We start from the raw sequence: 57671 nt of genomic DNA on the forward strand, positions 1-57671 counted from the left end.
GAAGTTCAATCGCTTTATTATAATCAGCGATCGCCCCTTTTTTATCTCCTAAATTATAACGGACGTTACCCCGGTTGCCGTAGGCAAAAGCTAAGTCAGGCTGAAGTCCAATCTCTTTATTATAATCGGCGCTCGCCCCTTTTTTATCTCCTAAATCATCTTGAGAAGTGGGCTTCCCATAATTAGGATTAAGTTTCTTACGTCGTTTTGCCTCTCCCATAAATTTAACCCTGATCTAATTAAAGTTTGAACTTGTCTGACTACTTTAGCATTCCACATATTTTATTTCCTGTCAACTCATCAAAAAACACTACTGCCCCAAATCCACAGAGGGCATCGCCCCCCACCCTCACGGAACTCAAAATCTACTCTTTACTCATAGACTGGGAAAAACACCCCATTCTCATTTTCTACGAAGACGCGATACCTCCAGGTTTTAGCCAAACTTTTCTCGATTCTCTCACTCGCTTCGACGCGACAATCTGCGCGATCGCCGACTCACCCCATCCCACCATTCCCACCTTCTCAGCCCAAGATCCCCACCTGATTCAATCTATTATGACTTGGCTACAAAGGACTATTTTAGAGACGTGAAGCCATCCTCAATTTAATTTAATATCAATAACGTTCGTGAATTGATTTACATTCCCAAAAAAATCCAGGCCCAACCGTCAAAACTTGTTCAGTTGGCATGAACAATTCCCAATAAGCAAGTCCAGAATCATCTTGCAAATCTGGCTCTAAAATAAGTTTATAGTCACCCTCAAAAACTAGAGTGAGACTAATATTACGAGCATAAATCACAAAATCAATCAATTCTTTATTTTCCAATTGCTGCAAAACTTTTTTGACAGCATCTATTTCTACCTCATCTATTTCTGCATCTATATCTACTGGCAAGGAAGAAGTTAAGATTCGATCACCTTGCTTGAAAACCCAAGGTGTTGCCCTTGTGCCAAATTGCCAACTACCTTTGCGTAGATGTGCTAATTTTGGGTGAGTATAGGCAGACATCTCACCGAAATCTAGCCGTAATTCATCCCCATAACTAAATATAACCTGATGACAAATTTCTCCGATCATCGGTTTAGTAATAACTAAAATAATTTGCTCGATATCTGGCTTCTGATTAGCAATAGATGTTTGAATAGCCATTTAAAGATCCTCTAAAAATTCTTGAGCTTTCTGGCGGAGTTCTTCATAAGTAAAATCGCCTCTACGGTTTAAAGTTCCACCATAACCATTTTTCTTTTCTTCCTCAAGGAATAAACCAAAAGCAATCCTTAATTCACCTCCCATCTTAAACTCCCTAGCGATCGCATCAACCTGTTTAATATCGCGTTTTCTACCCATCAATACATAGAACCCGAATTATTCAAAATTTATTCCTTCTGCTATAAATCTACTCAGAATGTTAATCACGCTAAGTTGTCTAGTTTTTATAATCGGTAAAAAGTTAAGCTTAAAAGCTTAACTTTTTACGGACTGATATCTAAGCCACCTCTACGAACACACCGCTTCGAGCAAACTCCTCTTCTTCAGGACTAAAGACGGGAGCTTGATCCACAAGGTCAGGGTCAAAGTAATATGTCTCTTGTAGGAATTGTCCGGTGACGATCGCCTCCTCCAACTCCTTGATATAATCTTGGGCAACTAAGCAAGCCTCCTTGATGCCTTCCTCATCCCTCTTATCCAACAGCTTTTGCAATGTTGCTCTCACCCCTGTCAGTCGTGCCGCCGGCTTGAGCATACCGTAGAGGCGGTACATCCGATCGGTGGCAATGCTAATGTGTTTGAGGGCTTTGGCTCGTGCTAGCTCAGAGTCAATGCTGGGCCAATAACGAGTGGTATAAAATGCTTTCTCATCCTTGTGATACCACTCCTCCGATCGCGCAATTGACGAAGAGACAGTATTGTGCAGCTTCCAGAAGAATAAGCGCAGGGAAGCGCCATCTACTACGGTGGACAGCTTCGCCTCCATTGATACCTCAAAGTTATTCAGACGCGGATCGCGCCCAAGCACGAGGTACTCCACAGGGTACATTTCCACCTCTTTATTCTGCACGACATAGGCGTTGAGATGGTGGCGGCAGTAGGGGCAGGGATACATAGTGGCAAACAGCTTGAAGAAGTCCTTGAAAATTGCCACCAGAGTTTTTTGCTGTTGGGGGGTCTTGGTAGAGACAATTTCAGCCGTAGTGTGGAAGAAACGCCACACCGCAGGGCCAATATAATACGGGAAGCTGACGCGCATTTGTGAATTCTTTATTTCACTGCGATCGATATACACGTCGATGAACGATACGTATTGCGAGAGTTCCCCAGACTCGCGCCCAAACTCCAAGCGTTCGCGCCGTTTCTGTACCCCATTCAGGTAGTTGTGCGTCAAGCGCCATGCCTGTTGAAGCATCAACTTCTGTTTTGGAGCGCATTTGGGAAAGCCTTCTGCAACATCCGCCCCATAGCGCCCAAATTCCCCTGACGTTTTAGTCGCTTCGTACCACTGGTTTAAAGCCACTTCGTCAGGAACCGTGTTGAAGGGGATGTCTGCTGCTGTGCTGACGCTGAAGGCCGCTAGCAGCTTCGGCATAAAGTCCTCATACCAATATGCTACTGGCATCATCGCACCATCGATTTCCTCTGAGGCATCCGAGAGGATGACGCGGTTCCACTTCTTCAGGTACTCTTTTGGATCTCCCTCAGATTTGGCTGGTGGCGGTGCCATTTCCTCACTCAGTTCCATTTTTCTCAATCGGTTGAGTTCGTTGATGGCAAGCACACCCTCGGCGATGTCACGCAAGTTGAGACTTTTTTTCTTGATGGTGATGGCAAACTCGACTCCCGCCGCAAACTTTTCCTTGGCAGTTGCAGACTTACCTCGCGCTTCCAACATGGCTTTTTGTTCTGCCAACATTTCTGGAGTTTTTTCTATAGTCTTCCAGTTTTTGATGCGATCTTGCAGTCGGGCATATTCATCTTCGAGCGATTTAACTACTGCATCCAGTACAGGGTTGCACGCCGACTCTACTACACCCAATCCTTTATAAAGCCCGATCGCACATCTGACAAATTGCACAAAATCAACGATTCTGTATGGCAAGTTTCTCACGCGCAGGTGAGTCTCGTGGTTGGCGGAAAAACTCTCGCGGAAGCTGCGGTAGGCTGCTCCCTGGATCAGACGAAACAAACCAATCTGCATCTGCAAGCGGGACGTACCGCGCTTGTTCTCAGCTTGTGGGTGTTGCGCGAGTAGTTCTTTTAGGCGCGCTATTTCTGGATTGCTATCGGTGGGTGCTTCTTCTAGATTAGGTTCAATAGTGGCAGAAGCTGCCTCATCGATCGCAGTTGCTGTACTTGCGATCGCAGCCGCTGTACTGTCTGAAATCTCGGTTGTCTGTGTGCTGACAACCGGAACCGGCGAGTCTTGATATCCTGTTGTGAGCTCTGACTCATCCGGTACCAGTTTGCAGAATTCCTTAAAGTCAATTGAGGCATCGCCGTCATTGTCTACCTCTTTGATGATCTCATCGAGCTCTTGCTCTGTCAGCCCAAACTGGCTCATCACACCGTGCAGCTCGTCTCTGGTGATTTGACCGCTACCGTTTTCATCAAATACACTAAATGCCATTTTGAGACGACTCTGGCGATCGCCCTGCTGGGACACCATCAGCATTTTGAATTCATCAAAATCGATACTGCCAGACAAGTCTACGTCCACTTCTTTGATCATGTCGCGCAGCTCGGTTTCGTTAGGACTCTGGCCTAGCGATCGCATCACTTGACCCAGTTCTTCTGATGAAATAGCACCGCTCCCGTCCGCGTCAAATACTTTAAAAGCTTCCCATAACTTTGCCACATCTTCTTCAGTCATGGCTTTTTTTTCAAGCTGCACAGAGGTCATAACTAAATCTTCCCTGATTTTTTTATTGGCTGTCTATTGATTAAGCTGTTCGGCATTTAAAAGACGATAGTAGGGTGCGTCAGTACAGAAGTGTTTCCCAAGTCCTGTAAGTGTTCACTCCTGACGCACCATACAAGCCTCGTTAGTGCTTTAAATGCTCCACAGCTTACGACCAATATACTTTAATTCCTGATGACTTACGCAACGATATTGTCAAATCCAAGGGTGTTGCCGATATCTCCCACTTTGGCTTGTGACAGTATATCTATCAGATTGATATTACTCCCAGTAATTTTCCCAATCATCCTTAAAAACTTCCTGTAATCTCTGCATATACGCATCAGTCTTAATCTTCACCATCCACAGATTATTAGCATTGCTGCCTCCCTTGCACACAACACCTTCATCTACACCGTATTTTCCGTGGCGAATATCATCCATAAACTTTCCCGTCAGTTTGCCGCGATAAATCACTCGCGCAATATTTAATTTACCAAAATCCTGAATAAACCGATCGGGAATAACCATACCGCGATCGGTTTCCACATCAAAAAGTACCAGTTGTTTGCGATCGTCCTTTTGGTGCATGCCCGCAAACGAGCTAGCACCAAAAAACTCTGTAAGGAATGAGAATTAAATAACTTCCACAATGAAAGTGGGATGGGCGTCCCGCCCGTCCACTCATGACGGGCGGGACGCCCATCCCACAATAACAATTAAAATTGTAAGTTATTTAATTCGCGCTCCTAAACACCGTAATTTCAGCCGAGTGATACTGTTCGTTCTCTCGAAAAATAAACTCTAAGGGACTAGCAAACTCTCTTTTAAATATTTCAGGTGCTGCTTCTAAACCTGGATGTGCAGCAATAAATTCTGCAATTCCCATCTCATCCAAATCAAATCTACTGCGGCGCGTACCAAAAGCATACCAACCAAGTTCAACTTCCCAAAACCAATGCAAATTAGTGCCATCGTACTTCTCAAAAGCTACACATTGTTCGTTAGGGCAATTTTTACTATCGGGAATTTTGGGATAGGCAAGTTGAACTCGTGTCATATAGAGGAAGGAAGTTCGGCAACGGATTGTGTAACTGATGTAACGGATGTAACGGATGTAACGGATGTAACGGATGTAACGGATGTAACTGATGTAACGGATGTAACGGATGTCAGTCCGAGGGAAGAAGGAAGAAGGAAGAAGGAAAGGTTTTTTAACAGTTTTACCCCTTCCTCTTCACTTCTAAAAATCTTGCAATTGAGCAGTTTGAACGGCTACTTCTTTAATCTGGGCACCACGGCGCACCTTCAGTTTGAGAATTTGACCGATTTGGCTGTTTTCCACCAAATTTTGCAACTGTTCCGCCTCAGTCACTCCTTCACCGTCAATTTGAACTATCACATCCCCTTTGCGAATCCCTGCTTTCTCCGCAGGGGTGTTGGGCACAACTCGCATCACTAAAACTCCGTTAACTTCCGGGACAATCAAAGGAGCATTGGGGTCAGAATTATTCTCTCTGGCCATTTCAGGAGTCAAAGCAATCATCTGAATCCCCAAAAACGGATGGCTGACTTGTTCTCCCTTGGCTAACTGCGCGTAGATGGCCTTGGCTTTGTCGATCGGAATCGCAAACCCAATACCCATTGCATCGGCTCGAATCGCCGTGTTGATGCCAATCACTTCTCCTCTGCTGTTTAACAGCGGGCCACCGGAATTGCCGGGATTGATGGCCGCGTCGGTTTGAATGAAATCGAGCCGCTTGTCGGGAATGCCGACGGCTGCACTGGAGCGTTTGAGGGTGCTGATAATGCCCAAGGTGACGGTGTTGTCAAATCCCAGGGGGTTGCCCACGGCGATCGCCCAATCTCCTACTTTCACCGCGTCGGAATCTCCCAAGGTGGCCGTCGGCAGGTTTAATTGCTTGGTATTAATTTTGACAACTGCCAAATCTGTTATTTCGTCAGTACCTTGGACTTCTCCTGGAAATGTTCTGCCGTCGTTTAAGGTGACAGTGACTCGATCGGCTTTGTCAACTACGTGAGCGTTGGTTAAAACAATCCCGCTTTTGTCAATAATGAAGCCGGAACCTTGACCGCGTAAGCGTTCTTGTCTGGGGGTCAAGCTGCGTAAATCTTCTCCCAAAAATCTGCGGAAGAAGGGGTCTTCCATTAAGGGATCGATGTTGCGACTGACAGTGCGCTCGGTATCAATACGAACAACTGCTGGCCCGACTCGATCGACTGCTGCAGTCACAAAACTGCCGGTATCCCCTGGGAGTTCAGGACTCCGCAGCGCTAACAGTTGCGGATTCGCGGCGGTGGCTGGGAAACTCTGGAAGTGTAAGTTGGGCGGATTTGTGAACGTCGCGGCGGTAGCGGGTGCAGGATTGATTGCTAACGCACTCAGGGCGATCGTCATTGCTAAAATTAGGGCCAACCAACGATCACCGGTTCGAGGTGCGGGCCGAAAAAACTTAAATAGTCGCATAGCGTCAATCTTTGTTAGTCTGGGTTAGTCTGGTAAGGGTGTGCGATCGTGCGGACTCAATAATCTGTCACTATGAAGATCCTAAATATATTTTGACAGTTACAATACATGAGTCACGAGCCCGCACCAACTCACCCTATTCTGAATTCTAACTTTAAAAAATTCCCTAGTAATACCAGTTTCAAAAAAAGAATGCAACTCTAGGCCCGTGGGCCCAACCATTACCAAATCACTCATTCCCAATCTAAAATCTAAAATCTAAAATCTAAAATGGTATAACCCCAATGATTCTATCTGATACTTCTACTGACAAATCCTTGCCCTCAAATTCCCACCACCACCATCACGACGATAAATCAGTCCACCCTCACCATCACGATGAAGAATCGAGGCGGCGGCTGGTAAATCGCTTGTCTCGGATTGAGGGACACGTCCGCGGCATTAAAACAATGGTGCAAGAAAACCGTCCCTGTCCCGAAGTTCTGGTGCAAGTTGCTGCGGTTCGAGGCGCGCTCGATCGCGTAGCGAGAATCATTCTTGACGAACACTTAACTGAGTGCATCGCCAGAGCCGCGAAAGAAGGCAATATCGATACGGAAATCGAAGAGTTGAAAGCCGCTTTGGATCGGTTTTTGCCTTAGCCGCTGCCAATTTTTACATCCATATAACAAAACCTGCAAGTTAGACAAAACTTGCAAGTTATTCTTTCTGGCTAATTTTTTAAGCATCTTTCACAAACGCGGGAAAAGCATCAAATTTTCTCCCCTTCACCCCCATTGCCACAACATATAATTTATATGCTTCGCAGTTTAGGAGAGCGAGTTTTGTTAAAAAAGAATTAGTCCGGTTTGTCGTGATGACGCAACTCCTCAAGATATTCAAAAGCTGACGGTTAACCATTAGATAATCGGTGCTTAATCCGACGTGGTATGAACTGTCTAGACTTTCGTCAGCTTGGCTTTTAGGTGATATCTGACTGTTGCATAAACTGCTTTATAGGAAGCCTCAATGCTGTATTCCTGCTGCAACCACTCTTGAATTTCTCCATAGCTTTTAAAGCCTTTCTGGGGGTCGCTGAGGCGCATTGCCAAACTAGCGCGGGCAAGAGGTGGAATGGCCGGCTTACGGCCACCGCTGTGCTTTGTTTCGAGGAGTCCTTCGAGTCCGTCAGATCGGTACTTTCTCAGCCACCGCTGCACTGTAATTCGATTTACCCCGATCGTCATTGCCAATTCTTTAACTGTCTTAACATGACAAATTTTGAACAGGTAAAGTGCTTGAATTTTTTGAAAGCCACTTGCTGTTTTTTGTTCAGTTAACAGGTTTTTTAGCTCTTCACTTGTCTCTGTGATGCTAAGTTTACATACTCCAGCCATATCAATTACCTCACGATTCGCGTTCTACAATACCTTTGTTTGACAAGGGAGCAAAAGCTGCTCCTATCCTAAATGCTGACCTTTTGTTTGCCCTGAAGCAATACAAAAGCGATCGTACTCATTCAACTTTTTCCTTCCTGGATGCACTCAGACGCTCAGAAACCTGATTATTTTAACCTGGAGCAAGGTTGCAACGATTTTTTTGGTAAAACACCCTGTTTCTGGGTCAGTTTTGTATTTGATGGACAAGCGTCATTGCTAATACTGATAGCCGTTAACCGATCGACTGTAACATTAGCGGCAATAGGTGACTCTTAAGGAATACCATTTATTCTTTTATTGTTAAACATCAATCATGGTTTTCCTGGTATTTATTGGTATTTTTTGCGAACGTATGGGCGATTTTCAGTCATTAGGTGCTAGCAAACAAGCGAATGTCTGTACACCAGCGATCGCATTTTTATACAGACATTCCCCTCGTCCCCGAAGTGCATTTTTGGCTTTCGCAGTGCGAAAAATCCTTAGATATCAGCACTCTCATCGGTCAGAGCGGGTAGGGCCGAGTGACGTTGCAACCTACTTTCACAGCAAGCGGGCTACTATCCGTGAAACTACTGGCTTTATCGCCAATTGAGTAAAACACGACGAGGGTGGCATTGTCAATTTCTCAGCATTACAGTATAAGTATCGGCTATTTTTGCCCGTCTGCTGTGATCGAAAGCGGAACCTCTATGTGATACTACTAACATTGTTTTGTGATTTAGGTCACACGAGCACTCAGTAAGCTCAACTAGCCACAAAAAGTTATGAGTTCGATCGGACTTTCCACCTAAAACCTTATAGATTCAGGGAAGTTTCACCCTAGGTGTGAATATTTCAGAATCTAAAATTGCAGAACATCCGGTGTAACCAGCTTGCTGACAGTATTCTTCATTTAAAAGGTGTAGAGAAGCCACAATGAACGTTGACGAACTGCTCAAGCTATATGCAATAGGAGAAAGAAATTTTAGTGGGGTCTACCTGCACGAGGTCTACCTCTACGAAGCAGAATTGATTGGAGCCAATCTGTATGAAGCCGACCTGATTGGAGCCAATCTCAGCAAAGCCAAACTCAACAGAGTCAACTTTGGCAAAGCCAATTTGTGCAAGATTAATTTGAGCAAAGCAGACTTAGGTGGAGCAGACCTCACAGAAGCACTTTTACTTGAAGCTAACCTGAATCGAGCTGAGTTGATGGGAGCAAATCTCAGTAAAGCAGACTTGAGCGGAGCTTCTCTGATCCAAGCAACTTTAATTGGAGCGAATATATCTCGGGCAACACTCAGCCGTGCAGACTTGCACGGAGTAAATTTTTACGGAGTAAACTTGCGTAGGGCGGTGCTCACAGAATGCGATTTAATTGGCGCAAACTTGAGTAAAGTAGACCTTAGCGGAGCCGACTTAATGGGGGCGAGTCTAATTAGGGCCGACTTGACTGAAGCGATTTTAAGTGCGTCCGACTTAAGCGGAGCAAACCTGTTGGGAGCAAACCTTACAAAAGTCAACCTGAGCGGAGTATATCTTAAGGGTACAACGATGCCCGACGGCACGATTCACGACTAATTTATTGGTTAATTTTTATGGTTGCCGAGAACAGCGGCTAAAGGGTAATGAGTAATTCATTACCCTAATTTATTGGCAGCGAAATCTTTATTTGACCGAAAGCATCCATGATACCCGCCACGTGATTCATCCGTCCAGAAATAAAAAACCTGTATCCGAGAAACTTGCCGAACGTATTTCTCTCGCGCAAGTCAATGCTTCAATTCTAAAATCTAAAATCTAAAATCTAAAATCTAAAATCGATTGACACTCAGGTAAGGCCGAGAACTTCAATCTAGGCTGCTGATGGCGCTCAGAACTCCTACATACGGCAAGTCAAAAGATTTGTTGGGTGAACTTGTGTTATGGTGATTTTCAATTGCTTCGATAAAAGCTATTTTAGATTTAATATTTTGGATTTGGGACGGTTAAAATGAAACTCAGAATCCTCGCTGCTGCAACGCTGCTGAGCGCGATCGCCCCGATCGCTCCTGCACCCGCCGAGAACATCCAACACACGCAACAATTACTAGCCACCCGACAGTGCCCCAACTGCGACCTCAGCAGTGCTGGCTTGGTTTTAGCCAATTTAACAGGAGCCAATCTCAAAGGTGCTGACTTGAGGTTGGCTAACCTCAGTCGAGCCAACCTCGCGGGGGCTGACCTCAGCGGTGCCAACCTCAGCGGCACTAGCCTGTTTGGCGTCAACCTGACAGGGGCAAACCTCAGCGGTGCGAACCTCAGCGGTGCTGACTTGAGAAGTGCCTATCTCAGCGACGCCAATTTGCTCAACGCCAATTTAACTAACGCGCAACTGCTCGGAGTTAGAGGAATGCCAACCAATATTGGCACCGCTGAAGACTTCTATCGGTTGGGAGTGCTGGAAGCTCAAGCAGGAAACTACAGAAACGCCATTGATTATTACAATCAAGCCCTGAATCTGAAATCGGATTTAGCAGCAGTTTATTTTGCACGCAGTATGTCTCGCGCTGACTTGGGAGAGTTCGCCGGTGCGGCTCAAGACGCTGCAATAGCAAACAAACTCTTTGCAGATCAAGGAAATCCCCAAGGTGAGGAGTTGTCAAAGCAGTTAGGCGAAGCCATTGTGGCACGCCAAAAGCCAACGGAACCCCGCACTTCCAGCCGCGGCGACTTTATGAGTCTTCTGGGGTCGATCGGTTCTGTGCTGATCAAGTTGGTTTTACCTTAAGAACTTGTGAACGACCTGCTCCAACGATTTTTCATTGCGCCAACCCAAGCGATGTAGAGCGTTTCTTACACCCATCTGGCTTTACTAAACCCCTAATGTCTGTAAGGCAGGTATACTTAGCCTAGTCTCAATATATGTGTCTAGGCTAGTTTCACTATTTAAGGACAGAATATGAATAGATTTGAAAATATATCCGTAAGGGGTTTTCGGCGTCTTCAAAATATTGAGCTTGAGATGAGAAATCTCATCGTCATGATTGGTGCAAACGGAGCAGGAAAAACTTCTTTTTTAGATGTCCTTTCAATACTAGCCGCTTCAGCAATTGGAAATTTACAGAATTTATTACAACTTAAAGGCGGCTTGAATGAAATTTTGACAAGAGGTAAAGTACAAGAACTTGAAATTGAAATTTCACTGCAAGTGCCAAAGGAACAACCTTTGAAGTACAGCTTAACATTGTCACCTAAAGGTTTATCTTATGAAGTTAGAGACGAATCTTTAACACAGCAGAGAAATCCCAACAGAGCTGAACCATTCAAGTATATTGAATCACAAGGTTTGGATATTAAATATTCTCAAGAAGAAAGCAGAGGATTTGTTAGACCGAGTTGGGAGCATAATCCTCTTGAAACATCCCTTTCTCAAGTTCCTAAAATGTATCGCGAACCAGAGAACCTGAGAAAGAGCCTTGCTTCTTGCACATATTATGGATCACTCGATGTTTCCGAGAAAAGTCCAATCCGTCTACCTCAAGCAATGCGCCCTGCAAAGTTGCCTGGAGCAAGCGGTGAAAACCTCGTTTCCTGTCTTTATGACCTTCGGGAAACCGATCGTGACCGTTTTGAAATGGTTGAAAATATCATTTCTGCTGCCTTTCCAGATTTCGAGCGATTAAACTTTCCTCCGGTTGCCGCAGGAACTATGTCTATGACTTGGACAGATAGAAATTTTTCTGAGCCTTTCTATGTCCATGAGCTATCAGAAGGAACGCTGCGTTTCCTCTGGTTGGTTGCGCTGCTGCAAAGTCAAACTTTAACAACTATTACGTTGTTAGATGAACCCGAAGTTAGCCTACACCCGGAACTCTTAAGACACTTAGTTTATCTAATGAGAGAAGCTTCAAAACACACTCAACTGATAGTTGCCACACACTCAGATAGACTCATCAGATTTCTCGATCCAAGCGAGGTTTTGGTCTGCGATTTGGAAGAAGGGGAGGCAAAAATGAGGTGGGGTGACACTTTTAACCTGAATAAATGGTTAGAAGATTATACTCTTGACCAGCTTTGGGAAATGAATGTGATGGGTGGCCGTCCATGAGAATTGCTATTTTGGTTGAAGGTGCTACTGAAGTGGCATTTAAAGAGAAGCTTCGTAAGTTTCTCCAAAGTCGTTTAGAGCAAGCAAAAAATGCCCAGACTCGACTTTAAACCCCAACATGGTGGAATTCCCAAGGAAAAGAAACTCAAGGTTATTGTTGAAAATTTCCTCGATAATGATGGCTATGATGCTGTAATTGCACTTACAGACGTTTATACGGGAAAGCCGGACTTTAAAGATGCCAATGATGCTAAAGAGAATCCCCAAAATTCTATCCTCACACAGCATCACATGATTTTGAAGCATGGCTTCTTCCCTACTGGACCACTATCCAGAAGCTAGCGAAACACAACCTTTCTGCTCCTAGCGGTTCGCCTGAAACAGTGAATCATCAAAAGCCACCTTCCTATTGGATTAAGGAAATTTTTAGAACAGGAAAATGCAGAAAAGACTATGACAAAGTGATTGATGGAAAGGCTATTTTGGAAAAAAACGATTTGATGATTGCGATTCAAGCTTGTCCAGAGCTAAAAGCTTTTGTGAATCGAATTATCTCTCTCTGCGATGAAGAGAAAATAATTTCTTGACGTAAAACACGATCGCTGTTAACTACCCAAATTATCATCAAAGAAGTCGGGTAAGCTGTTCTCCATTTAAATTGTGTGTCAAAAATCACTCAAATTATTGTGGGATGGGCACGCGAGCCCGTCCCGAATATGCAATTTAAACGCGCAACAGCTTATGTGGGTGTTCAGTTTTTTTAGGTTGTTCTACTTAATTCAGGGGAATCTCGATCCAGAATTCTGTACCATGACCGGGTACAGAAACACATTTAAGTACGCCTTGGTGTTTCTCAACTACAATTTGGTAACTGATAGACAGTCCTAAACCCGTGCCCCGACCTACGGGTTTAGTAGTAAAAAACGGATTAAATATGTGAGAGATTAACTCTTTGGGGATGCCGTGACCATTGTCGGCAATGCAAATTCCTACCATTTTTTCATTGATTAATTCAGTGCGAATCCGAATGCAAGGAGATGGAAAATTAGGAATCAAACACTCGGTGGTGGCCTTTATATCTCCTGACTCGATAGGCAGTATTTGGGAGCTTAAATGCGTCGCGGCTGCATTTGCTGCTTTAAAGGGAAGATTCATAACTCCCTCTTTTTTTCTCAGTTCTAGGGCGTCGAGGGAATTACCGATCAGATTCATAAATACCTGATTGAGCGAGCTGGCATAGCATTCAACTAAGGGCAACTTGCCATATTCTTTAATGATTTCTACGGTGTTGTGCTCAGAATTGGCTTTGATCCGGTGCTGCAAAATCAACAGGGTACTGTCGATGCCCTCGTGAATGTCAACGGCTTTTTTCTCGGCTTGATCGATCCTGGAAAAATTACGCAAAGATACCACTAACTGGCGAATGCGCTCAACTCCGACTGTCATGGAACCCAAAATTTTTGGCAAATCTTCGGCAAGAAATTCGATGTCTATTGCTTCGGAGCACTCGCTAATTTCTGGGTTGGGATTGGGGTAGTGCTGGCGGTAGAGTTCCACCAAGCAGAGTAAATCTTTGGTGTATTCGCTGGCGTGGGACAGATTACCGTAGATAAAGTTAACGGGGTTATTGATTTCGTGGGCGACTCCGGCCAGGAGTTGTCCGAGACTGGACATTTTTTCGGTTTGAATCAGTTGGGCTTGGGTATTGTGCAATTCTGTGAGGGTTTTAGCTAGCTGTTCGGCTTTTAATCGATCGGCAGTTGCTGCATTGAGACTTTCTTGATAAAGTTCTGCTTGGTGAATGGCGATCGCAGCTTGAGCCGCTAAATGTTGCACCAATTCCTGTTCTGCTGTTTGCCAAACTCTCGGCCCCGAACACTCATGGGCAATCAGCAACCCCCACAATTGGGAATCTTTGCCCATCATGGGTACAATTAAACTTCCTCTCACCTGCAAATCTTCCAAAAATTCGCGGTGACAGGGTGTTAAATCCTCAGTATAAATATCATTAATTGCTCGCACCCGTCCGGCTCGATAAAAGCAGTCTGAGCCTTCGGGAAAGCATCCTTGTGGAGATGTGATACCTAAAATTGACCGCCACTCGCCGCAAACAGCTTCGACAACTACCTCGCCCTGTTTGTCGGCCGCAAATTGGTAGATTACCGTGCGATCGGTATCCAACAAAACTCTGACTTCTCGCACAATAGTTTGCAGTATGATTTTTAAATCTAAGGTGCTGCGAATCTGGTCTCTAACTCGCGTCAATACTTTGGCAAAGTCCAAGGATTTTTGCAATTGGGCGGTGCGTTCTTGAACTTGGCGCTCCAAGTTGGCATTCAGAGTTTGCACTTCTTTATAAAGAACGTACTGCCCAATTGCCGAACAAAATTGGCTGCCTATAGCTAAAGCTTGCTCAATTTCTTCGTACTTCCACTCTGGCGACTGACCTTTTTTTATTTCTCGCCAAAGTTCAAATGATTGTCGGGGAAGGGTTTGTGCAGCGCTGGTGTCAAAGCGCCCCGCCCACATTTTTTCGGTATCTATTGCATTGCGAAAAATGGTCAAACAGCCAACTACTTGTTGTTTGTAGTGGAGGGGAATTACCAACAAACCCCGAATTTTAGTAGATTGGAAAGCGGGAACTAAAACTCTAAATAGAGGTTCTTTGTATAAGTCGGTAATTATCAAAACTGGGAATTGAGAATTAGTAAAAATTGGAAATTTGGGAAATTCTTCGGTATTTTTGAATCCTTTGGTTAGCCATTCCTGCCAGAGGGCATGAGCTTCGATCGCCTTAACTTTTTCCCAGTTGGGAAGTGTCGGTTGTTCTCCTGTGGTGAACAGTTCAAAGGTAGCATCACTGTGGGCCGGGGCAATTGGCAATCCTCCTTCTATCTTGGGAGGGGATAATTTTTCACCGTTGATTTTCGGCTGGTTGAGATAGAGTCTGCCACCGCTGCCACCCAAAGCGGTGACGGTGGCTTCTAAACCCTGTTGCAGTTGAATGTTGACGTGACCGTACAACAGGGCTGCTATGCGGCTCACGGTAGCTTCGCGGGCCGCTTGAGAGCGGGTTTGCTGGAGGAGGAGGGCGTGGGCGATAGCGCTAGACAATTGATCCGATACGAGCTGAACTACTTCTAAATCTGCTGGTGAAATATTGAGGGGCGCACAGTGGTGAGACACTAAAAGTCCCCACAGTTCGATGTGAATTTTTTGATTATTTCCTGGCTCGTATCGAGTCAGACACGTCGCGGCTTGGCAGATATCTGTTTTGCTGTTTTCCGAGACGATCCGGCGGTGCACTATCGGCACGACTAAGGATGATTGCACTCCCATTGCGATCAGGTAAGCGGTGTGGCAAGGATCGAGCGATCGGTAGTGCATCTCCTCTTTTATTAAGGGTTGACCGGTGTCTGCTGCATCGAGGGGACTCAGGACGATCGTCCCTGAGTTAACATCTATTATTGTCCGCTGGCGCAAAGTGAGATACATCTCCCTGGCGCTGGCGGGAATGTCGTCTGCTGGAAAGTGCAGTCCTTTCAAGGAAGGGAGATGGTTGTTATTAAGTGACTCAGCAACAACTTCTCCACTGCCGTCGGCACTAAACCTGTAAATCATAATGCGATCTGTTTTCAAAAAAGACCGCACTTCTGCTACCGTACTGGTTAAAATATCTTCTAATTCTAGAGATTGGCGAATGCGTTCTGTTATCCGCCGTATCAAAACTTCTCTGTCTAGTTTATAATGTAATTCTTGCGTATTTTCTCTGAGTTGCATAAATCTCCTTTTGTACTTATACAATGATAATAAGAAGTTTTGATGTGCTCTTGGAGCGTTGAAACTCAAATGCCTCACCCTGAGTTTTTGACTCAACCGATCTGTACAATTAATCCGTCGCGCACTTGTCAGAGACGACGGTGTATCGCCTCTGGTGGGCTGGGGTAAGTAAAATCTGCGATCGCGCCAGTTTAATCCTTGCCTTCAACAGGCAGAGCGACTTAAGCAAATAATAATTATTATTTTAATGCTCTTATAAATTTCTCGCAATCTTACACTCTCACTAGGAGAATTCTTCATTGTTAGGATAACTTGACATTTGTTGTAGAACTTCATATAATGATAATTAACGAAAGAATTTGAGTTTCTATCAGCGCCCTTGGTGCTGACTAATTTCTTGGCGCACGCTCATCAGAATTTTACCCAAATGATTTTGACCGGTTCGGTCGCAGCCACACCCCCAGTAGTAATCCGTTGGCGAATCCTCTACAATTACTCGATCCCCTGTGGCAAGAAGAATCGCTTGAATGTCTGTATGAGTGAGAAACTTAGTTAAAACTGCTTCGCGCATAATGGGAATTTTCACGGCTTCCCAATCAGCGCGAATCCGGTGGTTGGGATCGCGACCTAATTTAGCGGCTTCTTGAGGAGTTGCTACGGCTTGAATCGCCGCCACTAATCTTTGATCGGTGCTGACAAATTTTTGGGCTTGATAGTAATGTTCCACCGTCAACCAATATTGACCGTGCAGAGAAATGTCGTGTAGTGAAAAATTAGAAAAGCAGCCATAAGGCTCCTCTACTTTATAAAAATAAATTATCATTTGATTTTAGATTTTAGATTTTAGATTTTAGATTTTAAATTTTACAGGATTTACGCAAAATCCAATTATCTAGGGTGCTTAGGGGCGCACCTTACCGCTATTGGGAATGAGGAATTGAGAATAAGGAATTGGGATTTAAGAAGATTCTCTCTTTTTTCTTCCCTCAAAATCCATGCGTTAAATCCGTTGCTGAACTTCCTTCGTTCTAAAGCGGCATCAGCTTTTTAAGAGCGCAGTTAGCGATATCGGCATAACGCGGTTCGCCACACAAAATTTTGCTCATCAACTGAGTAGTCATCGGCAATTTGACGCCCGCTCTGTAAGCAGCTCCTGTAAACTGATAGAATGCTCTAGCCAAGCGACTGACCCAAATCAGATGAGTGTTCCATTCTTGGGCGATCGATTGAGTGTAAGGCTCCTTAGCGTCGTCGGCACATCCAAGAGCTCGATCGAGCGCCTCAGCAGCCTTAAATCCACTAAAAATGGCAGGACGAATTCCTTCACCGGACAACTGGTAATGGGTGATTGGTCAATGGGGCAGGAGGAATGGGTAAGTTAATGAGTGTGAAATCTTGAGTTTTTAACTCACAACTCACAAATGATTAAGCGTCTGCTCGTTGTTCGCGGCCGGCTCTGAACAATCTCAAAACTCTTCCTATTCCCCATGCCCAATTTCCCATTCCCTAAACAGTCGTGATATCTTTCTCTTTGGCTGCCAGAACTTCTTCTATTTTGGCAACGTACTTGTCCGTCAGCTTTTGAATTTTATCTTGCAAGTCGCGGGATTCATCTTTAGAGATATCGCTGCTTTTTTCCTGCTTGCGAATCGAGTCAACGGCATCGCGGCGGATATTGCGAATTGCAACTTTACCTTCTTCAGCAAACTTACTGGCCATTTTGACAAATTCTTGGCGTCTGTCGCTTGTCAGCGGCGGAATGTTCAAGCGAATAACTGAACCGTCGTTGTTGGGAACGAGTCCTACATCGGACAGGGAAATTGCTTTTTCGATCGAGGTCAGCGCTGTACGATCGAACGGTTGAATGGTGATCGTAGTCGCATCCGGGGTGCCGATATTGGCAAGGGATTTGATCGGAGTTGGAGAGCCGTAGTAGTCTACCATGACTCGATCGAGGAGGGAGGCGTTGGCCCGTCCCGTCCGAATAGTATTAAAAGACCGTTGAGTAGCCTCAACTGCCTTTTGCATATGATCTTCTGCTTCAGCTAACTTCACAAAAACCTCCGACAAGAGTTCCAATAGATTCTCCCATTACAGCTCGGTAGATGTTGCCCGACACCGAGAGGTCAAATACCATAATAGGAATATTATTTTCTTTGCAAAGGGCGATCGCCGTACTGTCCATCACCCGCAAATCTTGATTCAAGACGTGGGCATAGGTGAGGGTTTGATACCTGCGCGCGTTGGGGTTGACGTGGGGGTCAGAATCGTACACCCCATCTACCTTAGTAGCTTTAAAAATCACCTCTGCATCAATTTCAGCCGCCCGCAAAGCGGCTGTAGTATCAGTAGTAAAAAAAGGGTTGCCAGAACCGGCACCAAAAATCACTACTCGTTTTTTTTCTAGGTGGCGAATTGCCCGCCGCCGGATGTAGGGTTCAGCTACTTCTTGCATGGCGATCGCCGATTGCACCCGCGTTGGCACTCCTGCTTGTTCCAGGGCATCCTGCAAAGTGATAGCATTCATCACCGTAGCAATCATACCCACATAATCAGCCGTTGCCCGATCCATCCCTGCCGAAGCAGCTTTCACCCCGCGAAAAATGTTGCCGCCACCGACAACAATCGCGATTTGAATGCCTTGGGACACGACTTTGGCCACTTCCTGGGCGATCGACTGAACCACTATCGGATCGATCCCGTAGCCCAAGCTGCCCATCAGCGCTTCACCGCTGAGCTTCAGCAAAACTCGCTGATATACCATCCCCATGCCGCCACTATTTTTTTACTCTTTTTGCCTCCACCATAAGATAGCAGTATGGGTGCATTTTGAACATCAATTGCCCGGAACAGGCATCCTGCTTGTGCTGCCAGAGAATTTGTTTGTGGCTTCGGCTGCGCCGGTGAACAGGCAAGATGCCTGTTCCACAATCGGATTGATTTTTTCTCAGTGAATGCGCCGGTGAACAGGCAAGATGCCTGTTCCACAACCGGATTGATTTTTTCTCAGTGAATGCGCCGGTGAACAGGCAAGATGCCTGTTCCACAACCGGATTGATTTTTTGTGGGGAGTAGGGGTTGGGCTTCTAGCTAGCCCCTAAAAGAATCAATCCTTGGGAACGAAATTAAGAGCAGCAGAATTCATGCAGTAACGCTGACCGGTAGGTTTGGGCCCGTCGTTAAATACGTGACCGAGATGAGCGTCGCAAACAGCGCACAGTACCTCTGTTCGGCGCATGAACAAGGTGTTATCGGACTCGCACTTGACATTTTCTTCGCTAACTGGAGCGTAGAAACTCGGCCAACCGGTACCGGAATCGTACTTGGTTTCTGATTTAAATAGCTCAGTGCCGCAGCAAATACACTTATAAATTCCGGTTTTTTTGTTGTCGTGATATTCGCCGCTAAAAGCTCTTTCCGTTCCTTTTTTGCGGGTGACTTTAAATTGTTCTGGCGTGAGTTGTTGTTGCCATTCTGCGTCGGTTTTTTGAACTTTCTGAGTCATGATTTGATGTTTTGTTAAGAGGGATTTAGCTGTTGAGTGTTGACTGTTAACGGTATATTGCTAGTTAACTCAGCCTTCCATTAATATTAACCTAATTGGCTCCAAATGAACATACCAGGGAAAAGGATTGTCCTTAATAGTCCTCCACTTTTCCTTGAAAACTTCGGCTTGCAAGTGATAATCTTGGGAATCATTGGGAGGCGAGTGCAATTTGAGATATAATGTCACCCGGTGCGGAGTTTCCACAGTTGAGGCGATCCAACAAGCAAAAGTATTTTCACGATCGCACCCGCTAACAAAAATCAGTTGATGAGCCCGAATTCCCACAGAAACTAGAGATTTGGGAATTGGTTCGACTACAGTCAGAGTACAGCCCCAGTCGATCGCCTCCACGAGAGTTACGGAGATCGGTTTAGCTGCTGAGAAATTCTTGCAGCCCGTCAACTGGGCGACGGTGAAGTTGCGGGGGCGATCGAAAATGTTCTGTTTTGTATCAAAGGCGATCGGCTTTCCCTCAGCCAACACCAACAGATTTTTGCACACCCGGTAAACTTCCTCTAAATTGTGACCCACAAACAAAGTAATTCCCCGATAATTAGCCAGAGTCAGCATTAACTCCCGTTCCAGTTGACTCCGCAAGTGAGTATCCAAAGCAGAAAACGGTTCGTCTAACAGTAGCAATTCTGGAGAAGGGGCGATCGCCCTAGCCAAAGCCACCCGCTGCTGTTGGCCCCCCGAAAGTTCGTGCGGGTAGCGATTTTCCATTCCCGACATTTGCACCGAAATTAGTTGTTCTTTTACCCGAAGTTCTTGCTCGCTTTCAGATAAATGCTGCAAACCAAACGCAATATTTTGAGCAACAGTCAGGTGAGGAAATAAAGCATAGTTTTGAAACAAAAAACCGATGCGGCGGTCTTTAGAAGCTACATTAATGCCCTGTGCGGAGTCAAATAAAACCCTGCCATTGACTGCAATTTTACCGCTCATTGGAGTTTCCAAACCAGCGATGCAGCGCAGAGTCATGCTTTTTCCCGAACCCGACGCGCCCAAAATTCCCAGCACTTCCGGGCCGATATCGAAGCCGACATCCAAGGCAAAGCTGGAGAGAGGTTTAAAAATGTTTAAAAAAAGTCCGTTTTTAGGTTGTTGTTGGGATTTTGTGGTAAAAACAGACGCGAATTTAGGAATATTTGATTGCAATCTATAACTCGAATTCGGTTTGGGCGATATCTTTTGTAAATCAGTCCAAAAGTTAACAGCAGTTAGCACGCTCAAAGAAATACTCAGAATAATCAAAACCCAAATAGCAGCTTGCCTCATATCCCCAGCTTCCACAGCAAAATAAATTGCCATCGGGATAGTTTGAGTTTGTCCGGGAATATTCCCCGCTAACATCAACGTCGCGCCGAATTCACCCAAAGCGCGGGCAAATGCGAGAATAGTTCCTGCTAAAATTCCCGGCCATGCTAGCGGCAACATAATCCGCCAAAAAACTTGCCACTCCGATGCTCCCAAAGTGCGGGCTGCATTGAGAAGATTGGCATCAATTTGCTCAAAAGCTCCCAAAGCAGTTTTGTACATGAGGGGAAATGATACAACTGTGGCAGTAATGGCGGCCGCTTGCCAAGTGAAAATTATAGTTAAGTCGAATTGTAGCAAAAATTGCCCGATCGCCCCATTTCTCCCAAACAGCAGCAGCAGCAAAAATCCCACTACTGTCGGCGGCAAAACTAAGGGAGAAATGAAAATCCCTTCAATTAAAGCTTTACCTCTGATGCGAGTTGAAAGCATCCACCGGGCGGCGGCTATTCCCAGGAAAAAGGTAATAAATGTCGCAATAGCGGAGGATTTTAGAGATATCCAGAAGGGAGAAATATCAAATTCCATAAATCCTAGGGACGGGTTTCACCAACAATAATTGCCTCAAACACATAATTTACTAAACCCGCTTCCACCCAAAGATAAATCAAAATGTATAATTTGGGGATTCGCTCCTAGGGGCGGGTTTTACCAACAATCTTCGGCTAATACAAATAATCCCGTAAACCCGCCCCCACTTGGGCGGCAAATCGAAATGTACCTCTTTGAATACACAAGGTTATCTGTTGTGTGAGGGCGGGTTTATATAGATTGTTGGCGGGAATTAGATATTGTTGGTGAACCCGCCCCTACAAAATTTGGTTGTATCTCACATCTTGCACCATTCTCAAGAACAGGCTTTCCGGCCTGTTCCACAAAGAGTGAATTTTCTTGTGGAACAGGCCGGAAAGCCTGTTGCTAAACAAGTAATTGAGAATAGTGCAACATCTCAGTTGTATGAGACTAATTGGCGAGCCATCCCAAATCCGTATTTCTGAAATACTATTTTAGCCCGATCGCCCCCCAAAAAGTCAACAAACCTTTTCGCAGCAGCCGGATTGCGGCTGTTTCTGATAACTGCCAGCGGATAAACAATGGGCGAATGCAAATTTTCGGCAGCCGTTAGCAGCACAGTTACTTTGTCGGAGGCTGTGGCGTCAGTCGCATAAACTATACCAGCATCAACGTTACCGCTTTCGACGAATGTCAGCACTTGGCGGACGTTATTTCCTAGCACTAATTTTGGCTGTATTTGCCCCCACAATCCAAGTTTATTTAACATTTCCTGAGCGTATTGTCCGACAGGTACGCTCTTGGCTTCGCCGATCGCAATTTTCTTGATTCTGGCATCTGTCAACTGTTTGAAATCGCTCAAAGCAACACCGTTTTTGGGAGTAATCAAAACCAGGCGATTTGTCAGCAAATTGCGGCGCGTGTCGTTAATTAGCAGGTTAGATTGCTGCAAAGCATCCATTGGGTTGGTGGCGGCGCTGAAAAATACATCTATCGGTGCTCCCTGCTGAATTTGCTGTTCTAGAGCACCGGAAGCACCAAAATTATAAGTAATAGTAAAATTCGGATTACTGCTTTGATAAACAGTTTTGATTTCCCCTAAAGCTTTCGAGAGACTGATAGCAGCGGATACGTTTAAGGAGGTGCGCTGCAACGTATCGACTGAGGAAAAGTTCTTAAATAAGTTCCAACTAATCAGCAGTGCTAGCAGGAAGGCGACTGCGAAAATTAAGTTGGGAATACGTCTACTTTTTAAGTTCACAGACAATTGTTTTGAATCTTTTTACTCCTTACCAGGCTCTGCCTAGTAAAGCAGATTCGGAGGCTGTATCTCCAATTTTCATCCAGTCTTTGACGAGGCAGAGCCTCTGGAGATAGGTTCCCAGGCACAGCCAGGGAACCAGTTAATAATTAGTGCGGGAACGTTAATTTTAAATCTGCCTACGATCGCCATTTGACGGAACAGCCTATTGCCTCTGTAGTTGAAGGCTCAACGGGTTGACTGTTGAGCAATTGGTCGATCGCACTCCGCAGATAAGAAACCTGCACCGCCGCCGGATCGTCAGCGTTGTCGTCAATTAAACCTTTATAGCGCAGTTTGCCGTCTTGGTCTAACAAAAAAACCTCCGGGGTTTTAGAAGCCCCAAAACTTTCAGCCACATCTTGAGCAACATCTCGGATATACGGGAAGTTGAGTTGATTGTTGGTGGCAAAAATTTTCATATTCTCAAAACTGTCGTCGGGATACTGGTTTGCATCATTAGCATTAATCCCGATTAAAGTAACATCTCGATCTTGAAAATCTGCTTGAAGTTCTTTCATGCGATTGAGATACAACTGCACGTAAGGGCAATGATTGCACATAAATATCACCGCGATCGCCCGAAATTTTTCTAAATATCGAGCTAAATGGTGAACTTCGTCGTCAACTCCCGGCAGTTCAAAATCGGGAGCGTAGCCGTTAATGGGAGTACCCGTTGTATCCATTAGTAAACTCATGTTTTCAGGAGGTGAAGAGGAGTATTTGCCAGCATGAAAGATGAAACTGTCAGCACGAATAAAATTGGCTGTTGTTTGGCTTTAGCTTAATTCTAGCCTTGCCAACAGCCTATTGTGATTCGTGCTTCGCGATTTATTCCTCGTCTGGCTTTAGCCAACCTTGAGCCAGAGCTTGGTATCCAATAAGTTTGTATGCTAATTTGGCGGCGGTAAATTCTGAGACGACAGAATCTACAATAGGTGCTAATTCCATAATGTCACACCCGATTACTTCGTAGGACTCGAAGACGCGGCGCAAAAATGCGGTGAGGGAATACCAATTTAACCCGCCCGGTTCGGGTGTTCCCACCCCTGGAATTAAAGTCGGATCGATGCCGTCTAAGTCGATCGTCAAAAATACTCGCTTAGTTGTTATGCTGGCAATTGCGCGATCGGCCCAATCCGGTTGAGTAGCAATTTCTCTGGCTCGAATCACGTTTAGCTGTTTGGCTTTAATCAAGTCGGCTTCTTCCTTGCAGATAGCGCGAATCCCGATTTGCAGTGTCGGTAAGCCCATATCGACAACACGTCGCATCACGCAGGCGTGGTTGTGAATCGAGCCTTCGTATTCGTGTCGCAAGTCGCCGTGGGCGTCAATTTGCACGACTGTGAAAGGTTCATCCGGGTATGCTTGGCGATAACCTTCGACAACGCCGGCAGTGATGCTGTGTTCGCCTCCGAGGGAGATGACAAATTTATTTTCGGTAACTAGCTGGTAGACTGCTGCTTGGGTTACTTGCAGCATTTCTGAGGATGAAACTGGTTGTCTGTTGCGGGTATCGGCGATCGGCTCTTTTGTATAAATTCCGACATCGTAGCAAACTTCGGCATCCAATTCTTCGTCGTAGCACTCGAGTTGATGAGAAGCTTCTAGAAGTTTGGCGGGCCCGTTTTCGCACCCCCGGCGGTAAGTGGTGGTAGCTTCGTAGGGAATTGGTAAGATTACTACTTTGGCGGTGTCGTAGTCGGGTACAATTTCAGACCCCAGAAATGGTACGACTGCTGTGGAAACGATCGTTGGCATAAGGGAAATTTTAATACAGCAAAGAAGTCAGCAGGTTTAATCGTGACATACTATCGGCTCTAACTGCAAAGTAGTCATTAGTCATTAGTCATTAGTCATTAGTCATTAGTCAGCAGTCAGCAGCTAACAATGCCCCATGCCCTATGCCCCATGCCCAATCTAAAATCTAAAATCTAAAATCTAAAATCGCATGACATCTTCTACTCCCGCTTCGTCAACACTTATTTCGCCTCAAACTTGGCTGTGGAAAGGCTTTCCGATTTGCTACCAGGCTGCGGGTTCCCAGGGGCCTGCGGTGGTGTTTGTCCACGGTTTTGGTGCGTCTTGGGGCCACTGGCGCAAGAATTTGCCGGCGCTGGCTGCTGATTGCCGCTGTTATGCGATCGACCTCATCGGTTTTGGCGGTTCTGCTAAACCCGCGCCCAAGCTTGAGATTGACTATACTTTTGAAACTTGGGGTCAGCTAATTGCTGATTTTTGTCGGGAAGTTGCGGGCGGGCCGGCTTTTTTGGTGGGAAATTCGATCGGCTGTGTGGCAATTATGCAAGCGGCTGTTGATTTTCCCGATATTGCTTCTGGCGTAATTTTACTCAATTGTTCCCTACGCTTGCTGCACGATCGCAAACGCGCCGAAATGCCTTGGTATCGCAGTTTTGGAGCGCCAATTGCACAAAAAGTTTTAAATGTCAAGTGGATAAGTCAATTATTTTTTAAACAATTAGCAACGCCAAAAACAGTAAAAAAAGTGCTTTTGCAAGCTTATCACCGTCCTGAAGCTGTCAGCGACGAACTGGTAAATATGCTGCTGGAACCTGCTAAAGACAGCGGCGCAGTTGAAGTATTTGTGGCCTTTATCAGTTATTCTCAAGGCCCGCTACCGGAGGATTTGTTGCCGCGTTTGAGCTGTCCGGCTTTGATTTTGTGGGGTACGGATGACCCTTGGGAGCCGATCGCCTTGGGGCGAGAATTGGCAAAGTTTCCGGCTGTTGAAAAGTTTATTCCTTTGGAGGGAGTGGGCCATTGTCCCCAGGATGAAGCGCCGGAATTGGTCAATCCTATTTTACTCGATTGGATTAAAGAGCGATCGAGATTTGCCGACAATCCTCCCCTTTAATCAACAAAGGAAGAGGCACTTTAGCTAAGCGATCGGGTTAACTTAGAATTGAGAGTTTTTAGGAGTTGAAGTGGGAGCTATATTTGCGCGATCGCGCCATAGCACCAACGGAATGCTTAACGTTCCTAAAATCATTACAACTCCAGTTAGAATCCAAACTAGCACACGATTTGGGCGATAATCACCTCGCTCAATTTGCCAGAATACTCGATTATAACGCCATGCTGCTAAGGCAATGACCGCAATCCCAAAAACGACCAGACTCAGCCCTAAAGTTTCGGAGTTGAAGAAGGGAGGGGAGGAAACTTCTTGCTGAGTCACTGTAGCTTGAAATTGACGGAGAAATAAACTGAACCGACTGATTGCAAACCCAAAACCAACTAAAGCCAGTGAAGTTCGTAACCATGCCAGAAAGGTGCGTTCATTTGCCTGATGTTCTCGCTGTCGGTCTATTTTATCACCCTTGTTCATCAACCCTACCTTGATAAAATATCTTAAGCTTTCCCTCGTTGATTATTGTTTCACTTGTGACTGCGGAGGGAAGTATCGGTATTGCGATCGTGATTCATCATCACCCAAAAATATACTATCAGTAAATAGACAAAAAAGCGATCGCCTCCATCTCTACCAACAGAAAATAAGAGGACACAGCAATGCTGTGTCCCTACAAATACCCCAGTTAAAATCCAGTTTAAAAAGACTTAGGCACACTGCCGGACTGAGCCTTTTTCTCCAACCAATCCTGACCCAATCTGATTGTGACATCCGAATTCAAAGAACCGGTACTCTCAACCAACACATCTCCAAAACCCAAAAACTGGCGAATCGCTTGAGCACCTTTAATATCGCCCTGTTGAGCTACTAGAGTAGTTACCTCCAGCGGTTCGGGCCAAGCTTTATAAACCTGAACATTCCGATAACCGGCTTGAGTCAAATTATTGACAAAATCTTCAACAGCCGATGGATCTCCGGTACTATCTTGAATCGCCACCTTCAGAAAAGTCGAATCAGCATTCTCAATTGTCCAAGTATTTTGGCCGAAGTCAAAATGTTCCGCCACCATAGTTTCGATGGCATATTGGTCGGGCAACCAAAAACTTGCTTTGTAGTCCTTAGAATCGCTAAATTTGCCGGGAACCATCAACATCTGCACGCCAGCGCGATCGGTTTGAGTAGCAAAACCAGCCAAAGCTACCAATTCTTCTATACTCAAATTCGTGTCAAGGTGAGACTGAATCACCGATAAAATCTTCGGTAGTCGAGACAGCAAACCTACATTTACTTCCTGTTCCACAAAAGCCCGCATCAACAATTGTTGGCGCTGCACCCGCCCGATGTCGCCCAAATCGTCGTGCCGATAAAGCAAATATTGCACGATTTGTTCGCCGTTGAGTTTCTGCTTGCCAGCCTTTAAATCTATATATAAATGCTGACTGTGATCGGTATATTTCATGTCTTTAGGGACATTAATAGTAATGCCACCCAGGGCATCGACCAAACTTTTTATGCCATGAATATTAACTGTGACGTAGCGGTCAATTCCCACACCGCCCAGGAGTCCGCTGACTGCCTTCGCTGACGAAGCCGGGCCACCGTGGTAATTAGCTTCGTTGATTTTCACCTCGCCCCTGCCTTCAACATAGGTGCGGGTGTCTCGCGGAATGGAAAGCACGCTTAACTTTTTATTTTGAGGGTCAAACCTCACCAACAGCATGGTATCGGTTAAGCCCTTAAATGAGTTTTCCCAAACCTCGTGTCCGACATCTTTGTTGACACTTCCTTCGATGTCAGAGGTCAGAACTTTAAGCCCTAAAACTAAAATATTAACTGGCCGAGTCAGCTCCGGCATCTTCATGTTGAGCTTTGCCATGTCGCCTTGAGAAAATACGGCTGCTTCTTCAGGGCTCAACTTTTGTTGCTGAAGCGGCGTTGTAGAAAGGGAGACGGCTAGCAACGCTCCGGCTGTGGCTGAGAGCATGGCTACTCCAGCCAAACCAAAACCAAAACCCAGCCAACGGCCTCGATGGGGCTGGTTCGATTTTTTGGTTGCAGGTTGAGCAGTTGATTGTTGGATAGGGTCTTGATTAGGAATTTTTTGAGCTGGCACTGGCTTCCTCACACACAACAAAAATAAAAAAGATAATGGCAATATGTAGTATCAAGCTGAAGACGCACTCAATCAATAGGGTAGGGGCTTAAAAAAACCCTAAATTATGATAAATGTTTGCCTACTACTTGCTCGGCTAAGCGACTAATTCCAGGCAACCATAGCGGTTGACGCTTCCAGAGGCGAACCATCAGTCCCAGAGCAACGATGAAATAGCTGGTTGTTAGCAGGCTACTCATTAATAACATGGGAAGTGTCTGAGATTCCGCAGAAATCGCTCCAGCTTCTAAAAGAATATGTCCTAAGAGCCAACTAAAAGCAAGGGCAATTGCCAAGCGGCTGATGGCTTTGCGTTCGGGACTACCCTGACGGCGGTAAAGAGTCCACAGGGCTGGGAAAAAGCCGATGACTGGGATCATTAATACAAACAGACTGGCACGATCGAGTTCAGGATTTTCTAAGGGATCTGTATTTTTCATAAAAAAACTCGGTAAGTGGGAAACTCAGCGACTTCAGTCCTGAGAGGAAAACGACTCGGCGATTTCAATCGCCTTGAATCTTTCCCCTGTCGGGTTGGAGGGGTATGGTTGCCCCTCCGATGAGGTATGGTTGCCTCAGTCTCCCTTGCGGGGTAATGTTCGTGCAGACCTGGTTATAAAGGCTTGTTAGACCTGCGACACTGTTTCAGTGACTTTAAAACTGTTTAATCGCAGGTGACAGAGCGGAAAACTGGCGTCGCATTCGCCGGTGTCGTGACCTAAATAACGTCTCCTCTTGCGAGGGGTCTGGTCAGCATAGCTTGCTCGATTTCTCCTACAAGCTCAGTGGCTTTAGCCCTGAGTTACTGACAATTCGGTACTCAAAATTTGCAGAAGGTGAGATTTTGCACACAAGTTATTTGTTAGAGGGAAAATTTATATCCTAAACCAAAATTCCGAGAGCAGGGCTGGGGATATCGCCAAAATTGTCTGTCACAGGCCAAATTTTTCTGCCCTCCCAATCTCGCGACCGATCGTTGGCAACTTTTCGACCCGGAGACCCGTATTTTGATAAACTGGATACAGCACAGCAGTCAGGAGAACAGACTTAGCCATGACCCAATCCCAAAAACCCATCGTTATTGCTCCATCCATATTATCAGCCGATTTTAGCCGTCTTGGAGAAGAGATTCAGGCTGTCGATCGAGCTGGGGCTGACTGGATTCACGTAGATGTGATGGACGGTCGCTTTGTTCCTAATATTACTATCGGGCCGCTGATTGTTGAGGCAATTCGCCCTGTTACTACCAAGGTAATCGATGTCCACTTGATGATTGTGGAGCCGGAGAAGTACGTCGAGGACTTCGCTAAGGCTGGTGCTGACATTATTTCGGTTCACGCGGAACACAATGCTTCGCCTCACTTGCACCGCACCCTCGGCCAAATTCGGGAATTGGGGAAAATGGCTGGTGTGGTTCTGAATCCTTCGACGCCTTTGGAGTTGATCGAGTACGTGCTGGAACTTTGCGATTTGGTGCTGATTATGAGCGTCAATCCGGGCTTCGGCGGTCAAAGTTTTATCCCGGCTGTTTTGCCGAAAATTCGCCAGTTGCGTAAAATGTGCGACGACAAGGGCCTCGATCCTTGGATTGAGGTAGATGGCGGTTTGAAGGGGAACAATACTTGGCAGGTTCTGGAAGCGGGCGCAAATGCGATCGTTGCTGGTTCTGCTGTGTTTAAGGCGAATGATTACGCAGCGGCGATCGAGGGTATCCGCCACAGCAAGCGCCCGACTCCTGAGTTGGCTGCGGTTTAATCAAAGATTTTTCGAGTTTTTCGGGTTTTTCTCGTTCCCAGCCTGCTTTGGCTGGGAACGCATTTTTATACTCGGTTTCCAAGAGTCAGGAATTACTTATTTCGAGACAGAGGCGAGAATGCTTTCCATCTCAGAAAGCTCGACCGCCCCGGAGAAAGTTTCGCCGTTCATAATAAAAAACGGAGTGCCTTCAATGCCTAGTTGTTGAGCAAGTTGCACGTCTTTGGCAATGGCGGCTTCTGCAGCGGGGCTGTTGCGATCGGTGTTGAATTTATCTAATTTTAGATTGAGCTTTTGGGCGATCGATGGGTACAATGGATCGCCTAAATCTTTCTGCCCTTCAAACAAAGCGCTGTAATATTCCCAGAATTTGCCCTGCTGCCCCGCCGCCCAAGCTGCTTTAGCTGCCGGTAGCGCTTGAGGGTGAATAGAAGTTAAGGGAAAATGCTTGTAAGCTAAAGTAACTTTGTCCTGGTGTTTTGCCATAAACTGCTTGACAGTATCGTGAGCGCGCGCGCAAAACGGACATTGAAAGTCAGAGAATTCTAAAAGTACAATTTGCTGGGAAGGTGAGCCCGTAGTGGGAGAATCCCCGATCGCCGATTTGGGATTAGTTTTCATCTCCTGCAAAAATGATTCCTGCGCTGCTTTGAGAGACTGCTGCTGCTGTTGCTGGTACGCTTGTACAGACTCTAAAATTACTTGCGGGTTTTCGCGGATCACCTGCAAGACTTGCTCTTTGAACTTGGGATCGACTGAATTGCCAGCCGTTGACTGTGCGGGGGAACAACCGATAAATACCAGGCAACCTGCGAGGATTGCAGCCAAGCAGAAGGCTTGCTGGCTGCGGAGTTTTCGCCAAATAGTGGATATGTTCATCTTTTTTTTCTGATTCACGACAACACTTAATCCTACATTTAATTTTGCGGAGTGTCAGGTATACCGCTGTTGACTGCGGTGCAGTTATTTTTAGCTTTAAGCAATAATTAGTAATTCGTAATCAGTAATTGGCAAGTTTTTTTACTTACCGGAACCGCTAGGAACCCCATAATTAAGATTTAAACAATCGGGATTTAGTATTATAATCTTATGTTTCCTCGAACGACCGCCATCAAAGATGTTTGTACTGAGGACTAAATTTTGAGTGAGTTTTATGATGACTAAAATCCTCCATAAAAACGCGATCGCGGTTATTTTACTACCGGACTAGATATAACATCTAGTCCGATCGATTGACCCTAATATCCCGGCCGGGCGGGTTTTTGAGATTGTCAATTATTGGCAGATATGGTTCGTGAACCCGCCCCTACCTGATTTCGGGTAAAGCGAAGCGGAGGGAATTGACCGGACGAGATATAAAATATAAAAGGACGATCGCCCAGGCGATCGTCCTTTTATTTGCGGCAGGTATTATCAGTTTTTAGGCTTGTCTGAATCCAAGATTATTTGCGGTTGTTGAGCCATTTAGCAGCAACTATTCCCAAAATACCTGCAACAACTGGATTTCCCAAAAACTTCATCAAACTTGGCTGTTCGGCCAGCACTTCTTGGAAAATATCCGGGTGATTGTGATAGGTAAACGAGGCCAACTTGGTAACATCGTCAGCATTCATGCGGCTGGCGTGGTGGGTAGAAAGTCCTAGCTGCTTTTCCAATTTGCGATCGTCCAATCCTCTCTTGCCCAAATGCTTGAAGAATTCCCGCGCTACATCGTCGCGTTCATTTGGCTTAATTTGGGCGATCGCCTTTTGCAATTCCGGTTCCAACTGAGCCGGCGGGAGGGAGTCGTGATTCAGGGAACGCCCGAATAATTGTTTGCGCTGAGCGGGCGAAGTTCTCTGAGCAAAATCGTCAAAGTTTTCGTAATCTTCACCAGTTGTCTGCGGCATCATTTCTCGATCGCCCTGGGCTAAATCGTTCATGATTTGACGCTTGTAATTATCGCTGCTACTCATGGTAACTCTCTTCCAATCTACACAACATTTCAGTCTTAAATTGAGATGGCTTCGCAATCAAAAAACTGCTGAATATTAAACCGCCTCGCGGCTATCATTTAAGCTTGCTAACTCGGTCAAGACTTGTATTCAATTTGATTTGATTGCTGGTCGTACTTAGCAGTCAAAATCAGTTTTTTGTCAGGAGCGTAAACCAAAACACTTACATCTTGATTTGGAAAATTGCGGTGAAAACCTTGTGCTAAAGATTTGGCCAAATCTTTCACTTCAGTCGGGCGGACTTGCGGAGTAATTACAACTCCCAACTTGTTATTGTCGCGCACGTAAGCATCCTGAACAAGACCCTGAGCCGTCTTTGTTACCCATTGACCAAAATCTTGACCTGCGGCGGTATTGCCACGTTCTAGTTGCGCGTAATAACCCTGACTGCCACCAATTGCTACAGGTACATCACTCGGTTTTTGGGCTGAAACGCTGGGCGCGCACGCAGTCGTAATAGCCAGCATTAATACCAAGAGTACGCCCGCAATTATTTTGCGACTCTGCTGCAATAAACTCACCTTTTTTCCTCCCTTCTGAAAACAACTTGAATACTTGAAAGGGTCAGGTTGCTCGACCCTCTCAATTAGTATTAGGCTTAGTCTAGTTTCTTTTTGAGCTCATCTTTTACATCTTCGATGGCGTGACCAGCTTCAGCTTTTGCCTGCTTGGCTTTGCCTTCTGCTTTATCCTTCGGGTCGCCAGTAATATTACCTAGGGCTTCTTGAGCTTTGCCTGCGATGTTGTTGCCAGTTGCCTCTGCTCTATCTTTAGTGGTCATGGGTTTCTCCCTATCTGTATTTAATTTGACATTTTTTACTTAAACTCATCATAGGTAACTATGAGCTGCGTTGCACTCTACCTCTAGGAAGAAAGAATGAATAACAAATGGAATAGGGAATAGGGAATAGGGAATGTGGAAAAATTATTTTAAAATTTTAGACGGACTGCCACTTTCATACTTGCCGCATTTTTTTTACCGCTTCTACTGGCTGCAATTAAGTATTTATTTTTGTAAAAAAATGCTGGATGGTCGCCCGTGCGTCCAAGAGTATTTTTTTAAACCCAAAAGAATTTATAATTTTAAAATTATCTTTAATTCTGCCTTAAAAAGGCGGGTGTCGGCAAGACTGTATCTTACCCACACCCGAAAAAATTCCGTATTAGTAGTTTTAATCTACCTTGTGATGACATTCTTCATCAATTTTGTGCTGAAGTTCTTCTTTAAACTGTTCGACAGCGTGCATAGTTTGAGCATCTTCTTTTTTTTGCTGGCCGAGGGCTTTTTCTGTTTCCTCGCCGAGCAAGGTTTCCTTTGATTTTGGTAGCGTGACTTGATTTTCGCTGCCAGTGTGGGTCGCGTTTTCTTGACTATTCATTAGTTTTTCCCCTATTGTTTGCAAAATTTATTTTTAACAAGGGTACTTAGAAGTTAACCTTATATTTATCATAAGGGAAATCACGAGGGCTTCCCTCTGTCTGAAGGGAGATAGGGGCTGGTGAAGAGTTTTGAGTTTTATAGTTAAGATAAATTACGGAAAATTGCATTAGCCCGAAAGGAGATAGGGGAAGGGGAATAGTGCGTGAGATTGCTTGGTGAGTAGCAAGGCGCGGGCTGTGAATGAGTTGGGGAACGGCGAGGAGGGGGGAGAATTGTTCTGCAGCGCGCGCGATGGCATTAAGTGTCGAATGTTGTTGTATGAGGCTCTTTGGACATCGGTAAAAGATGAAGAGAGAAATGGGAGGCTGTTTAGTCCAGACTTAGGTCTATGCTGAGAGTTTGACAGTTAAAATCAACAGGGTGCAGCAATTTCCACGTTTGGTGGCGATCGGGTTAAATAATCTGCTAAACAAGATTTAGCCTCAAGGCTAACTTCGTGCAGGATCGAACTAAAATTTCTGTTATTAGTAAAAATTATCTAAAACCCTATGGGAGCAAGGAGCAGTAACCCCCTCGCAGCAGCAGGCTCGACTCGTGAGCCGATCAAAATAGGCGTTTTGCATTCGCTGACGGGCACGATGTCCATCAGCGAAATTTCTGTTAAAGATGCGACGCTGTTGGCTGTTGAGGAAATTAATGCGGCGGGAGGGGTGCTCGGACGCCCCTTGGAAGCGGTTATAGAGGATGGAGCCAGCGATTTGCAAACTTTTGCTCAAAAAGCTAAGCAATTGCTCCTAGAAGCGCAGGTGGCGGTGGTATTTGGCTGTTGGACTTCGGCGAGCCGCAAAGCTGTACAGCCGGTTTTTGAACACGGCAGCGGTTTGCTGTTCTATCCGGTGCAGTATGAAGGGCTAGAAAAGTGTCCGAATATTTTCTACACTGGTGCTGCCCCAAACCAACAGATTGTGCCTGGGGTGAATTACTTGCTGGCACAGGGGAAGCGGAAAATTTTCCTGTTGGGTTCGGATTATATCTTTCCCCGCACGGCAAATCGGATTGTGAAAGTTCAACTGGCGGCACTGGGGGGAGAGTTGGCGGGGGAAGTGTATCTGCCGCTGGGTTCGAGGGAAGTGGGCGAGGCGATCGCACATATCTTAGCAGTGAAACCGGATGCGATTCTCAACACTCTCAACGGGGACAGCAATGTGGCTTTTTTCCAAAAGTTGCGGGAAGCTGGCGTGAAACCCGATGATTTGCCGGTGATGTCGGTTAGCGTAGCAGAAGAGGAAGTGCGGGCGATCGGGCCGTCCAATATTGCTGGACATTTGGTGGTTTGGAACTATTTTCAAACGGTGGATACACCGGAAAATCGTAAATTTGTCAAGGCTTATAAAGCCCGATACGGGGAAAATCGAGTCACGGATGACCCGATCGAAGCAGCTTATTTGGGCGTTTACCTGTGGAAGCAAGCAGTAGAAAAAGCTGGTTCGACAAATGTGGTTAAAGTCAGGGCGGCTGCTAAAAATATTGAGTTTGCAGCGCCTTCGGGGAAGGTAAAAATAGATGCCCAAACTCAGCATATTTGGAAAACAGTGCGGATTGGCAAGGTGAGGCTGGACGGTCAAATTGAGGAGATTTGGAATTCCGGCGCACCGGTTCGGCCCGATCCTTTTCTCAAGGGCTATCCTTGGGCGGCGGCACTTGCTACGAGGGGGATTTCTCTGGGAACTCGGGCGTCTTTGAGCGGGCTGTTTGTCATCTTGGTACTGATAACTTGGATGGCGGTGGGAGTCGGGTGGATGGGTTCTGTGGAGATGAAGAACTATTTGCTGGCAATAGAGGCGGCCTCAGCTCCTGCGGGGGTTTCTGAGGCCGCAATGGCGGTGTTGGTGCAGCAAACTCTGTTTGTGGCGAGCCGCACTCAGCACTGGCTGATGGGGGCTTTGGCTTTGAGTTTGATCGCGGGAATAGGGGGTTTTGTGTCGGTGTCGGCAATTATTCGGAATCTCGGCTTGCTGCGGGAAACTGCCGAACAGATGGCTAGCGGTGATTTGACGGCTCGATCGCCGGTGGTTTCTAATGACGCGATCGGGGTGCTATCTTCTACTCTCAATACAATGGCTCAGCAAATTAGCAGTTTGCTCAACGGTTTGGAGGTGCGGCAGCAGCAGCTAGAGGAACGATCGGAGGAATTGGAAGTCGCTAAGAATGCTGCGGAAGCTGCCAACCGGGCAAAAAGCACTTTTTTGGCAAATATGACTCACGAGTTGCGGACGCCCTTGAATGCGATTATCGGCTACAGCGAGCTGCTGCAAGAAGAGGCTCTGGAACTCGGCGAAGAAGAGTTTGTGATGGATTTGGCAAGCATTAATATGGCTGGCAAGCAGTTACTCTACATTATTAGTGACATCCTGGATATTTCTAAAATTGAAGCAGGAAAGATGACTCTTTTCTTGGAGACTTTTGAGGTGTGGGATTTGATCGAGCAAGTTGTCACTACTGTTCAACCGACGCTAGGGAAAAATGGCAATACTTTGATCGTCAATTGCGATCGCAATATTGGCACGATCTACTCGGATTCGTCGAAGCTGCGACAAGCGCTGTTGAATTTGGTGAGCAATGCTGCTAAGTTTACCGATCGAGGCAAAATTACGATTAATGTTTGGAAGGAAGAAGGGGAGGTTTTGTCGGTCGGCAATTCCGAAGAACTCTCGGCAGATCCTTCTCGGTGTCAACAGCCGTCGATCGTGTTTCAAGTCACCGATAGTGGCATCGGCATGACTGAGGATCAGGTGTCGAGGCTGTTCGGAGCTTTCGCTCAAGCGGACGATTCTACTACCCGCAAATACGGTGGCACCGGTTTGGGGCTGACAATTAGCCGGAAGTTTTGCCAGATGATGGGCGGAGACATTACCGTTGAGAGTGAGTTTGGCTGCGGTTCTAGTTTTACGATCCGGTTGCCGATTGCGGTTAAAAACCCAAAAGAAGCGCAGGAAGATCGAGAAATTGAAGAAATGCAGCCGAAGTATGGCGAGGAGTTGGAAACGAGTGTAGCGGCGACTGAAGCGAAGCAAAAAGAAGTGCGATCGCAACCGCTGGATCTGCCCGATGCTGCTACGGTGCTGGTGATTGATGACGATCCAGATGCGCGGGATTTGATGACTCGCTGCTTGTCGAAACAGGGATTTCGGGTGCGATCGTCGGCTAGCGGTGAAGGGGGGCTGCTGTTGGCGAAGGAGTTGCTGCCCGACGCGATTATTCTGGACGTGATGATGCCAAGTATGGACGGCTGGGCGGTGCTGTCTGCGCTGAAAGCCGATCGAGATTTGGTTGATATTCCAGTGATTATGATAACTTTTTTGGACGACCAAAATCAGGGTTTGGAATTTGGAGCGGCGGAGTATGTGAGGAAGCCTGTGGATTACAAGCGCTTTGCTGCTTTATTGAGTAAATATCAGGGTATCGGGAAGTAGTTAGTTGACTGTTGACTGTTGACTGTAATTATTACTGTTCTGGACGCCACAAATTGTTAGATCCGCTATTGATAAGGGTAAGGTGCGTCGCCCGGAAAAATCTGCAAGTTTCATTTCTCATCTGAGGGCGACGCACCCTACAGATTAGCATTTCACTTCAAGAGAAAACCGCTATACATCCCTCTCGATTACCAATTACCAGACGTACTTCATTAAACCCAGAAGTGCTATGGTTATTGCTTATTAGTAGCAGGTAACCAATAAGAAATAACAACAGTCAACTGACAACTGACAACGGTCAACTAACAATTGACTAATTAATCTAAGAAGCCCATTAATGTCGAGCTATCGTCAATTTCGTTTGAGGCAATAGGGCGGTTTCCTCCCATTGTGGAGTAAACTTCATCAATGTGAAGAGTGCTGATTGCAATAGGGCGAGCACCGGACATACTGAACATTTCACTGACTTGCATGGCGCTGGAACCGATCGGGCGATTGCCGAGTGTAGCAACCACTTCAAAGTCGCTGGATTCGATCGGGCGATTGCCTACAATGCCGTAGGTTTCGCTGATATGCAGGGTGCTAGTGCCGATCGGGCGGTTCCCCGATATCGAGACGGTCTCGCTGATGGTAAAATCGTCGGGGCCGACGGGGCGGTTGTCATGCATGAGTTGCGGCCGATAAAGTTGAATTCCTGTTGCTTTGGCATCCGTGGGTTCTGTCGGTTGGCTTTTGGAACTGCCTTTGCCGCGGCGGGCGAGTGCTTTGCCTTTGCCTGTACCTGTGCTCCTCGTATCCATAATTCTTTTCCTCGCTTATTACTGTTGATTGCTGGGTTCGGACAACTGCTTTTGTGGGCTTTCTGCTTTCTATTTGGGCCGATGATTAAAATAATATTACCAAAAACTTGGGTTTAAAGCCCCGTCCTTATAGGACGGCTTTGTGTTAGACTTTTAACGTAGCGAGTTCTCACGTAAAATGTTCGTTTTAGAATTCAAGGCTAAAGGCAAACCAAATCAGTACGCAGCAATAGACGAGGCAATCAGAACTGCTCAATTCGTTCGGAACAAGTGCATCCGATTTTGGATAGACAACCGAGGAGTAGGGCAAAAAGACTTGTATCGGCACATCACTGCGCTCAGAGAAGAGTTTGCCTTTGTCAAAGATTTGAATTCTAGTGCTTGCCAAGCTTCTGTGGAAAGGGCTTATTCTGCGATTGCTCGGTTTTACGACAACTGCAAGAAAGCCGTTCCCGGAAAGAAATGCTATCCGACTTTCAAGAAAAACAGTCGGTCTGTTGAGTACAAAGTCAGCGGTTGGAAACTTTCAGAAACTCGGAAGCAAATCACATTCACTGACAAAAAGGGAATTGGCAAGCTCAAACTAAAAGGGACGTGGGATCTTAACTTCTACCAAATCGATCAGATCAAGCGAGTTCGCTTAATATGTCGCGCTGACGGCTACTACGTTCAGTTGGCAATCAGTGCTGATCACAATGTAGATACAACGCCAGCAGGTAAAACAGTTGGATTGGACGTGGGCTTGAAAGAGTTTTATACAGACTCCGACGGTCACACTGAACCAAATCCCAAGTTTTACCGAACAAGCGAGAAACGGTTGAAGTTTCGACAGCGACGTGTCTCTCGCACAAAGAAAGGCTCTGCCAACCGAAAGAAAGCAATTAATCGATTAGGGCGAGCACACCTCAAAATAAGTAGGCAACGTGAAGAACACGCTAAGAGACTGGCGCGTTACGTAATCCAATCTAACGATTTGGTCGCCTACGAAGATTTGAGGATTAAGAATCTTGCAAAGAATCACTGTCTGGCTAAATCGATTAACGATGCTGGTTGGTATCAATTCAGGAAGTGGTTGGAATATTTTGGCGTAAAGTTTGGCAGGGTAACGGTTGCTGTCAATCCTGCTTATACTTCGCAAAAATGTTCTAACTGCGGTGCAATCGTCAAAAAATCCCTATCCGTAAGAACCCACGTTTGTGAATGTGGATTTGTTATGGATAGGGATTGGAACGCCGCGATTAACATTCTGAAATTAGCCTTGAGTACGGTAGGGCATACCGGAACTTGGGTCAAAGACCCGAACGCTTTGGGAGATTCGACCTCTACTTTGGCTGGAGAAATCCAGTCGCAAGCAAGTTGAGTCTGTGAACAAAGAATCCCCTCGCCTTGATAGCTGGGGAGTGTCAAAAAGTCTAACTATTTTCTTAGAGAAATTGCAGAATCTCTGCATTTTTGTTAAGATTTATGGGTAATAGCTACATTTTCCTATGGTAACTGCGGCAGCATCTTTTCAATTGCAAGCGCCCTTCCAGCCCACAGGCGACCAACCGCTAGCGATCGAGCAACTTGTCAAAGGCATCGAAGCGGGCGATCGATTTCAAACCTTACTCGGTGCCACAGGTACGGGCAAAACCTTCTCCATTGCCTCGGTGATTGAAAAAATCGGCAGACCCACGTTAGTCTTAGCACACAACAAAACCCTGGCAGCTCAACTGTGCAACGAACTGCGAAATTTTTTCCCGAACAATGCAGTCGAATACTTTGTCAGTTATTACGACTACTACCAACCTGAAGCATACATTGCCGTCACCGATACTTTCATTGAGAAAACGGCAGCAATTAACGACGAGATAGATATGCTGCGGCACTCCGCCACGCGATCGCTCTTTGAACGCCGCGACGTGATTGTAGTTGCTTCAATTAGCTGCATCTACGGTTTGGGAATGCCCGCAGAATACCTGAAAGCTGCTATTCCTTTGCGAGTAGGAATGGAAGTCAACCAGCGGCAAGTTTTGCGTGATTTAGTCAACGTCCAATACAGCCGCAACGATATAGATTTAGGCAGAGGCAAATTTCGCGTCAAAGGCGATGTTTTGGAAATTGGCCCCGCTTACGAAGATAGAATTATTCGCGTTGAATTCTTCGGGGATGAAATCGATGCCATTCGCTACGTTGACCCGGTAACAGGTAAAATTCTGCAAAGTTCGACGGCTTTAAATATTTATCCAGCCCGCCACTTTGTCACCGCAGAAGATAAATTAGAGGCTGCTTGTCAAGGGATAGAACTCGAATTAGAAGACCGACTGGCAGAATTTGAAAAAGAGGGTAAACTATTAGAAGCTCAGCGGTTGGAACAGCGGACGCGCTACGATTTGGAAATGCTGCGCGAGGTAGGTTACTGCAACGGAGTCGAGAATTATTCGCGGCATTTAGCAGGGAGAAATGCCGGGGAACCGCCAGAATGTTTGATTGATTATTTCCCGAAAGATTGGATGTTGGTGATAGATGAATCCCACGTCACAGTGCCGCAAATTCGGGGAATGTACAACGGCGACCAAGCGCGGAAAAAAGTATTGATAGAACACGGTTTTCGCTTGCCCAGCGCTGCCGATAACCGCCCTTTAAAAGCAGAGGAATTCTGGGCAAAAGAGAATCAGTGCATCTTTGTTTCTGCTACGCCTGGGGATTGGGAAATGGAAATATCTGAAGGCAGAGTTGCAGAGCAAGTAATTCGCCCTACCGGAGTAATAGATCCGACTATTTTCGTGCGCCCGACGGAAGGACAAATTGATGATTTGTTGGGGGAAATTAAGGAGAGAGTAAGTCGGGACGAGCGAGTTTTGGTGACGACTTTAACCAAGCGGATGGCGGAAGATTTAACGGAATATTTGCAGGAAAGGGCTATTAAAGTCCGGTATTTGCACTCGGAAATCCAGTCGATTCAACGCATCGAAATTATCCAAGATTTACAGGATGGTAAGTTTGATGTATTGATTGGTGTTAACTTGCTGCGGGAAGGTTTGGATTTGCCGGAAGTTTCGCTGGTGGTAATTTTGGATGCGGATAAAGAGGGGTTTTTGCGATCGGGACGTTCGTTGATTCAAACGATTGGAAGGGCGGCGCGGCACGTTCAGGGACAGGCTATTTTATACGCGGATAATTTGACTGACAGTATGGTTAAGGCGATCGACGAAACCGATCGACGCCGGGGGATTCAGCTAGCGTACAATAAGATGCACGGGATTACGCCGCAGCCGATCGCGAAAAAGCGATCGAGTAATGCGATTTTGGCATTTTTGGATGTGTCGCGCAAGCTGAATTCTCAGCAGTTGGAGGAGGTTTACGAACAGGTAAATGAGTTATCTTTGGATGAGATTCCTCAGTTAATCGGGCGGTTGGAAGCGCAGATGAAGGCGGCGGCTAAGAAGTTGGAGTTTGAGGAGGCGGGTAAATTGCGCGATCGGATTAAGCATTTGCGGGATAAGCTATTGGGACATTAAGGAAGAGTGGGAGGATATGATGTTCGATCGCATTACCTTCGATCCAAAAATTATGGGAGGAAGAGCTTGCATTCGAGGAATGCGAATTACTGTTTCTTTGGTAGTGAGTTTAGTAGCAAATGGGATGAGTGTAGAGGAAATTTTGGCAGCTTATCCTTATTTGGAAGCTGAGGATATTAAAGCTACCCTCCAGTATCAACTCTCAACCTCAATGCTATGAATGCACCCACTCGTTTAGAGTTTCCCATTGCTAAGGCGCAATATCTCTTCAGCAGGGCCACGGAAGCAGGAGTAGGCGGAGATAAGCAGAAATTCTGGCGGGAGGTGATGGGGTTTGAGTCACCGGAGGCGATTCGAGACGCAATTATAGCCCAAATCTCGCTAGAATTGTTACAGCCAGCCGGACAGAATGACTATGGAGAACGCTACCAAGCTATTATTTTAGTTACAGGGCGATCGGAAGTATCTTGGCAAATCCGTACAGGTTGGATTGTTTTATTTGGTGAAGATATTGCTAGATTTGTTACCGCATTTCCTCAACGCTTTGGGAGACAGGAATGAGCAAATTTCAGTTATTGGATGCAGTGACTTTAACCGAAGCAGTCGCCCTCGCTGATGGCGAGATTGCACCGCCACAAACAGCCGGGACAATTGTTGAGGTTTTAAAGAACGGTGAAGCTTATTTAGTAGAATTATTTGGGGGATGGGTGAAAGCAGAAGTTGGCGGGGATTTTGTGCCTGCAACTCAGGATGAACCGGGCGCATTTATGGAAACGATTGGTGTTGAAACAGTTTATCCGCATCAGTTGCAATTAGTAAAATCTGCCGACCAAATGATGGGGATTCGAGAGCATTTACTGTCGGTTTTAAATAATTTACCTGACGAGTTAGTGGCTGAAGTCTGCGACTTTGCGGAGTTTTTGCAGGAAAAACAGCAAAAAGTGCGATCGTATTAAGCATTGAGGTGAAGTGCGATCGCCTTTTACCATTGTCTTATTTTTTGGATGGGAAGGGCGATCGCGACACAGCAGATGCAGCGATCGCATTCTTGAGCAAGATTAGATTATTAAATTTCTTAATGTCGTGTCCTATTTGGTCTAGAGCTTATTACTTTTGTGACCATTGCATTTAAAGCAGAGAAGTTGTAGATTATTCCAACTGGTTAATCCCCCTTTACTAAAAGGGTGAATATGATCGGCTTTAAGTTCTTTAAAACCTTTGGGGCCTCGAAACACTCTTGTGCAGAGAGGGCAAACATAACCTTTTAACTCGTTACTAAAGTGTAACCTAAAGTAAGCTTCTTTCCAGGATATAGGAAAGGCTCTGCTTCTAGGGTCGCATGACTGTAGCCCTGCTGGAAGATCAAACAGCATTTAATATTTATTACTTCATCAAAACTTCAAAATGGTTCTTGCTATTTCAGCAGCAGCATCACACTGTTCTTTTTGTCCTCTTTTCCCACCCCAACTTCCTTTAGCTTCAGGATATCCATCATCATGTGCTAGTATTTTTTTCCCTGTTTCTCTGGGTTTACGGATAAAGTTGTTAATTAAATTCCATTGTCTATCTGACACTTTGACTGGACTTATCTTTAATTCGACCGCTCCTGCAATAAATAAAGCAATCTGTTTATATTTGTCCACCCCTACACCAGCCATTGCTCTACCTAAGATAATTTCCATCCACTCAGCAAATTTTTGAAAATAATCAACACTTATAAGGTCTAAATTGGCAATTATGTTCGTTTGCAACTTTCCTTCAAATTCTTGATATTGAAGCTGATTGCAATAAATATCTAACGCATTCTCTGTCTGCCCTCCAAATAGCAATTTTAAATGTGAACCTCTTTTTAAAAGATTGTCAAGTGAAAGACGTTCAAGACAGACTAAATACCATAAGAACATCAAAGAAGGGGTTTGCCCTTTTGCCTTTTCTTTTCCTTCCCACCATTGATACCACATATCTTTCGCATCAGGATACTTATCCCAAGGATTTGAAAGCCCTTTATTTTGAGCTAACTCAAGCATCCGCTGTGATGGCTTCTTAATAGTCTCAATCTCCTCATTATCCTCCAATACTGTTTCATCTATTTCATTAGGGTCATCATGTATTCCGACTAAACGAATAAAAGTAACAGCTTTAGACTGGCTATAATATGCCAAGCGAATATCTTGACCAGAAAGAGGAGTTCCTCCCTCATTGATTCTTCGGAATATTTCCAGTTTTGTCTGTAAAGGTATACTTTTAGGAATATAAATTATTGTTAGTGGATAAGTATTAAATAGAGTTTTTAATTTTTGACTTAATTGGCTAAACTTCTTTCCAGCATATAAAGCAGATAAAGGAGCTAAATATTCGATTGATGAATTATTGCTAATCGTGAATTTATCATCGGCAAATTGCCAAATGGTGTTCAGCCTTTGTTGCCCATCGATAACCTCGTTATTTCCCTCTTCATCTTCACCAAAAAAGAAAGCAGGAATCGTTAAATTATTCAAAAGAGACTCGATAAATAAAGATTTCTTTCGAGAGTCCCATTGCTCCGCATCTCTCTGATAGTCTGGGATGTATACTAGCCCATTTTTTAATCCTAAAACAACGGTTTGTATGCTTTCACTTTGGGTTCTTGTCTTATCTTGTACCAGGGGGGAAAATATTTTTTCACTCATAGAGTTACAAATCCCTAAATTAGTCATTGTTTCCCAGAATTATCTCGCTTTTGCTCACTTAATGTATAAAAATGTAATAAATTGTAACACCTAAGAGGTAGAGCGATGGCTACCGTCTTAACTCATGTACTCGTTGCCACTCTTGGGCTGTAACGCCGATCGCCCGCCCAAAACACCACCCAAACCAACTACTTGCCTAATACCACAACATCCGTACTGCTAGCAAAAGCCGGACTAATAAACTCCTCCTTCTCTTCCAACGTGATGTAACCCTTATCTACAGCTAGCTGCATCACTTCCTGAAGAAAACCTCTGAGCACATCTAATACTTGAGTGCGATCGAATTAAAAATGCTTTTCCTAGTCAATGGTAAGTTGGGTTTCGTTACCTCAACCCAACCTACTAATATCAAATCCGGCTTAAATTTCCCATCTATCTCTTAGTCCGCGCAGGCGGACTTTGTTTGACAAGAAGCGGTTTCAACCGCCGAGATATCTTACGGTGTCGGATTCGGATACTTAGCGTGCACCGCATCGATTTCCGCTATGATATCCTTATCCAAATTCACATCCAAACTACCGATATTTTCCTCCAACTGTTCCAGACTGGTTGCACCGATAATAGTGCTAGTTACAAACCAGCGCGATCGCACATACGCCAAAGCCATCTGCGCCGGACTTATCCCATGTTTCCCGGCAATCTCAACATACGCTTTCACCGCATCATTCAGATTAGTTTTATCGTAACGCTGACCAAATCCAGCGAATAAAGCCAACCTAGAATTTTCGGGAATTCCATTCAAGTATTTACCCGTTAACAGCCCAAATCCCAAAGGACTGTAAGCCAGCAATCCCACATTCTTAAAACGGCAAGTTTCGGCTAAATTCAAGTGAAATGTCCGATTGCTCAAACTGAAAGCATTCTGAATCGAAACAACCTTCGGCAAACCGTGTTTTTCAGCCAACGTGCAAAACTCGCAAACTCCCCAAGGCGTCTCGTTACTCAAACCTAAATAGCGGATTTTGCCAGCTTTAATCAAGTCAGCAAATACCTCTAACTGTTCCAAAATTGGTACTGTTTCGTGCTCTTGGGCGATGTCGTAATCCGGCGCGCCAAATAGCGGCACGTAGCGATCGGGCCAGTGGATCTGATACAAGTCGATGTAGTCAGTTTGCAAGCGCTTCAGGCTGTCATTCAGGGCTTTTTCGACATTTGGGCGATCGATCTGATTTTTCCCTTCCCGAATCCACTTTAATCGAGTGCTTCTGCCCGCCACTTTAGTCGCTATAATGACTTTATCCCGCTGCTGTTTCGCCAACCACTCGCCGATATATTCCTCTGTTTTTCCCTGAGTTTCCGCCTTTCCAGGGACAGGATACATTTCTGCCGTATCGATAAAGTTGATTCCTCTATCGATCGCAAAATCGAGCTGTTGGGCCGCTTCGGCAACGGTGTTCTGCTGGCCGTAAGTCATCGTACCCAAACAGATTTCAGATACTGATAAATCGCTGTCGCCGAGTTTTTTGTATTCCATGATTTCGCTTGCTGGAAAATTATCTGATTCTATATTACAGAAAAACCTTGATTTAATTGACAACTCCAGAAAAGTGCGCGATGCTTTCTCCTCTCTTCCTCTCTTCCTCTTTTACTCTGCGCTCTCTGCGCCCTCTGCGGTAAAAAATAAATTAAAAGATATCCGCACCTAAATGTTAATATAAATAATTCGTATCCCTCTGATATATGAGTAGTCGCCCGCCCCAAGTTCCGTTTGTAAATCTCTCCCTGCAACACCAACCAATCCAATCTCAAATAACAGAAATAATTGGGAAAATAATCGAGCAAGGAGACTTTATTTTAGGCCAAGCACTCACCGAATTTGAAACAGCATTTGCAGCAGCTTCTGGAGTAAAATACGGCGTAGGAGTGGCTTGCGGAACAGATGCGATCGCTCTGGGACTCCAAGCTTGCGGCATTAATCCGGGCGACGAAATTATCATACCCGCTAACACTTTTATCGCCACCGCGATCGCCGTCCTCCAAGCCAAAGCTATACCTATTCTTGTAGATTGCGACCCGGAAACCGCCCTGATTGACCTCACAGCAGCCGAAACAGCAGTTACCTCAAAAACTAAAGCAATTATTCCCGTACACCTCTACGGTCAAATGGTATCGCCGGGACAGCTTTTAGATTTTGCGAACCGCCACGATTTGATCGTATTTGAAGATGCCGCCCAAGCGCACTTAGCCGAAAGAGAAGGATACCGCGCGGGTTCCATTGGAAAAGCAGCAGCATTCAGCTTTTATCCCAGCAAAAACCTCGGTTCTTTTGGCGACGGCGGGATGTTAATTACTAACGATGCAGAGCTCGCAGAAAAAATGCGAACTCTCCGCAATTACGGAGCACCCAGCAAATATTTGCACACCGAAATCGGCAGCAACAGCCGCCTCGACAATTTGCAAGCCGCCGTGCTCAATGTTAAATTGCCTTACTTAGAAAAATGGAATCGCGATCGCGCCGCCGCCGCCCAACACTACAATAGTCTATTAGAACCCCTGAAACGCAAAGGCATTGTACCCATCGCCAACCACAGCAGCAGCGGTCACATTTATCACCTCTATGTTATCCAAATTACGGAGAAAAGCTCGCTCAACCGCAACACCCTTCAGGAAAAACTCGCCCAACACGGCATTCAAACAGGTATACACTATCCCGTACCTTGTCACCTGCAACCCGCCTACCAAAACTTAGGCAATCCGGGCGACTTCCCCCACGCAGAAACCCTGTGCCAACAAATTTTATCATTGCCAATGTATCCCGGATTGAGCAATACTCAGATCGAGCAAGTTGTTCGGGCGATCGTACTATCATTGAATTGCTAATTGTTCATAAAAGTTATGCGGAACCTGTTTCCAGCAGTAGAGTGCAGTTATAAAAGCATTTAAGTTCCGAATTAACTCACATCAGGCACCCATATCAAAAACCCGTAGGGGCGGGTTCACCAATAGCTTTAAAGGGTGCAGACAGGTTAAATAAACCCGCCCCCACCCTGCGCGAGAGTCCTTTATTGATATTGATGCCTGATGTCGGGAATTAACAAATCTTTAACTCACACTTTAAAACCCCAAAGCGTTGCGAATCCAGCGCGGCAATCTTAAAACTTCTCAAACCATGCAAATCCAGCGCAAAATTCGCATTGTTTTCAAGCGATACCTCCTGGGGGAAGGTATCACGGCGCTCCTAGTGCTGCTGTACGCCCCCTTGCTAGTACACTGGTACGACGGCTGGTTCAACAAAACCATCAGCCTCGAACACGAATATTTCAGCCACGGACTAATTGGTTTACCCTACGCAGCTTATATTGCTTGGATGAACCGAAAGTGCTGGCGCAACTTGCCCAATTCACCGCATCCTTTGGGAGGCTTTTTGCTGGTACTAGCCACGCTTTTTTATCTGAGTCGCTTGAGCGATTTAGTAAATTTATCCCTTCCCATAATGCTGGCCAGCATTTGCTTATCTTTAAAAGGAATTCCCGGCTTAAAATTGCAGGCGATGCCGCTTTTATTCGTATTTCTGGCCTCGCCAAACCACATTCCTTACCTCATAGAACCCTACGCCTTGCCCTTACAGCAATTCATTGCTGAAACATCAGGCTGGATATTAATTAAGGTTGGTATCAACGTGAGAGTGGAAGAAATTTATCTGTACGTGAACGATCGCATTGTAGAAGTTGCTCCACACTGTGCAGGCTTGAAAATGCTGTTTACCAGTCTTTACGTTAGCTTAATTCTGCTGGATTGGACGGGAGTTTGGAACTCGGGCAAAAAAAGTCTTTTGTTTTTAGTGATTACATCCATTATTAGCATCACTTCCAACATTTTTCGCAATACTTTGCTAACTTACTTTCACGGAACCGACAGAGAGGCGCTTTTTACTTGGCTGCACGCCGGATGGGGCGGAGATTTATATTCTGCTTGTATACTAGGGTTATTGGTACTTCTCCTCAACGGAATGGAAAAGTATTTCCCAAGTCAGTCTGGCAATTAATGAAACAGATGATTTCAGCACAGAAACTCCTGCGGCGGTATCAATTATCTAAAATTATGGTACTGGTGTTTTTGCTGGTATTAGTTGGGGCAGTAGCAATTCCCGGCTACGCGACGGGAAGGTGGCCTTGGACAAACCCGCCAACCCTTGCCAACCTCAAGCAATTAAGAAGTGTACGCCAAAACGGGATAAAAATTCCTGGGTGGCAGGTTATAGCCGTTCAGAATAACGTCCAAATTGGCACTCACAGATGGTTAGTTCAAGAAATTAAAAAGGATAAAACAATTGCCATTTTATTGCTGTTGCCTCAAAATTACCCCAAAAACCAGCCCCAAGTAGAATGGCTAGATATCGATGGATTTCACCGATGGCAAACCGATTCTCATCGCACTTTGAGGTTTACAGTTAAATTAGCACCAATACCCGGCCAGCCACCGCCTACTGTCGAGGCGAGGTTTTTCCGAAGCTGGACTCGCCAACAAACTTTTGCTGTCGTGCAGTGGTACGCTTGGCCTAACGGGGGTTCTCCAACAACCAGTCGCTGGTTTTGGGAAGACAGCATTGCTAGACTCTCGAACCGCCGCGCCTCTTGGGTTGCTATCAGTATCATCCTTCCCATTCAACCCCAGGGCGACATTAAGATAGCTCAACCATTGCTGGAATCTCTTGCCGAAAGTGTCCAGGCTAAATTAATTACAGAAACTTTTCGGTTTTAGTAAGCAGGTAGGTGCAAATAAATCAGCCTAGGGCGTGGGCGAGTTTTGCCAAAATCTACTGCTTCCTAGTCAATATTCTAGTTCAACCCGCACGAAAATATCTTATTGTTTTTTGTCGTCGCTATATTTAGATGAAACTTACCAGTCAGAGCATTATTCAAAATATTACTTTCTTAAATCCTCTGAAAATGCGGGAAAAATCCACAATTAAAAATCGCCTCGCTTTTTCCTTGGCAGGCCTGTATTCAACTGCTTGGACTCTATCTTTTGCTGCTGTATTCTGGGGTGTTAATAGCAAAATTTTTTCGGAAACGGCTTTAGCTCAATCTGTTGTTCCAAGAGACGAGCGACTCGTGGCGCCACCGCCACCGCCTGTACCGCCACCGCCGCCTGCCAATTTCAACCGGGATATTAACCCAGCTTTTCGGAATCGGCCCTACCGCCTGGGGCCGGGAGACCAGATTTCTGTTCAAGTTCAGCGCTTCCCTGAGCTAGGTTTTACAGGTGCAATCAGCCCTGAAGGGGTAATTGTACTGCCGCTAATCGGAACAGTAAATGTGCGCGGTCTTACTGTCGAAGAATCACAGCAGCGCCTCCGGGAGCGCTTTGGTCAATTTATCAAAAATCCTCAAGTCTCGGCTGCTTTGCTGGTTCAGCGCCCCGTAGTGGTGACGGTGACGGGGGAAGTTGCCAGACCGGGTTTTTATCCGCTGCAAACTCCCCAGCTTCCTGCGGCTTTGGCGGCGGCTGCTGGGACTAATCCTACGGCGGAACTGCGAGGGGTGCGGGTGCGGCGGACTCTGCCTTCCGGTGCTGTGGCGGAGCAAGTTGTTGATATTTTGACACCGTTGCAAACTGGTATTGCTCCACCGGATTTGCGTTTGGAAGATGGAGATGCGATCGTCGTACCGTATAAACAGGTTACGCCCGATCGCAACTCCGATCGAGATTTGGCGTCCAGGTACAGCCTCGCTGCTGCTGCTGTCCCCGTCCAAATCACTGTCACCGGAGAAGTCAGCAAACCGGGTTTTTACACGCTTCCTGCGGGTTCTGGTCGAATTTCGGCTGCTTTGGCGATTGCGGGGGGAGTCACGGGAAAAGCCGATTTGCGGGAGGTGCGAGTGCGGCGGACGCTGATGGACGGCTCCTCGGTGGAGGAACCAATCGACCTCTACACTCCCCTAGCAAACGGTAACGATTTGTTCGATTTTCCTTTGGCATCGGGAGATGTGATTGTCATCCCGGAATTGGACGCTAGTACCAAAAACCTAGACTACGATAAAGCTCTGGTTTCGCGGTCTACTTTGATTAAGCCCAGGATCTACGTTCGAGTTTTGAGTTACGCTAGTGGTGGTTTGACCTCGTTCTATGTTGAAAATGGCAGTCGGTTTTTGGATGCTCTCAACAACTTGCCTGTTAATCTTGCTGACTTGCGAAAAATAGCCCTGATTCGGTTCGACGAAAAGCAAGGTAGAGCAATCAACCGTTCGATAGATGCTAAAGCTGCTTTGGAGGGCAATGTTTCTCAGAACCCGATGCTCGAAGATAATGATGTGATTGTGATTGGTAGGAATTTGGTAGAGCGCATTGGTTATGTAATCAATACTTTTACTCGACCATTCCGGGATACTTTGGGATTTATTCTGTTCTTTGAGCAGTTGAGAAATGGGGTAACAGATTTGTTTGGCCCATCACGTAATGAGAGGTAGTCATACCATTTTAGATTTAAGATTTAAGATTTAAGATTTAAGATGGAGAATGACTTAGGCGATATGGGTTTTAATCACCGACCGAAAGTTCTAAGGTTTTTGGGGGATTTGTAGAATTAGTCCGCAATCATTAGTTATCGTTAACACTTAGCAATCTAAAATCTAAAATCTAAAATCTAAAATCGTCATGACTTTATCAGTTGTTAAACGTTATTTAATTGCTTTCGACCAATACAAGTGGGTGGGACTGGCTACTCTCGCGGTGACTGTGGGGGTGTCGGGGGTAGTTGCCATGCAGCCAAAGCCTGCGCCAGTTTACGTTGCAATAGGTACGCTTGCTTACGACAGACCGAGCGTGATTTTTTCATCTACTACTACTAAAATCCAACAGGAAGGACAAGAAATAACTAAAGATATGCTGCTGGATACAAGGGTGGTTGAACCAGCAGCGAAAAAACTCATCAAACCCGAAGGAAAATTAAACAAAGAAGAAGCGGAAAAAGTAGAAGCTTTGGCTAAAAAGCTGGGAAAAGATGTGCAGATAAAAATGCCCAGTAAGAATAATGACCCCAGCGCTTTGATTCAAGTATTGTATAAAAATGCCGATCGCAAAAAAGCAGAAGCGGTAGTAAAGACGCTGATGTACGAAATGGTGGAACACAGCAAAAGTATTAATACTTCTAGACTGCGTGAGACGATCGCCCAAATTAACAAGCGTTTGCCGACAGTAACTCAGGAACTCAGAGAGACGGAAGCAAAACTTGAAGCCTACGAAAAACGAGAAGGAACTTCAATTTTAGCAGCTCAGAGCGGTGCACTGCCGCAAGCGATTACCAGCAGCCAACAGCAGCAGCGGCAACTCCGCGTGCAGTTGGGAGGAATTGAAGCTCAAATTAACAGTTTGCAGGATCGCTTGGGATTGAATGTGGAGCAAGCTTACGTCGCTCAAGCACTCTCTGCCGATCCAATTATTGCCCAACTGCGAGTGCAATTGTTTTCGATCGAATCTCAGCTCAAAATTCTCCGCAGCGACTTGCAGGAGGAACACCCGAAAATTGTGGAATTGCTTAAACAAAAACTTGCTTTTGAGCAGCAGTTGCAGCAGCGGCAGTCTGAGGTACTAGGCGGTAACGGGGTGGCGGCTCCGCTCAGAAGTGCCGATCGAATTCGGGTAGACTCTTCTTTAGATCCGGCTAGACAGCAGTTAGCTCAAACTTTGATTGCTTTGCAAACGCAGCGGGATACGGTGCAACAGCAACTCCAAGGAATCGAGAAAACTGAACAAGAATTGCGTCGGGAACACGCGACAATCCCCAACAAGCAGTTAGAACAAGCGCGGTTAGCCCAGCAAGTGGCGTTCAAAAAAGCTCTCTACGACAAGATGCAGTCGGCTTTGGTAGATGCTGAGGCGGCGGTAGCTGAGACAACGGGGAGTTTGAGAATCGCCCAATTGCCGCAAACTGATGACGTTGAGTCAAACAAGAGAGGTTTGCCCGTGATGCTGGCGGTGGGCGGCTTTGTGGGATTGCTGTTGGGCGGGGGGTTGATATTTTTGTTGGGGATGCTCAACGGCAAGTTTTACAGTTGGGAAGAAGTGCGGGCGGCTTTGGTGGAAAAAGAGGTGCCGATACTGGCAGTTTTGCCTGAAGTGACGGTGTTTGATTCCTACGGCGATGAAATAATGCCGCTCGCCTTGGAGGCAAATTCTCCCTATTTGGAGTTTTACGAGCGGTTGCGTACTAATTTGCGCCGGATCGGGAACAAACCGGTGAAGGTGGTGTTGCTGACTTCGGCGGCGCCTTTGGAGGGGAAAAGTTTTAGTGCTTACAATTTGGCAATTGCATCGGCTCGATCGGGTAAACGGACTTTGCTAATTGAAGCAGATTTGCGATCGGCTTCTAACGTTGAATCTTTGAAAATTGCTGCTGATCCTCTGGCGACTGTGGAACCTTTGCACTATTACGGCAATATTAGCGAGTGCGTCCTTTTGGTTCCAGAGGTAGAGAACCTATACGTTGTGCCGAGTCCCGGCTTTTTGCGGCAAGCCTCCGCCGTACTAGAATCCAGCGAAATGCGGAGATTGTTTGAGGATGTTCGCAACCGCTTTGATTTTGTGGTTGTGGATTCTCCGGCTTTGAGCGAGTGCAACGACGCGCTGACGCTGGAACCGTACACGGATGGTATGATTTTGGTGGCGCGGCCTGGTTACACTTTGTCTAGTATGTTGTCTGAGGCTGCAGATCAGTTGCTGGAATCTGAGGATGACGAGTCGCATAAATCTGGGCCGCGGCTGTTGGGAGCGATTATTAACGGTGCTGATATTCCGGTGAAGTTCCGCAATGATCTTGATATTGATGAATGGGAGTTGCCTGTGAGTGCGATCGGCGATCGGGCGATCGAAGTGCGATCGAGGCAATTACCGCAGCACTCAAAGCCTAAAAATAAGGCTATTAATAGTAAATTTAGATAATTTATCAGGCTTGATTATTGTAAAGCCATCCTCAAGCAAATGTGAATGTTTTGTAGGTGCAACCTAAGCAGGTTAAGCCGAAAGCACCGTTAACAGCCAGTCGATTTTAGATTTGGAATTGATATAAATTCCGGTGGCATTTGGAATGATTAAACCGCAGAGGACACAGAGAACACAGAGTCAGAGAACAGAGAGATGAATCATTTCTATTCTATGAGATTTGAGATTTGAGATTGATATCAATTCTGGTTGCTTTGGAATGATTAAACCGCAGAGGACACAGAGATCACAGAGTCAGAGAGCAGAGAGATGAATGATTCCTATGCTGCCGAATTTGACATTAAAAATTGACTCCACAGATTCATCTGGGAGCGTGAACATTAATCTAAAATTTTTCGCTTGTCAACAGTCAACAGTCAATCGATTTTAGATTTTAGATTTTAGATTTTAGATTTTAGATTGACTTGCGCGAGATAAATGCTCTTTCTTGAGGATTTTAGATTTGAGATTTTGGATTGATTCCACGGATCAATCACGTGGCGGGTACCACCTTTGAAATTCGCTTGTCAACAGTCAACAGTCATTACTTGAAAATGTGTCATCGTCCTATTGATTGGATTCCGGGCGTTTGGAGTGTTTACTCTGGATAAACTGTTCCAAATCGGCGATCGCATCTTCAAAATCCGACAAATTAATTTTCGCAGGTCTAGTCTTCTTCGGCAAACTCGAAGACTGACTCGAAGGTTTAGCCGGAGGCGGTGGAGATTTCGGTTGTGCAGCTTGCGTGCTGTTCGATTCTATAGAATCGAACAATTCATCCAGGGACTCAAAAAATGATTGAGCCGAGGCCCGGCGTAAATCTTTCTGGTCGTCGTCATCCGTCATAAGCCACTCCATAGGGTCTAAAATTTGCCAACAAACTCTGTCCGCCCCGGCGCGTGCAGATATTAGACATGAAAACCGACTAAAACAAGCAGGAGGACAGAATTTAACCGGGCGATGGGAATGCCTGTGGCTGAACTTGCTGCCCCATATAAAACCTGCTGCGGGCATTGTCAGCCTTCAAACTATATTTAACTCTACACCCGCTTACTGAGTGATTTGAGACTTGGTGCAGACCCAGCTCAAAATCATTGACCCTGAAAAAATCTCAGTTAGGGCTCTTTCGTTGTCTAATTAACCCTAGTCTAGTCGAGAATAAGGAGACAGGACTTATGCAACTATTACCGCTGTTCAAGGGTTGCGATGGCAACGCGCCACCCCGAAAGGACGGAAATACGGTGTTTTTTGCTTGAGTCCTAAGATTTCAAAGGCATTAGGAGATTTTAAGGTGACTCAGGGATTTGATTACGATTTAGCAATTATCGGCGCTGGCGTGGGCGGACACGGGGCTGCCATACACGCGGTTAGCTGCGGGCTGAAAGTGGCAATTATCGAAGCAGGGGACATGGGGGGGACTTGCGTCAACCGGGGCTGCATTCCCTCGAAGGCGCTGTTGGCGGCTTCCGGGCGGGTGCGAGATTTGCGGAATGCCCACCACCTAAAGACTTTGGGTATTCAATTGGGCAGTGTGGATTTCGATCGCGGGGCGATCGCCAATCACGCTAATACTATTGTTAGCAAACTTCGTGGCGACTTGACTAACAGCCTCAAACGTTTGAACGTCGATGTCATCCAAGGTTGGGGCAAAATTGCCAGTGCTCAAAAAATTACCGTCGAAACCGATAAAGGCGAGAAAACTATTACCGCCAAGGATATTATTCTCGCTCCCGGTTCGGTTCCCTTCGTCCCCCCTGGGATAGAAATTGATGGCAAAACTGTATTTACCAGCGATGATGCTGTCAGGTTGGAATCGCTACCGAAGTGGATTGCAATTATTGGTAGCGGCTATATCGGTTTGGAGTTTTCGGATATTTACACGGCCCTGGGCTGCGAAATTACGATGATTGAAGCTTTAGACCAATTGATGCCGACTTTTGACCCGGATATTGCTAAGTTGGCAGAACGAGTGTTAATTGCACCCCGCGATATTGAAACAAAAGTGGGTGTTTTGGCGAAGAAGATTACTCCTGGTTCGCCGGTAATTATTGAATTAGCTGATTTCAAAACTAAGGAAGTTGTCGAAGTTTTGGAAGTTGATGCTTGTTTGGTAGCAACTGGTCGGGTTCCTGTGAGTAAGAATTTGGGGTTAGAAACTGTTGGCGTGGAAACGATGCGCGGTTATATCCCAGTTAACGATAAGATGCAGGTTTTGGCGGCGGGAGAACCGGTGCAAAATTTGTGGGCGATCGGCGATGTTAATGGCAAGATGATGTTAGCGCATTCTGCGTCTGCTCAGGGAATTGCTGCAGTGGAAAATATTTGCGATCGTGCCCGCGAAGTTGACTATTTGAGTATCCCGGCGGCGGCGTTTACTCACCCGGAAATTAGCTATGTGGGGATGACTGAACCTGCGGCGAAGGAGTTAGGAAAAACTGAAGGGTTTGAGGTCGGTTCTGTCAAGAGTTATTTTAAGGGAAATTCTAAGGCTATTGCGGAGGGTGAAACTGACGGTATGGCTAAGGTGATTTACCGGAAAGATACTGGGGAGTTGTTGGGAGTTCACATTTTCGGTTTGCACGCTGCGGATTTGATTCAGGAGGCGGCAAATGCGATCGCCCAGCGCGATTCTGTTAATACTTTAGCATTCCGAGTTCACACTCACCCGACGCTTTCGGAAGTGCTTGATGAGGCGTTTAAACGGGCGGCTGGAGCGGGTAGTCATTAATTTGTAGGGGCAGTTTTATTGTTTTAAATCCCCGGCTTCTTGAAGAAGTCGGGGATTTAAGTATTCTGTTTTAGGGCGGTGGTAGAGCAAGTTAAAGGAGATGAAAGTGCTCGCAATTGCATCTTTTAGCATTCTCGCTTAACAGGCTTTCCTGCCTGTTCCACAAAGAGTAAGTTTTTTTGTGGGGAGTAGGGTTTGGGCTTTAATTCTTTAATTCCTTGTATATTCAGAAGCTCTGTTAGAACTTTAGTACCTTTTTTGTGGTGATGACTATAATTCCTCCCCCAAACTAAGAGTGACTATTTATAGTTAACAATCAAACTCGCTTAAATGTCAAGCCTGAGAAGGACTTGATTGGCATTTTGACATATTTGTTCAATTGATTTTACTGATTTAACTATTGATTTAGCATAGTAAGGAATGAGAATTAAATAACTTCCACTCTTGAAAGTGGGATGGGCGTCCCGCCCGTCCTTTTTGGAATTGCGGGACGCCCATCCCACAATAACAATTAAAATTGTAAGTTATTTAATTCGCGATCTTAAGTAACGAAGAAGCTAATTTTAGCTCAACTTTATTCCCAATCAAACTGCCTCCCAAAATATTGCTCTAATTCCTGATTGTAAGGTCGGAAATAATCGCTCAACCTGTCGCGAACCGATCGATCGATCGGCTGGTAAGAACCGGGATTAGCATTTTGGTATTGAGACAATTGATATTCCGGCAAATCTAAGAATTCTAAAACTTGCTTGACGGTTGTCGCCGCACCTGCATAAAAATCTTCGCTTTTCAAAATTAACAACTGTTCTTGGGGAAAGAAAGTCCGCCAGTTTTTGATAAATTCTATGTACCTACCGCGAGCTAAATAATTCCCCGGTTCCTCGCCGATGATGTATTCTGGATTTTGATTCAACCGTTCAATTTCATCGCTAATTACTCGATCGAGCGATCGCGCTTCCCAATTTAAGTCAGTCAAGCGGTAGAATTGAGAAATCGCCCGATCGACCGGATTTCGCAAAAGTACAATCAGCTTAGCCTCTGGAAACGCGGTGTAGAGACGTTCCGGTGCTTCCCGATAGTCAAAATAGCTCGGACTTGCTTCGCCCGTCAAAAATTCCTCTCCCGAAGGCATTGGGGGAAAATGAGCCAAATACCAATCAATCCCTCTGTCAAAGTGCCACGAAAAAAAATCCATCTCCTTTTTAATCGGAGTCAAAATTTGCGGGTGTTGAGCTAAATAAGTATACAGAGAAGTCGTCCCGCACCGCTGAGAACCAATAATTATAAAGTTAGGAACTTTAACGGCTTTTAAGTTCCAATTTTGTGGAACAAGCATCTTGCCTGTATCTGCTTGTGGAACAGGCATCTTGCCTGTCTCTGCTTGTGGAACAAGCATCTTGCCTGTATCTGCTTGTGGAACAAGCATCTTGCCTGTATCTGATTGTGGAACAGGCATCTTGCCTGTTCTCTTACTGATAATAGATGCAAAACTTTGTTTAAAACTAACAGTTTGATAACAGCTAATCGCCTCGGCAATTTTACCTTGCCTCGTCAAAACTTCCCCCAAATTCAGATAAGGCCAAAAAGCCTCCGGTTTAGCTGCAACAACTTCGCGACACAAATTTTCAACTTCATCTAACTTGTTTTGCCTAACAAAAACTTCCCATAAATTGTAATAAAACCACCAAGGAAGATCGGGATTTATTTCTATTGCTTGGAAAAATGCCGCCGCCGCTTCCTCCCAATATTTTTGGTGGCTCAGAACAGCACCTAAATTATAATAAGACCAGCAATCATCTGGTTTTTGGGCGACAGTTGCGCGAGATGACGCTAATGCGCGATCGCACTTTTCTTGCTGCTGCAACAACTCCTCCAATTCCGCTGACAGACTTGCACAAATAGGCAATTTTGTCAAGAGCATTTGGTAAAAAATAATTGCGCTTTTTGGGCGATCGTACTTGGCTAAATTCTCTCCTAACTGCAAATAAAACTCCCAATTTTCCGGTGTAATTTGCAATTGATATTGTTCTAAAACCAACTTTAAATCCGACTCAGTTTGTCTGAGAGCATATCCCAACTTCTCGTAACTTCCCGGCAAATCTCCGTCAATTTCAATAGCTTTTAAATACGTAGCGATAGCTTCATCCCACTGTTTGAGTTTAGTTAAAGCGTCGCCTAAATTGCAAAAAGACCAAGCAAAATCAGATTTGAGTGCAATCTCGCAGCGGTAAGCAACAGCAGCTTCTTCCCATTGCCTAAGTTTCAGCAAAGCATCGCCCAAATTGTGATAAGACCAGGAAAAATATGGATTTAACTCAACAGCTTTTTTGTAAGCAGCGACAGCTTCCTCCCATTTTTCAAGTTTCAGCAAAACATCGCCCAAACTGTGATAAGACCAAGAAAAATTAGGATTTAATTCAATAGCTTTTTTGTAAGCAGCAACAGCCTCATCAAACCGACCGCTTTCTTGCAGGGAATTACCCAAATTGTGGTAGTTATTATCCATGCAAAACTCCTGCAAGACTCAGTAATTTTTCCAGCGAGTTCAAATCCACCCGCATATCTTTATGTCCCGGACATTTCTGAATTTTGTCATCCACCAATTCGCCAAGTAAATAGTAATGTTCCAGGCTGCACAAATTGCTAATCATCCAATAACAATGCGGCACGTAAAGGGGAGAAAAAAGCTCAATTACCTTGGTTCCCGGACTGCAAAAAACTAGATTAGTCAACCCCCCTCCGTGAGGTGCGATAACTACTTTAGCAGCAGCTAAACATGATGCTTGTTCCCCTACCGACATCGTTTCTAACTTGACACTGCGAAACCCAATTTTTTCTAAGTATTTAATTACCTCTTCCTCGTTGACGAGTCGCCGATAAGATGCTTGTTTACGGGTGATATAAATTCGCTCTGAATAGTCTGTGTTTAGTGGCTGTTTTTCATTTAAAAATGTCTGTTTTAGATATTCACACTTCCATTTTGAAACTGCCCCAGATCCGTCATAAGATATTGAAGGAACTATTAATTTATCAGCGGTAAT

At 45.5% G+C, this 57671-nt stretch carries 56 protein-coding genes and 1 pseudogene (1 of these 57 running past the window's edge); 22 read left to right on the plus strand and 35 right to left on the minus strand.

Translation table 11 applies throughout. From position 1 onward, the window contains the following. Positions 1–220, minus strand: a 220-nt coding sequence (locus QT984_RS19720; RefSeq protein ID WP_333374722.1) for a tetratricopeptide repeat protein, incomplete at its 3' end; no start/stop codon positions are given. Positions 221–252: 32 nt separating this feature from the next. Here QT984_RS19720 and QT984_RS19725 point away from each other — a divergent pair. Further along, the gene (locus tag QT984_RS19725) at positions 253–594 is read left to right on the plus strand and encodes an NACHT C-terminal alpha/beta 1 domain-containing protein (RefSeq protein ID WP_333374724.1); all 342 of its coding nucleotides are present in this window, start codon (positions 253–255) and stop codon (positions 592–594) included. A gap of 24 nt (positions 595–618) precedes the next feature. On the opposite strand, the gene QT984_RS19730 is transcribed toward QT984_RS19725, so the two are convergent. From QT984_RS19730 to QT984_RS19755, 6 genes are all read right to left on the minus strand, one after another. Next, positions 619–1155: a hypothetical protein gene (locus QT984_RS19730; RefSeq protein ID WP_333374726.1), complete on the minus strand. Its 537-nt coding sequence runs from the start codon at positions 1153–1155 to the stop codon at positions 619–621. Further along, positions 1156–1353, minus strand: coding sequence for a hypothetical protein (locus QT984_RS19735; RefSeq protein ID WP_333374729.1), 198 nt, complete (start codon positions 1351–1353; stop codon positions 1156–1158). 139 nt (positions 1354–1492) lie between these two features. Next, positions 1493–3871, minus strand: coding sequence for an EF-hand domain-containing protein (locus QT984_RS19740; protein WP_445243050.1), 2379 nt, complete (start codon positions 3869–3871; stop codon positions 1493–1495). Positions 3872–4180: 309 nt separating this feature from the next. Next, positions 4181–4489 carry a hypothetical protein gene (locus tag QT984_RS19745; RefSeq protein ID WP_333374730.1) on the minus strand — a complete coding sequence of 103 codons (309 nt, stop codon included), beginning with the start codon at positions 4487–4489 and terminating at the stop codon, positions 4181–4183. Positions 4490–4634: 145 nt separating this feature from the next. Beyond that, a complete protein-coding gene (locus tag QT984_RS19750) occupies positions 4635–4958 on the minus strand; it encodes a hypothetical protein (RefSeq protein ID WP_333374732.1) in 324 nt (107 codons plus the stop codon). Positions 4959–5141: 183 nt separating this feature from the next. Next, positions 5142–6386, minus strand: coding sequence for an HhoA/HhoB/HtrA family serine endopeptidase (locus QT984_RS19755; protein ID WP_333374734.1), 1245 nt, complete (start codon positions 6384–6386; stop codon positions 5142–5144). Between the two features lie 284 nt (positions 6387–6670). Between QT984_RS19755 and QT984_RS19760 the strand changes: the two genes are divergently transcribed. Then, the gene (locus QT984_RS19760; RefSeq protein ID WP_333056814.1) at positions 6671–7027 is read left to right on the plus strand and encodes a metal-sensitive transcriptional regulator; all 357 of its coding nucleotides are present in this window, start codon (positions 6671–6673) and stop codon (positions 7025–7027) included. A 297-nt stretch (positions 7028–7324) separates the two neighbouring features. Here QT984_RS19760 and QT984_RS19765 read toward each other — a convergent pair whose 3' ends face one another. Beyond that, the gene (locus QT984_RS19765) at positions 7325–7762 is read right to left on the minus strand and encodes a helix-turn-helix domain-containing protein (RefSeq protein ID WP_333056815.1); all 438 of its coding nucleotides are present in this window, start codon (positions 7760–7762) and stop codon (positions 7325–7327) included. 434 nt (positions 7763–8196) lie between these two features. On the opposite strand from QT984_RS19765, the gene QT984_RS19770 reads away from it, so the two are divergent. The 6 genes and pseudogenes from QT984_RS19770 to QT984_RS19795 all read left to right on the plus strand — a co-directional run. Further along, the gene (locus QT984_RS19770; RefSeq protein WP_333056816.1) at positions 8197–8319 is read left to right on the plus strand and encodes a hypothetical protein; all 123 of its coding nucleotides are present in this window, start codon (positions 8197–8199) and stop codon (positions 8317–8319) included. A gap of 400 nt (positions 8320–8719) precedes the next feature. Then, complete coding sequence (locus QT984_RS19775; RefSeq protein ID WP_333056817.1) at positions 8720–9364, plus strand: pentapeptide repeat-containing protein; 645 nt, start codon at positions 8720–8722, stop codon at positions 9362–9364. 412 nt (positions 9365–9776) lie between these two features. Beyond that, positions 9777–10553, plus strand: a complete 777-nt coding sequence (locus tag QT984_RS19780; protein WP_333056818.1) for a pentapeptide repeat-containing protein — start codon at positions 9777–9779, stop codon at positions 10551–10553. Positions 10554–10724: 171 nt separating this feature from the next. Further along, positions 10725–11873 carry an AAA family ATPase gene (locus QT984_RS19785; RefSeq protein WP_333269907.1) on the plus strand — a complete coding sequence of 383 codons (1149 nt, stop codon included), beginning with the start codon at positions 10725–10727 and terminating at the stop codon, positions 11871–11873. Between the two features lie 90 nt (positions 11874–11963). Continuing rightward, positions 11964–12215 (plus strand): hypothetical protein, encoded by a 252-nt coding sequence (locus QT984_RS19790; protein WP_333056544.1) that lies wholly within the window; start codon positions 11964–11966, stop codon positions 12213–12215. After that, a pseudogene (locus QT984_RS19795) lies at positions 12194–12460 on the plus strand (DUF4276 family protein); the annotation flags it as partial. The gene QT984_RS19790 and the pseudogene QT984_RS19795, both read left to right, overlap by 22 nt. A gap of 187 nt (positions 12461–12647) precedes the next feature. Here the strand turns inward: QT984_RS19795 and QT984_RS19800 are convergent. From QT984_RS19800 to speB, 11 genes are all read right to left on the minus strand, one after another. Then, positions 12648–15653: a GAF domain-containing protein gene (locus tag QT984_RS19800; protein ID WP_333374737.1), complete on the minus strand. Its 3006-nt coding sequence runs from the start codon at positions 15651–15653 to the stop codon at positions 12648–12650. Positions 15654–16023: 370 nt separating this feature from the next. Beyond that, a complete protein-coding gene (locus QT984_RS19805; RefSeq protein ID WP_333056541.1) occupies positions 16024–16476 on the minus strand; it encodes an NADAR family protein in 453 nt (150 codons plus the stop codon). 205 nt (positions 16477–16681) lie between these two features. Further along, positions 16682–16987 carry a hypothetical protein gene (locus QT984_RS19810; RefSeq protein ID WP_333209158.1) on the minus strand — a complete coding sequence of 102 codons (306 nt, stop codon included), beginning with the start codon at positions 16985–16987 and terminating at the stop codon, positions 16682–16684. A 172-nt stretch (positions 16988–17159) separates the two neighbouring features. Next, entirely contained in the window at positions 17160–17708 is a 549-nt protein-coding gene (gene frr / locus QT984_RS19815; protein ID WP_333056539.1) for a ribosome recycling factor, read from the minus strand. Further along, positions 17695–18423 (minus strand): UMP kinase, encoded by a 729-nt coding sequence (gene pyrH, locus QT984_RS19820; protein ID WP_333056538.1) that lies wholly within the window; start codon positions 18421–18423, stop codon positions 17695–17697. Before pyrH ends, frr begins: the two co-directional genes overlap by 14 nt. Positions 18424–18430: 7 nt before the next feature. Continuing rightward, positions 18431–18700 (minus strand): hypothetical protein, encoded by a 270-nt coding sequence (locus tag QT984_RS19825; RefSeq protein ID WP_333209160.1) that lies wholly within the window; start codon positions 18698–18700, stop codon positions 18431–18433. A 59-nt stretch (positions 18701–18759) separates the two neighbouring features. Continuing rightward, positions 18760–19158, minus strand: a complete 399-nt coding sequence (msrB, locus tag QT984_RS19830) for a peptide-methionine (R)-S-oxide reductase MsrB (protein ID WP_333209004.1) — start codon at positions 19156–19158, stop codon at positions 18760–18762. 69 nt (positions 19159–19227) lie between these two features. Then, positions 19228–21045 carry a molybdate ABC transporter permease subunit gene (gene modB, locus QT984_RS19835; RefSeq protein ID WP_333374739.1) on the minus strand — a complete coding sequence of 606 codons (1818 nt, stop codon included), beginning with the start codon at positions 21043–21045 and terminating at the stop codon, positions 19228–19230. A gap of 421 nt (positions 21046–21466) precedes the next feature. Further along, positions 21467–22291, minus strand: a complete 825-nt coding sequence (gene modA, locus QT984_RS19840; protein WP_333056534.1) for a molybdate ABC transporter substrate-binding protein — start codon at positions 22289–22291, stop codon at positions 21467–21469. 179 nt (positions 22292–22470) lie between these two features. Beyond that, the gene (locus tag QT984_RS19845) at positions 22471–23028 is read right to left on the minus strand and encodes a thioredoxin family protein (protein WP_333056533.1); all 558 of its coding nucleotides are present in this window, start codon (positions 23026–23028) and stop codon (positions 22471–22473) included. A 133-nt stretch (positions 23029–23161) separates the two neighbouring features. Further along, positions 23162–24091, minus strand: coding sequence for an agmatinase (gene speB / locus QT984_RS19850; RefSeq protein ID WP_333056532.1), 930 nt, complete (start codon positions 24089–24091; stop codon positions 23162–23164). 190 nt (positions 24092–24281) lie between these two features. Here speB and QT984_RS19855 point away from each other — a divergent pair, with 190 nt between their 5' ends. After that, complete coding sequence (locus QT984_RS19855; RefSeq protein WP_333056531.1) at positions 24282–25205, plus strand: alpha/beta fold hydrolase; 924 nt, start codon at positions 24282–24284, stop codon at positions 25203–25205. Between the two features lie 42 nt (positions 25206–25247). Here QT984_RS19855 and QT984_RS19860 read toward each other — a convergent pair whose 3' ends face one another. The 3 genes from QT984_RS19860 to QT984_RS19870 form a co-directional block, all read right to left on the minus strand. Beyond that, positions 25248–25676 carry a DUF202 domain-containing protein gene (locus QT984_RS19860; RefSeq protein ID WP_333209163.1) on the minus strand — a complete coding sequence of 143 codons (429 nt, stop codon included), beginning with the start codon at positions 25674–25676 and terminating at the stop codon, positions 25248–25250. A gap of 220 nt (positions 25677–25896) precedes the next feature. Then, positions 25897–27312 (minus strand): LCP family protein, encoded by a 1416-nt coding sequence (locus QT984_RS19865; RefSeq protein ID WP_333209165.1) that lies wholly within the window; start codon positions 27310–27312, stop codon positions 25897–25899. 104 nt (positions 27313–27416) lie between these two features. Beyond that, positions 27417–27791, minus strand: coding sequence for a hypothetical protein (locus QT984_RS19870; protein ID WP_333056528.1), 375 nt, complete (start codon positions 27789–27791; stop codon positions 27417–27419). 613 nt (positions 27792–28404) lie between these two features. Between QT984_RS19870 and rpe the strand changes: the two genes are divergently transcribed. Next, positions 28405–29106: a ribulose-phosphate 3-epimerase gene (gene rpe / locus QT984_RS19875; protein WP_006632078.1), complete on the plus strand. Its 702-nt coding sequence runs from the start codon at positions 28405–28407 to the stop codon at positions 29104–29106. Positions 29107–29202: 96 nt separating this feature from the next. Here rpe and QT984_RS19880 read toward each other — a convergent pair whose 3' ends face one another. From QT984_RS19880 to QT984_RS19900, 5 genes are all read right to left on the minus strand, one after another. Beyond that, positions 29203–29985: a DsbA family protein gene (locus QT984_RS19880; RefSeq protein WP_333209168.1), complete on the minus strand. Its 783-nt coding sequence runs from the start codon at positions 29983–29985 to the stop codon at positions 29203–29205. Between the two features lie 563 nt (positions 29986–30548). Continuing rightward, the gene (locus QT984_RS19885; protein ID WP_333056526.1) at positions 30549–31061 is read right to left on the minus strand and encodes a hypothetical protein; all 513 of its coding nucleotides are present in this window, start codon (positions 31059–31061) and stop codon (positions 30549–30551) included. A gap of 116 nt (positions 31062–31177) precedes the next feature. After that, positions 31178–31621 (minus strand): hypothetical protein, encoded by a 444-nt coding sequence (locus QT984_RS19890; RefSeq protein WP_333269895.1) that lies wholly within the window; start codon positions 31619–31621, stop codon positions 31178–31180. 77 nt (positions 31622–31698) lie between these two features. Further along, positions 31699–31881: a CsbD family protein gene (locus tag QT984_RS19895; RefSeq protein ID WP_333056523.1), complete on the minus strand. Its 183-nt coding sequence runs from the start codon at positions 31879–31881 to the stop codon at positions 31699–31701. Between the two features lie 391 nt (positions 31882–32272). After that, positions 32273–32479 carry a hypothetical protein gene (locus QT984_RS19900; protein WP_333056522.1) on the minus strand — a complete coding sequence of 69 codons (207 nt, stop codon included), beginning with the start codon at positions 32477–32479 and terminating at the stop codon, positions 32273–32275. Between the two features lie 550 nt (positions 32480–33029). On the opposite strand from QT984_RS19900, the gene urtA reads away from it, so the two are divergent. Next, positions 33030–35954, plus strand: a complete 2925-nt coding sequence (urtA, locus tag QT984_RS19905; RefSeq protein ID WP_333056521.1) for an urea ABC transporter substrate-binding protein — start codon at positions 33030–33032, stop codon at positions 35952–35954. A gap of 317 nt (positions 35955–36271) precedes the next feature. On the opposite strand, the gene QT984_RS19910 is transcribed toward urtA, so the two are convergent. Beyond that, positions 36272–36754, minus strand: coding sequence for a hypothetical protein (locus tag QT984_RS19910; RefSeq protein WP_333056520.1), 483 nt, complete (start codon positions 36752–36754; stop codon positions 36272–36274). A gap of 178 nt (positions 36755–36932) precedes the next feature. Here QT984_RS19910 and QT984_RS19915 point away from each other — a divergent pair, with 178 nt between their 5' ends. The 5 genes from QT984_RS19915 to QT984_RS19935 all read left to right on the plus strand — a co-directional run bounded on the left by QT984_RS19915 (position 36933) and on the right by QT984_RS19935 (position 41210). Next, on the plus strand, positions 36933–38114 hold the full coding sequence (locus tag QT984_RS19915) for an RNA-guided endonuclease InsQ/TnpB family protein (RefSeq protein WP_445243049.1): 1182 nt from the start codon (positions 36933–36935) through the stop codon (positions 38112–38114). A gap of 127 nt (positions 38115–38241) precedes the next feature. After that, positions 38242–40254: an excinuclease ABC subunit UvrB gene (gene uvrB / locus QT984_RS19920; protein WP_333374742.1), complete on the plus strand. Its 2013-nt coding sequence runs from the start codon at positions 38242–38244 to the stop codon at positions 40252–40254. 16 nt (positions 40255–40270) lie between these two features. After that, entirely contained in the window at positions 40271–40474 is a 204-nt protein-coding gene (locus QT984_RS19925; RefSeq protein ID WP_333209175.1) for a DUF433 domain-containing protein, read from the plus strand. Further along, positions 40471–40815: a DUF6883 domain-containing protein gene (locus QT984_RS19930; protein WP_333209177.1), complete on the plus strand. Its 345-nt coding sequence runs from the start codon at positions 40471–40473 to the stop codon at positions 40813–40815. The genes QT984_RS19925 and QT984_RS19930 overlap by 4 nt, the downstream gene beginning before the upstream one ends. Next, positions 40812–41210 carry a DUF2281 domain-containing protein gene (locus QT984_RS19935; protein WP_333374744.1) on the plus strand — a complete coding sequence of 133 codons (399 nt, stop codon included), beginning with the start codon at positions 40812–40814 and terminating at the stop codon, positions 41208–41210. The genes QT984_RS19930 and QT984_RS19935 overlap by 4 nt, the downstream gene beginning before the upstream one ends. Positions 41211–41351: 141 nt before the next feature. Here the strand turns inward: QT984_RS19935 and QT984_RS29840 are convergent, their stop codons facing one another. From QT984_RS29840 to QT984_RS19950, 4 genes are all read right to left on the minus strand, one after another. Beyond that, a complete protein-coding gene (locus QT984_RS29840) occupies positions 41352–41627 on the minus strand; it encodes an HNH endonuclease (RefSeq protein WP_445305693.1) in 276 nt (91 codons plus the stop codon). Positions 41628–41645: 18 nt separating this feature from the next. Further along, on the minus strand, positions 41646–42923 hold the full coding sequence (locus QT984_RS19940) for a DUF262 domain-containing protein (protein ID WP_333374746.1): 1278 nt from the start codon (positions 42921–42923) through the stop codon (positions 41646–41648). 188 nt (positions 42924–43111) lie between these two features. After that, the gene (locus QT984_RS19945; RefSeq protein ID WP_333374748.1) at positions 43112–43243 is read right to left on the minus strand and encodes a hypothetical protein; all 132 of its coding nucleotides are present in this window, start codon (positions 43241–43243) and stop codon (positions 43112–43114) included. Positions 43244–43419: 176 nt separating this feature from the next. After that, on the minus strand, positions 43420–44457 hold the full coding sequence (locus QT984_RS19950) for an NADP(H)-dependent aldo-keto reductase (RefSeq protein ID WP_333374750.1): 1038 nt from the start codon (positions 44455–44457) through the stop codon (positions 43420–43422). A gap of 206 nt (positions 44458–44663) precedes the next feature. Here QT984_RS19950 and QT984_RS19955 point away from each other — a divergent pair, with 206 nt between their 5' ends. The 5 genes from QT984_RS19955 (at position 44664) to QT984_RS19975 (ending at position 51863) form a co-directional block, all read left to right on the plus strand. Then, positions 44664–45803, plus strand: a complete 1140-nt coding sequence (locus QT984_RS19955) for a DegT/DnrJ/EryC1/StrS family aminotransferase (protein WP_333374752.1) — start codon at positions 44664–44666, stop codon at positions 45801–45803. Positions 45804–46092: 289 nt separating this feature from the next. Beyond that, positions 46093–46968 (plus strand): cyanoexosortase B, encoded by an 876-nt coding sequence (gene crtB, locus QT984_RS19960; RefSeq protein WP_333056500.1) that lies wholly within the window; start codon positions 46093–46095, stop codon positions 46966–46968. Beyond that, positions 46968–47684: a cyanoexosortase B system-associated protein gene (locus QT984_RS19965; protein ID WP_333056499.1), complete on the plus strand. Its 717-nt coding sequence runs from the start codon at positions 46968–46970 to the stop codon at positions 47682–47684. The genes crtB and QT984_RS19965 overlap by 1 nt, the downstream gene beginning before the upstream one ends. Positions 47685–47815: 131 nt before the next feature. Then, positions 47816–49393, plus strand: a complete 1578-nt coding sequence (locus tag QT984_RS19970; RefSeq protein WP_333374754.1) for a polysaccharide biosynthesis/export family protein — start codon at positions 47816–47818, stop codon at positions 49391–49393. A gap of 187 nt (positions 49394–49580) precedes the next feature. Further along, positions 49581–51863 carry an AAA family ATPase gene (locus tag QT984_RS19975; protein WP_333209192.1) on the plus strand — a complete coding sequence of 761 codons (2283 nt, stop codon included), beginning with the start codon at positions 49581–49583 and terminating at the stop codon, positions 51861–51863. Between the two features lie 606 nt (positions 51864–52469). On the opposite strand, the gene QT984_RS19980 is transcribed toward QT984_RS19975, so the two are convergent. After that, the gene (locus tag QT984_RS19980) at positions 52470–52748 is read right to left on the minus strand and encodes a hypothetical protein (RefSeq protein WP_333209194.1); all 279 of its coding nucleotides are present in this window, start codon (positions 52746–52748) and stop codon (positions 52470–52472) included. 445 nt (positions 52749–53193) lie between these two features. Between QT984_RS19980 and lpdA the strand changes: the two genes are divergently transcribed. After that, on the plus strand, positions 53194–54630 hold the full coding sequence (gene lpdA / locus QT984_RS19985) for a dihydrolipoyl dehydrogenase (protein ID WP_333056495.1): 1437 nt from the start codon (positions 53194–53196) through the stop codon (positions 54628–54630). 574 nt (positions 54631–55204) lie between these two features. Here the strand turns inward: lpdA and QT984_RS19990 are convergent. Beyond that, positions 55205–57136 (minus strand): tetratricopeptide repeat protein, encoded by a 1932-nt coding sequence (locus QT984_RS19990; RefSeq protein ID WP_333374757.1) that lies wholly within the window; start codon positions 57134–57136, stop codon positions 55205–55207. Further along, positions 57129–57671: the 3' portion of a tetratricopeptide repeat protein gene (locus tag QT984_RS19995; protein WP_333269858.1), read on the minus strand. It continues 3651 nt past the right edge of the window; the window shows 543 of its 4194 coding nt (coding positions 3652–4194); its start codon lies beyond the right edge, outside the window; its stop codon occupies positions 57129–57131. The genes QT984_RS19990 and QT984_RS19995 overlap by 8 nt, the downstream gene beginning before the upstream one ends.

Source organism: Microcoleus sp. Z1_B2 (assembly GCF_036700325.1).
Lineage (GTDB): Bacteria > Cyanobacteriota > Cyanobacteriia > Cyanobacteriales > Microcoleaceae > Microcoleus.

Excerpts from the sequence above, each read along its gene's own strand:
- QT984_RS19730 (WP_333374726.1), bottom strand. The coding sequence starts at position 1,155 with ATGGCTATTCAAACATCTATTGCTAATCAGAAGCCAGATATCGAGCAA.
- QT984_RS19735 (WP_333374729.1), bottom strand. The coding sequence starts at position 1,353 with ATGGGTAGAAAACGCGATATTAAACAGGTTGATGCGATCGCTAGGGAG.
- QT984_RS19740 (WP_445243050.1), bottom strand. The coding sequence starts at position 3,871 with ATGACTGAAGAAGATGTGGCAAAGTTATGGGAAGCTTTTAAAGTATTT.
- QT984_RS19745 (WP_333374730.1), bottom strand. The coding sequence starts at position 4,489 with ATGCACCAAAAGGACGATCGCAAACAACTGGTACTTTTTGATGTGGAA.
- QT984_RS19750 (WP_333374732.1), bottom strand. The coding sequence starts at position 4,958 with ATGACACGAGTTCAACTTGCCTATCCCAAAATTCCCGATAGTAAAAAT.
- QT984_RS19755 (WP_333374734.1), bottom strand. The coding sequence starts at position 6,386 with ATGCGACTATTTAAGTTTTTTCGGCCCGCACCTCGAACCGGTGATCGT.
- QT984_RS19760 (WP_333056814.1), top strand. The coding sequence starts at position 6,671 with ATGATTCTATCTGATACTTCTACTGACAAATCCTTGCCCTCAAATTCC.
- QT984_RS19765 (WP_333056815.1), bottom strand. The coding sequence starts at position 7,762 with ATGGCTGGAGTATGTAAACTTAGCATCACAGAGACAAGTGAAGAGCTA.
- QT984_RS19770 (WP_333056816.1), top strand. The coding sequence starts at position 8,197 with ATGTCTGTACACCAGCGATCGCATTTTTATACAGACATTCCCCTCGTC.
- QT984_RS19775 (WP_333056817.1), top strand. The coding sequence starts at position 8,720 with ATGAACGTTGACGAACTGCTCAAGCTATATGCAATAGGAGAAAGAAAT.
- QT984_RS19780 (WP_333056818.1), top strand. The coding sequence starts at position 9,777 with ATGAAACTCAGAATCCTCGCTGCTGCAACGCTGCTGAGCGCGATCGCC.
- QT984_RS19785 (WP_333269907.1), top strand. The coding sequence starts at position 10,725 with ATGAATAGATTTGAAAATATATCCGTAAGGGGTTTTCGGCGTCTTCAA.
- QT984_RS19790 (WP_333056544.1), top strand. The coding sequence starts at position 11,964 with ATGCCCAGACTCGACTTTAAACCCCAACATGGTGGAATTCCCAAGGAA.
- QT984_RS19800 (WP_333374737.1), bottom strand. The coding sequence starts at position 15,653 with ATGCAACTCAGAGAAAATACGCAAGAATTACATTATAAACTAGACAGA.
- QT984_RS19805 (WP_333056541.1), bottom strand. The coding sequence starts at position 16,476 with ATGATAATTTATTTTTATAAAGTAGAGGAGCCTTATGGCTGCTTTTCT.
- pyrH (WP_333056538.1), bottom strand. The coding sequence starts at position 18,423 with ATGGGGATGGTATATCAGCGAGTTTTGCTGAAGCTCAGCGGTGAAGCG.
- msrB (WP_333209004.1), bottom strand. The coding sequence starts at position 19,158 with ATGACTCAGAAAGTTCAAAAAACCGACGCAGAATGGCAACAACAACTC.
- modB (WP_333374739.1), bottom strand. The coding sequence starts at position 21,045 with ATGGAATTTGATATTTCTCCCTTCTGGATATCTCTAAAATCCTCCGCT.
- QT984_RS19845 (WP_333056533.1), bottom strand. The coding sequence starts at position 23,028 with ATGAGTTTACTAATGGATACAACGGGTACTCCCATTAACGGCTACGCT.
- speB (WP_333056532.1), bottom strand. The coding sequence starts at position 24,091 with ATGCCAACGATCGTTTCCACAGCAGTCGTACCATTTCTGGGGTCTGAA.
- QT984_RS19855 (WP_333056531.1), top strand. The coding sequence starts at position 24,282 with ATGACATCTTCTACTCCCGCTTCGTCAACACTTATTTCGCCTCAAACT.
- QT984_RS19860 (WP_333209163.1), bottom strand. The coding sequence starts at position 25,676 with ATGAACAAGGGTGATAAAATAGACCGACAGCGAGAACATCAGGCAAAT.
- QT984_RS19870 (WP_333056528.1), bottom strand. The coding sequence starts at position 27,791 with ATGAAAAATACAGATCCCTTAGAAAATCCTGAACTCGATCGTGCCAGT.
- rpe (WP_006632078.1), top strand. The coding sequence starts at position 28,405 with ATGACCCAATCCCAAAAACCCATCGTTATTGCTCCATCCATATTATCA.
- QT984_RS19880 (WP_333209168.1), bottom strand. The coding sequence starts at position 29,985 with ATGAACATATCCACTATTTGGCGAAAACTCCGCAGCCAGCAAGCCTTC.
- QT984_RS19885 (WP_333056526.1), bottom strand. The coding sequence starts at position 31,061 with ATGAGTAGCAGCGATAATTACAAGCGTCAAATCATGAACGATTTAGCC.
- QT984_RS19895 (WP_333056523.1), bottom strand. The coding sequence starts at position 31,881 with ATGACCACTAAAGATAGAGCAGAGGCAACTGGCAACAACATCGCAGGC.
- QT984_RS19900 (WP_333056522.1), bottom strand. The coding sequence starts at position 32,479 with ATGAATAGTCAAGAAAACGCGACCCACACTGGCAGCGAAAATCAAGTC.
- urtA (WP_333056521.1), top strand. The coding sequence starts at position 33,030 with ATGGGAGCAAGGAGCAGTAACCCCCTCGCAGCAGCAGGCTCGACTCGT.
- QT984_RS19910 (WP_333056520.1), bottom strand. The coding sequence starts at position 36,754 with ATGGATACGAGGAGCACAGGTACAGGCAAAGGCAAAGCACTCGCCCGC.
- QT984_RS19915 (WP_445243049.1), top strand. The coding sequence starts at position 36,933 with ATGTTCGTTTTAGAATTCAAGGCTAAAGGCAAACCAAATCAGTACGCA.
- uvrB (WP_333374742.1), top strand. The coding sequence starts at position 38,242 with ATGGTAACTGCGGCAGCATCTTTTCAATTGCAAGCGCCCTTCCAGCCC.
- QT984_RS19925 (WP_333209175.1), top strand. The coding sequence starts at position 40,271 with ATGATGTTCGATCGCATTACCTTCGATCCAAAAATTATGGGAGGAAGA.
- QT984_RS19930 (WP_333209177.1), top strand. The coding sequence starts at position 40,471 with ATGAATGCACCCACTCGTTTAGAGTTTCCCATTGCTAAGGCGCAATAT.
- QT984_RS19935 (WP_333374744.1), top strand. The coding sequence starts at position 40,812 with ATGAGCAAATTTCAGTTATTGGATGCAGTGACTTTAACCGAAGCAGTC.
- QT984_RS29840 (WP_445305693.1), bottom strand. The coding sequence starts at position 41,627 with ATGCTGTTTGATCTTCCAGCAGGGCTACAGTCATGCGACCCTAGAAGC.
- QT984_RS19940 (WP_333374746.1), bottom strand. The coding sequence starts at position 42,923 with ATGAGTGAAAAAATATTTTCCCCCCTGGTACAAGATAAGACAAGAACC.
- QT984_RS19950 (WP_333374750.1), bottom strand. The coding sequence starts at position 44,457 with ATGGAATACAAAAAACTCGGCGACAGCGATTTATCAGTATCTGAAATC.
- QT984_RS19955 (WP_333374752.1), top strand. The coding sequence starts at position 44,664 with ATGAGTAGTCGCCCGCCCCAAGTTCCGTTTGTAAATCTCTCCCTGCAA.
- crtB (WP_333056500.1), top strand. The coding sequence starts at position 46,093 with ATGCAAATCCAGCGCAAAATTCGCATTGTTTTCAAGCGATACCTCCTG.
- QT984_RS19965 (WP_333056499.1), top strand. The coding sequence starts at position 46,968 with ATGAAACAGATGATTTCAGCACAGAAACTCCTGCGGCGGTATCAATTA.
- QT984_RS19970 (WP_333374754.1), top strand. The coding sequence starts at position 47,816 with ATGAAACTTACCAGTCAGAGCATTATTCAAAATATTACTTTCTTAAAT.
- QT984_RS19975 (WP_333209192.1), top strand. The coding sequence starts at position 49,581 with ATGACTTTATCAGTTGTTAAACGTTATTTAATTGCTTTCGACCAATAC.
- QT984_RS19980 (WP_333209194.1), bottom strand. The coding sequence starts at position 52,748 with ATGACGGATGACGACGACCAGAAAGATTTACGCCGGGCCTCGGCTCAA.
- QT984_RS19990 (WP_333374757.1), bottom strand. The coding sequence starts at position 57,136 with ATGGATAATAACTACCACAATTTGGGTAATTCCCTGCAAGAAAGCGGT.